Origin of the sequence: Bacillus sp. JS, from assembly GCF_000259365.1 — a bacterium.
Lineage (GTDB): Bacteria > Bacillota > Bacilli > Bacillales > Bacillaceae > Bacillus > Bacillus stercoris.
The window spans coordinates 3,907,574-3,965,244 of sequence record NC_017743.1; the positions used below are offsets into that span (position 1 = coordinate 3,907,574).

52 protein-coding genes and 4 pseudogenes (2 of these 56 running past the window's edge) are annotated in these 57,671 nt (G+C 44.5%); 10 read left to right on the forward strand and 46 right to left on the reverse strand.

Features of this window, described 5'->3' with window-relative positions; genetic code table 11:
• Nucleotides 1–839 carry the 3' portion of a NupC/NupG family nucleoside CNT transporter gene (locus tag MY9_RS19825; RefSeq protein WP_014665943.1) on the forward strand. Its footprint begins 355 nt before the window's first position, so only the last 839 of its 1,194 coding nucleotides appear in the window; its start codon lies beyond the left edge, outside the window; its stop codon occupies nucleotides 837–839.
• 41 nt (nucleotides 840–880) lie between these two features.
• On the opposite strand, the gene MY9_RS19830 is transcribed toward MY9_RS19825, so the two are convergent.
• The 3 genes from MY9_RS19830 to MY9_RS19840 all read right to left on the reverse strand — a co-directional run bounded on the left by MY9_RS19830 (nucleotide 881) and on the right by MY9_RS19840 (nucleotide 4,090).
• Nucleotides 881–1,552: a DUF3298 and DUF4163 domain-containing protein gene (locus MY9_RS19830; protein WP_040081349.1), complete on the reverse strand. Its 672-nt coding sequence runs from the start codon at nucleotides 1,550–1,552 to the stop codon at nucleotides 881–883.
• Between the two features lie 143 nt (nucleotides 1,553–1,695).
• A complete protein-coding gene (locus MY9_RS19835; RefSeq protein ID WP_014665945.1) occupies nucleotides 1,696–1,980 on the reverse strand; it encodes a hypothetical protein in 285 nt (94 codons plus the stop codon).
• A gap of 49 nt (nucleotides 1,981–2,029) precedes the next feature.
• Nucleotides 2,030–4,090 carry a catalase gene (locus MY9_RS19840; protein ID WP_014665946.1) on the reverse strand — a complete coding sequence of 687 codons (2,061 nt, stop codon included), beginning with the start codon at nucleotides 4,088–4,090 and terminating at the stop codon, nucleotides 2,030–2,032.
• Nucleotides 4,091–4,290: 200 nt separating this feature from the next.
• Here MY9_RS19840 and citH point away from each other — a divergent pair, with 200 nt between their 5' ends.
• Nucleotides 4,291–5,571: a citrate transporter CitH gene (citH, locus tag MY9_RS19845; protein WP_014665947.1), complete on the forward strand. Its 1,281-nt coding sequence runs from the start codon at nucleotides 4,291–4,293 to the stop codon at nucleotides 5,569–5,571.
• Nucleotides 5,572–5,612: 41 nt separating this feature from the next.
• Here the strand turns inward: citH and bglS are convergent, their stop codons facing one another.
• From bglS to MY9_RS19860, 3 genes are all read right to left on the reverse strand, one after another.
• The gene (gene bglS, locus MY9_RS19850) at nucleotides 5,613–6,341 is read right to left on the reverse strand and encodes a beta-glucanase (protein WP_014665948.1); all 729 of its coding nucleotides are present in this window, start codon (nucleotides 6,339–6,341) and stop codon (nucleotides 5,613–5,615) included.
• Between the two features lie 283 nt (nucleotides 6,342–6,624).
• Nucleotides 6,625–7,458, reverse strand: a complete 834-nt coding sequence (licT, locus tag MY9_RS19855; RefSeq protein ID WP_014665950.1) for a transcriptional antiterminator LicT — start codon at nucleotides 7,456–7,458, stop codon at nucleotides 6,625–6,627.
• Nucleotides 7,459–7,552: 94 nt separating this feature from the next.
• On the reverse strand, nucleotides 7,553–8,233 hold the full coding sequence (locus tag MY9_RS19860) for a hypothetical protein (protein ID WP_014665951.1): 681 nt from the start codon (nucleotides 8,231–8,233) through the stop codon (nucleotides 7,553–7,555).
• A gap of 205 nt (nucleotides 8,234–8,438) precedes the next feature.
• On the opposite strand from MY9_RS19860, the gene MY9_RS19865 reads away from it, so the two are divergent.
• Nucleotides 8,439–9,725 carry an MFS transporter gene (locus tag MY9_RS19865; protein WP_014665952.1) on the forward strand — a complete coding sequence of 429 codons (1,287 nt, stop codon included), beginning with the start codon at nucleotides 8,439–8,441 and terminating at the stop codon, nucleotides 9,723–9,725.
• A gap of 18 nt (nucleotides 9,726–9,743) precedes the next feature.
• Here MY9_RS19865 and dbpA read toward each other — a convergent pair whose 3' ends face one another.
• The 14 genes and pseudogenes from dbpA to MY9_RS19930 all read right to left on the reverse strand — a co-directional run bounded on the left by dbpA (nucleotide 9,744) and on the right by MY9_RS19930 (nucleotide 25,974).
• Entirely contained in the window at nucleotides 9,744–11,183 is a 1,440-nt protein-coding gene (gene dbpA, locus MY9_RS19870) for an ATP-dependent RNA helicase DbpA (RefSeq protein WP_014665953.1), read from the reverse strand.
• An 82-nt stretch (nucleotides 11,184–11,265) separates the two neighbouring features.
• Nucleotides 11,266–12,414: a rhamnogalacturonan acetylesterase gene (locus tag MY9_RS19875; protein ID WP_014665954.1), complete on the reverse strand. Its 1,149-nt coding sequence runs from the start codon at nucleotides 12,412–12,414 to the stop codon at nucleotides 11,266–11,268.
• Nucleotides 12,415–12,764: 350 nt separating this feature from the next.
• A pseudogene (locus MY9_RS21990) lies at nucleotides 12,765–12,893 on the reverse strand (hypothetical protein); the annotation flags it as partial.
• Between the two features lie 17 nt (nucleotides 12,894–12,910).
• Complete coding sequence (locus MY9_RS19885; RefSeq protein WP_041521457.1) at nucleotides 12,911–13,363, reverse strand: hypothetical protein; 453 nt, start codon at nucleotides 13,361–13,363, stop codon at nucleotides 12,911–12,913.
• 14 nt (nucleotides 13,364–13,377) lie between these two features.
• On the reverse strand, nucleotides 13,378–13,674 hold the full coding sequence (locus tag MY9_RS19890; RefSeq protein ID WP_014665957.1) for a YxiJ family protein: 297 nt from the start codon (nucleotides 13,672–13,674) through the stop codon (nucleotides 13,378–13,380).
• A 26-nt stretch (nucleotides 13,675–13,700) separates the two neighbouring features.
• Complete coding sequence (locus tag MY9_RS19895) at nucleotides 13,701–14,189, reverse strand: DUF2716 domain-containing protein (RefSeq protein ID WP_081483653.1); 489 nt, start codon at nucleotides 14,187–14,189, stop codon at nucleotides 13,701–13,703.
• A gap of 12 nt (nucleotides 14,190–14,201) precedes the next feature.
• Nucleotides 14,202–14,654 carry a hypothetical protein gene (locus tag MY9_RS21375; protein WP_081483693.1) on the reverse strand — a complete coding sequence of 151 codons (453 nt, stop codon included), beginning with the start codon at nucleotides 14,652–14,654 and terminating at the stop codon, nucleotides 14,202–14,204.
• Nucleotides 14,655–14,726: 72 nt separating this feature from the next.
• A pseudogene (locus MY9_RS21380) lies at nucleotides 14,727–15,053 on the reverse strand (DNA-binding protein); the annotation flags it as partial.
• A gap of 247 nt (nucleotides 15,054–15,300) precedes the next feature.
• Entirely contained in the window at nucleotides 15,301–15,747 is a 447-nt protein-coding gene (locus tag MY9_RS19905) for a hypothetical protein (RefSeq protein WP_014665961.1), read from the reverse strand.
• A 14-nt stretch (nucleotides 15,748–15,761) separates the two neighbouring features.
• A pseudogene (locus tag MY9_RS19910) lies at nucleotides 15,762–16,595 on the reverse strand (RHS repeat-associated core domain-containing protein); the annotation flags it as partial.
• A gap of 67 nt (nucleotides 16,596–16,662) precedes the next feature.
• Nucleotides 16,663–17,022, reverse strand: a complete 360-nt coding sequence (locus MY9_RS19915; protein ID WP_014481370.1) for an immunity protein WapI — start codon at nucleotides 17,020–17,022, stop codon at nucleotides 16,663–16,665.
• A gap of 36 nt (nucleotides 17,023–17,058) precedes the next feature.
• Nucleotides 17,059–24,063 (reverse strand): tRNA nuclease WapA, encoded by a 7,005-nt coding sequence (wapA, locus tag MY9_RS19920; protein WP_014665963.1) that lies wholly within the window; start codon nucleotides 24,061–24,063, stop codon nucleotides 17,059–17,061.
• A 164-nt stretch (nucleotides 24,064–24,227) separates the two neighbouring features.
• Nucleotides 24,228–25,163 (reverse strand): DMT family transporter, encoded by a 936-nt coding sequence (locus tag MY9_RS19925; RefSeq protein WP_014665964.1) that lies wholly within the window; start codon nucleotides 25,161–25,163, stop codon nucleotides 24,228–24,230.
• Between the two features lie 67 nt (nucleotides 25,164–25,230).
• Nucleotides 25,231–25,974 carry an SDR family NAD(P)-dependent oxidoreductase gene (locus tag MY9_RS19930; RefSeq protein WP_014665965.1) on the reverse strand — a complete coding sequence of 248 codons (744 nt, stop codon included), beginning with the start codon at nucleotides 25,972–25,974 and terminating at the stop codon, nucleotides 25,231–25,233.
• 166 nt (nucleotides 25,975–26,140) lie between these two features.
• Here MY9_RS19930 and MY9_RS19935 point away from each other — a divergent pair, with 166 nt between their 5' ends.
• Entirely contained in the window at nucleotides 26,141–26,872 is a 732-nt protein-coding gene (locus MY9_RS19935; RefSeq protein ID WP_014665966.1) for a 2OG-Fe dioxygenase family protein, read from the forward strand.
• Nucleotides 26,873–26,905: 33 nt separating this feature from the next.
• Here MY9_RS19935 and MY9_RS19940 read toward each other — a convergent pair whose 3' ends face one another.
• The 14 genes and pseudogenes from MY9_RS19940 to MY9_RS21710 form a co-directional block, all read right to left on the reverse strand.
• Nucleotides 26,906–27,352 carry a universal stress protein gene (locus tag MY9_RS19940; protein ID WP_014665967.1) on the reverse strand — a complete coding sequence of 149 codons (447 nt, stop codon included), beginning with the start codon at nucleotides 27,350–27,352 and terminating at the stop codon, nucleotides 26,906–26,908.
• Between the two features lie 102 nt (nucleotides 27,353–27,454).
• Complete coding sequence (bglH, locus tag MY9_RS21745) at nucleotides 27,455–28,864, reverse strand: aryl-phospho-beta-d-glucosidase (protein ID WP_014665968.1); 1,410 nt, start codon at nucleotides 28,862–28,864, stop codon at nucleotides 27,455–27,457.
• Nucleotides 28,865–28,885: 21 nt separating this feature from the next.
• Nucleotides 28,886–30,715 (reverse strand): PTS beta-glucoside transporter subunit IIABC, encoded by a 1,830-nt coding sequence (bglP, locus tag MY9_RS21750; RefSeq protein WP_014665969.1) that lies wholly within the window; start codon nucleotides 30,713–30,715, stop codon nucleotides 28,886–28,888.
• 296 nt (nucleotides 30,716–31,011) lie between these two features.
• The gene (locus tag MY9_RS21390) at nucleotides 31,012–31,527 is read right to left on the reverse strand and encodes a DUF2247 family protein (RefSeq protein WP_237711711.1); all 516 of its coding nucleotides are present in this window, start codon (nucleotides 31,525–31,527) and stop codon (nucleotides 31,012–31,014) included.
• A 555-nt stretch (nucleotides 31,528–32,082) separates the two neighbouring features.
• On the reverse strand, nucleotides 32,083–32,586 hold the full coding sequence (locus MY9_RS19965) for a hypothetical protein (protein WP_041521459.1): 504 nt from the start codon (nucleotides 32,584–32,586) through the stop codon (nucleotides 32,083–32,085).
• Between the two features lie 112 nt (nucleotides 32,587–32,698).
• Nucleotides 32,699–32,962 carry a hypothetical protein gene (locus MY9_RS19970; RefSeq protein ID WP_014665973.1) on the reverse strand — a complete coding sequence of 88 codons (264 nt, stop codon included), beginning with the start codon at nucleotides 32,960–32,962 and terminating at the stop codon, nucleotides 32,699–32,701.
• A gap of 155 nt (nucleotides 32,963–33,117) precedes the next feature.
• Complete coding sequence (locus MY9_RS19975) at nucleotides 33,118–33,504, reverse strand: hypothetical protein (RefSeq protein WP_014665974.1); 387 nt, start codon at nucleotides 33,502–33,504, stop codon at nucleotides 33,118–33,120.
• 83 nt (nucleotides 33,505–33,587) lie between these two features.
• Entirely contained in the window at nucleotides 33,588–33,839 is a 252-nt protein-coding gene (locus tag MY9_RS21395; protein ID WP_014665975.1) for a hypothetical protein, read from the reverse strand.
• Between the two features lie 19 nt (nucleotides 33,840–33,858).
• The gene (locus tag MY9_RS19985) at nucleotides 33,859–34,128 is read right to left on the reverse strand and encodes a hypothetical protein (protein ID WP_014665976.1); all 270 of its coding nucleotides are present in this window, start codon (nucleotides 34,126–34,128) and stop codon (nucleotides 33,859–33,861) included.
• A 13-nt stretch (nucleotides 34,129–34,141) separates the two neighbouring features.
• Complete coding sequence (locus tag MY9_RS19990; RefSeq protein ID WP_014665977.1) at nucleotides 34,142–35,839, reverse strand: ribonuclease YeeF family protein; 1,698 nt, start codon at nucleotides 35,837–35,839, stop codon at nucleotides 34,142–34,144.
• Nucleotides 35,840–35,858: 19 nt separating this feature from the next.
• Nucleotides 35,859–36,128, reverse strand: coding sequence for a YwqI/YxiC family protein (locus tag MY9_RS19995; RefSeq protein WP_014481382.1), 270 nt, complete (start codon nucleotides 36,126–36,128; stop codon nucleotides 35,859–35,861).
• Between the two features lie 11 nt (nucleotides 36,129–36,139).
• Nucleotides 36,140–36,505 (reverse strand): YwqH-like family protein, encoded by a 366-nt coding sequence (locus MY9_RS20000; protein WP_014665978.1) that lies wholly within the window; start codon nucleotides 36,503–36,505, stop codon nucleotides 36,140–36,142.
• A gap of 306 nt (nucleotides 36,506–36,811) precedes the next feature.
• Complete coding sequence (gene abnB, locus MY9_RS20005; RefSeq protein WP_014665979.1) at nucleotides 36,812–38,221, reverse strand: arabinan endo-1,5-alpha-L-arabinosidase AbnB; 1,410 nt, start codon at nucleotides 38,219–38,221, stop codon at nucleotides 36,812–36,814.
• A 161-nt stretch (nucleotides 38,222–38,382) separates the two neighbouring features.
• Nucleotides 38,383–38,509: pseudogene (locus MY9_RS21710) on the reverse strand (hypothetical protein); the annotation flags it as partial.
• Nucleotides 38,510–38,796: 287 nt separating this feature from the next.
• On the opposite strand from MY9_RS21710, the gene hutP reads away from it, so the two are divergent.
• The 6 genes from hutP (at nucleotide 38,797) to MY9_RS20040 (ending at nucleotide 46,270) form a co-directional block, all read left to right on the forward strand.
• A complete protein-coding gene (gene hutP / locus MY9_RS20015; RefSeq protein ID WP_003243875.1) occupies nucleotides 38,797–39,243 on the forward strand; it encodes a hut operon transcriptional regulator HutP in 447 nt (148 codons plus the stop codon).
• Nucleotides 39,244–39,355: 112 nt separating this feature from the next.
• On the forward strand, nucleotides 39,356–40,882 hold the full coding sequence (hutH, locus tag MY9_RS20020; protein ID WP_014665981.1) for a histidine ammonia-lyase: 1,527 nt from the start codon (nucleotides 39,356–39,358) through the stop codon (nucleotides 40,880–40,882).
• On the forward strand, nucleotides 40,879–42,537 hold the full coding sequence (hutU, locus tag MY9_RS20025) for a urocanate hydratase (protein ID WP_014665982.1): 1,659 nt from the start codon (nucleotides 40,879–40,881) through the stop codon (nucleotides 42,535–42,537). The genes hutH and hutU overlap by 4 nt, the downstream gene beginning before the upstream one ends.
• Before the next feature lie 12 nt (nucleotides 42,538–42,549).
• A complete protein-coding gene (gene hutI / locus MY9_RS20030; protein WP_014665983.1) occupies nucleotides 42,550–43,815 on the forward strand; it encodes an imidazolonepropionase in 1,266 nt (421 codons plus the stop codon).
• Nucleotides 43,808–44,767: a formimidoylglutamase gene (hutG, locus tag MY9_RS20035; RefSeq protein ID WP_014665984.1), complete on the forward strand. Its 960-nt coding sequence runs from the start codon at nucleotides 43,808–43,810 to the stop codon at nucleotides 44,765–44,767. Before hutI ends, hutG begins: the two co-directional genes overlap by 8 nt.
• Nucleotides 44,768–44,842: 75 nt before the next feature.
• Nucleotides 44,843–46,270: an amino acid permease gene (locus MY9_RS20040; protein WP_014665985.1), complete on the forward strand. Its 1,428-nt coding sequence runs from the start codon at nucleotides 44,843–44,845 to the stop codon at nucleotides 46,268–46,270.
• Nucleotides 46,271–46,314: 44 nt separating this feature from the next.
• Here the strand turns inward: MY9_RS20040 and MY9_RS20045 are convergent, their stop codons facing one another.
• The 12 genes from MY9_RS20045 to snaB all read right to left on the reverse strand — a co-directional run.
• Nucleotides 46,315–47,616, reverse strand: a complete 1,302-nt coding sequence (locus tag MY9_RS20045; RefSeq protein WP_014665986.1) for a pyrimidine-nucleoside phosphorylase — start codon at nucleotides 47,614–47,616, stop codon at nucleotides 46,315–46,317.
• 29 nt (nucleotides 47,617–47,645) lie between these two features.
• Nucleotides 47,646–48,827: a nucleoside permease NupC gene (nupC, locus tag MY9_RS20050; protein WP_003244143.1), complete on the reverse strand. Its 1,182-nt coding sequence runs from the start codon at nucleotides 48,825–48,827 to the stop codon at nucleotides 47,646–47,648.
• Nucleotides 48,828–48,908: 81 nt separating this feature from the next.
• A complete protein-coding gene (gene deoC / locus MY9_RS20055) occupies nucleotides 48,909–49,580 on the reverse strand; it encodes a deoxyribose-phosphate aldolase (protein ID WP_014665987.1) in 672 nt (223 codons plus the stop codon).
• Between the two features lie 105 nt (nucleotides 49,581–49,685).
• Nucleotides 49,686–50,627 carry a DNA-binding transcriptional repressor DeoR gene (gene deoR / locus MY9_RS20060; protein ID WP_014665988.1) on the reverse strand — a complete coding sequence of 314 codons (942 nt, stop codon included), beginning with the start codon at nucleotides 50,625–50,627 and terminating at the stop codon, nucleotides 49,686–49,688.
• A 134-nt stretch (nucleotides 50,628–50,761) separates the two neighbouring features.
• Nucleotides 50,762–51,589, reverse strand: coding sequence for a DUF1206 domain-containing protein (locus MY9_RS20065; protein WP_014665990.1), 828 nt, complete (start codon nucleotides 51,587–51,589; stop codon nucleotides 50,762–50,764).
• Nucleotides 51,590–51,661: 72 nt separating this feature from the next.
• On the reverse strand, nucleotides 51,662–52,774 hold the full coding sequence (gene eutH / locus MY9_RS20070; RefSeq protein WP_014665991.1) for an ethanolamine utilization protein EutH: 1,113 nt from the start codon (nucleotides 52,772–52,774) through the stop codon (nucleotides 51,662–51,664).
• A 70-nt stretch (nucleotides 52,775–52,844) separates the two neighbouring features.
• Entirely contained in the window at nucleotides 52,845–54,182 is a 1,338-nt protein-coding gene (locus MY9_RS20075; RefSeq protein WP_014665992.1) for an MmgE/PrpD family protein, read from the reverse strand.
• Nucleotides 54,179–55,321: an N-acetyl-sulfur-metabolite deacetylase SndB gene (sndB, locus tag MY9_RS20080; RefSeq protein ID WP_014665993.1), complete on the reverse strand. Its 1,143-nt coding sequence runs from the start codon at nucleotides 55,319–55,321 to the stop codon at nucleotides 54,179–54,181. The genes MY9_RS20075 and sndB overlap by 4 nt, the downstream gene beginning before the upstream one ends.
• 16 nt (nucleotides 55,322–55,337) lie before the next feature.
• Nucleotides 55,338–56,087, reverse strand: a complete 750-nt coding sequence (locus tag MY9_RS20085) for an amino acid ABC transporter ATP-binding protein (protein WP_014665994.1) — start codon at nucleotides 56,085–56,087, stop codon at nucleotides 55,338–55,340.
• Between the two features lie 12 nt (nucleotides 56,088–56,099).
• Complete coding sequence (locus MY9_RS20090; RefSeq protein WP_014665995.1) at nucleotides 56,100–56,774, reverse strand: amino acid ABC transporter permease; 675 nt, start codon at nucleotides 56,772–56,774, stop codon at nucleotides 56,100–56,102.
• A gap of 22 nt (nucleotides 56,775–56,796) precedes the next feature.
• A complete protein-coding gene (locus MY9_RS20095; RefSeq protein ID WP_014665996.1) occupies nucleotides 56,797–57,591 on the reverse strand; it encodes an amino acid ABC transporter substrate-binding protein in 795 nt (264 codons plus the stop codon).
• A gap of 24 nt (nucleotides 57,592–57,615) precedes the next feature.
• Nucleotides 57,616–57,671, reverse strand: partial view of a sulfur-containing aminoacid acetyltransferase SnaB gene (gene snaB, locus MY9_RS20100; protein WP_014665997.1) — the final stretch only. Its footprint extends 442 nt past the window's final position; 56 of the gene's 498 nt are visible here — the last part of the coding sequence; its start codon lies off the right edge, out of view; it ends in the stop codon at nucleotides 57,616–57,618.

Consider the following 57,671-nt stretch of genomic DNA (forward strand, 5'->3'; position numbering starts at 1 on the left):
AAATCGGATGGGTGATTTCAAAGGCTTCCCGCTTGCCGAAATTAGAAAGCTTTTTCTCTATTCAAATGATGTTCCTGGGAAATACCGAGGCACTTGCGGTCATCCGCCAGCAGCTTACGGTATTAAATAACAACCGCCTGCTTACATTCGGTTTAATGAGCATGAGCAGCATCAGCGGCTCTATTATCGGATCTTACCTGTCAATGGTGCCGGCAACATACGTGTTTACAGCGATTCCTTTAAACTGCTTAAATGCGCTGATTATCGCAAACCTGCTGAACCCTGTTCACGTGCCGGAGGATGAAGATATCATCTATACACCGCCTAAAGAAGAAAAGAAAGACTTTTTCTCTACGATTTCTAACAGTATGCTTGTCGGCATGAACATGGTTATCGTAATCCTGGCCATGGTGATCGGATATGTCGCACTAACGTCAGCAGTGAATGGCATTCTTGGCGTTTTCGTACACGGCCTGACCATCCAGACGATTTTTGCTTATCTGTTCAGTCCGTTCGCATTCCTGCTTGGATTGCCAGTGCATGATGCGATGTATGTTGCTCAGTTGATGGGCATGAAATTGGCAACGAACGAGTTTGTTGCGATGCTTGACTTGAAAAACAATCTCAAATCCCTTCCGCCTCACACCGTTGCGGTGGCGACGACATTCCTGACGTCCTTCGCAAACTTCAGTACGGTCGGCATGATTTACGGCACGTACAACTCGATCCTTGACGGAGAAAAGTCAACGGTCATCGGGAGAAACGTGTGGAAGCTCCTCGTCAGCGGAATTGCGGTATCTTTATTAAGTGCTGCTATTGTCGGCCTGTTTGTGTGGTAGAAACATTGAGCCATATCCCTTTTCGGATATGGCTCTTTTGATTATTGATAAATAGAGGCTGGAACCTGCACATCCCGAATTCCTGCTACATAAGGCCCCAAGTCATACTGGCCGAAGACGATGGCGATCCCGTTTGCCGTAAAGTAAAACATTGTGTTTTGGTTCAGGGTGATATCCTCTTTCTTTACATCAGGGAAAAACAGCTCATCGTGTTTTTTGATATAACTATACAGATAATCTCTCGTTTTGCTGACTTTTGTTTTGGTGTTCAGAATCTGATTCAGCGTCACGCGCTTTTGTGTGTTCAAGTCATAGTTGAAAGACTGAACAGACGTTAAACCATGGGCACCGCCTGAATAGATATAATTGAGCGTTTGAATGCTGAGCTTGCCCGCCGCATTGTACTTGACGCTGAAGGATGTTTGATATTCCGTTTTGAAGCCTTGTTGTTCACCTGCTTTTTTGTTTTTCAGATATTCCTGATACGATTGTTCAATGTAGGCTTTCAGCTCTTGATTGATTTTCTTTTCAAAAGCGGCATTCCCGATGTGATGCACTTGTGGATACTTTAATTCCTTGATTTTTTTGTACGTATGGGTGCTGACAGTCGGTTTTTTCGTTTGAACTGCGTTTAAAGATGGGGCCGCATATGCAAATACGGAAAAAAGCAAGACTGCAATCCCCGCAGCTTTCAGTATGTTTTTCCACTTCATTCGATCTCCTCCTTTGATGTCGCTGTTTATCATTCCCTTATTTAAGCAATTCACACTTTTATAGACTGATTAAGTCGAAAGAAGTTTCTAGGTCTAACAGCATGATTTTTCCCACTAAAAAAGAGACACAGAATGTCTCTTTTTTATCGCCCGGAAATCGCTTCATGAACGGCTTGTGCCAAATCTGTATTTCCGAACATCTCTAATACCGCAATGACAGTCTGGTTCGGAATGTGCTCTGCTTCGTGTTTTGGCACGACCAGATCGTCCATGGTTTTTTTCAAGCTTTCATTCAGCTTTTGCTGCGGATACGCTTTGGCGTACAGCTCCATCGGATCAAGGTCATGGTTCACGCACCATTGGGCAAACACCAAAATCATCATATTTTCGTCGCGTTCGTAAGCTTCAGCGAGCTGTTTTTCGTTCATTTGTCATGCTCCTTATGAAAAGTATCTTTCTTTAAGATACAGGAGCCGATCAAATTCGTCTATCCCAATGGCGATGAGCGGCAACCGCATCAATAAATGTCTTGCTGAATGCGGTGTAGTCAGATTCATCTTTAGCCGTCACGATGCCTGGTCCCTCTGTTGTTCCGACAGAGGATTGAAGAAGGTCAATTCCTTCATTTGCCGCACCGATCGCCTTGTAGTGATTGTAAGCTTCCCTGATAAATGCCATCGCTTGTTTGTTGTCTTTTAACTCCGGCCCTCCTGCGGCATAGACGGCATCATACAGAACAGAGTCAACAGTCAGAAACGTGCCGCCGGCCTCAAGCTGCTGGCCGCTGTCGCTTGTCATATACCCTAGATTTTGACTGATGATATCCACTATGACTCCTTCATTCTTTAAAGCATCCAGCACTGTTTGCAGCTCTTTTTCATGAAATCCGTTTCCAGCAAGTACAGCGACTTTTCTTGTTGACGCGGTTTTCACTGTACGGGCTTGGCTTAACGCAGGCGAAGTAAGAATTTCTTTAGATGCTTTACGCTTCGCGGGCGCCGCCACGCCTACTCCTTTGGCGATTTCTTGCGCCAAATCTTCATCGACATTGCTGAAGACATCAACGACTTGCCGCTGGACGTCCTTGCTTTTGACCTTCCCGACCTCGAAGCAGAAAGCAGAAATGATGTGTTGCTTCTCCACTGGAGACATGCTGTTCCAGAACAGCTTCGCCTGTGAGTAATAATCGTTGAAGCTGTCGCTTCGCTGGCGGATTTTTTTGCCCTCGACTTTTTCCTGATAGTGGACGTATCCGCCTTCTTCAGCTGTCGCAGGCGACGGATCATTGTTTTGCAGAGAGTTTTTATGATAAGCGACAGGTCCCTTATTGATCGTCATCCGGTGATAGCCGTCATACTGGTTGTTATGGAATGGACATACCGGCCGGTTAATCGGAAGCTCATGGAAGTTCGGGCCGCCAAGACGGATGAGCTGTGTATCTGTATAAGAGAAAAGCCGCCCCTGCAGAAGCGGGTCATTTGTAAAATCAATGCCCGGCACGACATTTCCAGGGTGGAATGCGACCTGTTCTGTTTCCGCAAACACATTATCCTGGTTGCGGTTCAGCGTCATTTTTCCAATGATTTTCACTGGCACGAGCTCTTCCGGCCACAGTTTGGTCGGGTCAAGAATATCAAAATCAAACTTGAATTCATCCTCTTCGTCAATCATCTGCACGCCAAGCTCGTATTCAACCGTGCCGCCGTTTTCAATCGTTTCCCACAGATCGCGGCGGTGGAAATCGGGATCTTTCCCGGCAATTTTTTGCGCTTCATCCCATACGAGAGAATGCACGCCGAGCACCGGCTTCCAATGGAATTTCACGAAACGCGCCTTTCCTTGCTCATTGACAAAACGGAACGTGTGAACGCCGAAGCCTTCCATCATTCTGTAGCTGCGCGGAATGCCTCTGTCTGACATCGTCCACATCACCATGTGAGCAGACTCAGGGTTATTGGCGACAAAATCCCAAAACGTATCGTGAGCAGTCGCAGCCTGAGGCATTTCATTGTGTGGCTCAGGCTTAAACGCGTGAACCAAATCCGGAAATTTGATCGCGTCCTGAATGAAAAACACCGGAATGTTATTACCCACAAGGTCATAATTTCCTTCTTCAGTATAAAACTTTGTCGCAAAGCCTCTGGCATCCCGCACCGTGTCTGCGGAGCCTTTAGAACCCGCAACCGTAGAGAAACGGACAAATACCGGTGTCTTCACTGAAGGGTCCTGAAGAAATTTGGCCCGTGTGTACTCGGTCATCGGCTCGTAAACCTGAAAAAAGCCATGCACGCCATACCCGCGCGCATGCACAACGCGCTCCGGAATCCTCTCATGGTCAAAGTGCGTCATTTTCTCCCGGAAGTGAAAATCCTCCATTAGGGTCGGGCCGCGAACCCCAGCCTTTAACGAATGCTCATCCTCCGACACCCGCAAGCCTTGGTTTGTCGTCATTTTCTTCCCGCTGTTATCGGCCCTGTACTGTTCAAGCTGCTCGTCCTTTGAGTGTTCATTTACACGTTTATTTTGATCATTACTCATGTCTATTCCCCCTTTTTAAAACGAAACATTCTACAGCACATTTACCCGTGGCGTTCTTCAGATAAACTGCCAATCCGCTCAATAGGATTTTAGGTCTACATATCAGGATGAGGTCATACACATTTGAAATAAGCCTTCTTTACAGAAAGAAATTATGGAAGCGCTTACGAAAAAAGCTGTTGAATAGGGGAGGTCATATCATGCTTGCCATACTCGGTTTTGTGATGATGATTGTTTTTATGTACTTTATTATGTCTAACCGGCTTTCCGCACTTATTGCTTTGATTGTCGTTCCTGTTGTGTTTGCCCTGATCAGCGGATTTGGCAAAGATCTTGGCGAGATGATGATTCAGGGTGTTACAGACCTCGCTCCTACCGGGATTATGCTGTTATTCGCCATCCTGTATTTCGGCATTATGATCGACTCAGGCCTGTTTGATCCTCTCATTGCCAAAATCTTATCGTTTGTCAAAGGAGACCCGTTAAAAATCGCCGTAGGCACAGCGGTTCTGACCATGACCATTTCGCTGGACGGAGATGGGACAACAACCTATATGATTACGATTGCGGCGATGCTGCCACTGTACAAACGGCTCGGCATGAATCGTTTGGTGTTAGCGGGAATAGCGATGCTCGGTTCGGGGGTTATGAATATTATCCCGTGGGGCGGGCCGACTGCGAGGGTTTTGGCTTCCTTAAAATTGGACACGTCAGAGGTCTTCACACCGCTGATTCCTGCCATGGTCGCCGGTATTCTCTGGGTGATCGCCGTTGCTTATATCCTCGGAAAGAAAGAGCGGAAGCGGCTCGGCGTCATTTCGATTGATCACGCACCGTCTACCGATCCAGAGGCTATGCCGCTGAAGCGTCCCGCTCTCCAATGGTTTAACCTGCTGCTGACTATCGCTCTGATGGCCGCTCTGATCACCAGCCTGCTGCCGCTCCCTGTTCTTTTTATGACCGCGTTCGCCATCGCCTTGATGATCAACTATCCAAATGTCAAAGAGCAGCAGAAACGAATCTCGGCGCATGCGGGTAACGCGTTAAACGTTGTCTCAATGGTGTTCGCGGCAGGGATATTTACAGGCATTCTCTCCGGCACAAAAATGGTGGATGCCATGGCGCATTCTCTCGTTTCACTCATCCCTGACGCCATGGGTCCGCATCTGCCGTTGATCACTGCGATCGTCAGCATGCCCTTCACCTTTTTCATGTCGAATGACGCCTTTTACTTCGGTGTCCTTCCCATCATCGCCGAAGCCGCTTCCGCTTACGGAATAGACGCCGCTGAAATCGGAAGGGCCTCCTTGCTGGGTCAGCCCGTGCATCTGCTCAGCCCGCTCGTGCCTTCCACCTATCTATTAGTCGGAATGGCAGGCGTCAGCTTTGGCGACCATCAAAAATTCACTATTAAATGGGCCGTGGGGACAACGATTGTGATGACGATTGCGGCGCTTTTGATCGGGATTATTTCGTTTTAATCAAAAAAGGATTTCCGCTGGCGGAAATCCTTTTCTGTACATTATTTTTTTGTATAGCGCACCCAGTCGTAATGAGCGTATAGCGGATTTACACCATTGTAGGAACCGAGCCATTCATCGACACCCGTGCCATTCCACAGGTTCATCATGATTTTTCCTGGTGTTGTCGGAATTTGGTTTGTTGCAGTATGTTTTAATTGCCCATCGACATACCATTTAATAGAGTTTGGCTGCCAATCGAACGCATACGTATGATAGGCATTGGCTGCATCAAACCCGAGATCCACAACCTTCTCATGGTTTCCTGCACCATTTGTATAATAGTTAAATTGAACCTTTGTTGTGTCTTTTCCTAAAAATTCGATATCAATCTCATCCCAAGGGGTTCCATCTGTCGGACCTGTGTAAGTGAAGAACGATGAAACGATCCCTGTGTTTTTAGCTGGTTTCATTCTGACTTCATATAGTCCATAGCCATATGTTTGGACAGAGCGGTTTTCCCCGCAATCAAACTTGTTATAAGATGGACTTGTTAGCGCCAAACGCATTTCACCCAATGACGTTATTGATACGTTGTTAGCACGCCAAGTGCAGTTGAACATATTTCCATTTGAATAACCATCTGCTTTTTGCCAAAAGCCAGAGTTATAGCCGTTAAAAGGGTCAAAAAACGATCCACCTGTTTGAGCCGAGGCAGTAGAAGTGACTGCAAACAAACTCATAAACAATCCAGTGACAAGAAGCAGCAACACTCGTTTCAGATAAGGCATATTGGCATTCCCCTTCCATTGAAAGCGTTTTCTATGTTGATCTTACATGATTCTTTTAAAAGGGAACATCGGTCAAAATAATGATAATAACGAATCTTACTGATTGCTATGATCACCCTCCCTCTAAAAAAATAAAAACCTAAATTACCATTAGCCCAGACATAAATGATCCGCACTCATTGTAATTTAGGTTTTGCCTGCTTTATCAGTAACAATCCTACCATCATCATATTGAAATGTAAGAAAAAACGAACACACGAAAATAAAAATGTCAGCGCTCTCATTATGCTTGTTTGACTATCCTCTCTATGTGAATCGTTAAATACAATAGCTCGTCACTGGTGAGCTTGTGCTCATACTCCCGCTCAATGTAGGTTTGGATTTTCTTCGTGCAGTCATACGCCCGATGATACTTTTCTCTCACTGTCTCCAGCAAAAAATCATCCTGGCTTTCCATATGTGTACCGTTAAAAAGACGCTGCGCGAAAAACTTTAAGTGGGTGACGAACCGATAATAGTGAAGCGATTCTTCATTGAATTCAATTTTAAAATGGTATTTTACAACACTCAAAATCTCTTGCATGACTTTTGTAATGTTGATGATATTGGGCATCTCTTCATTCAGCTCGGCATTGACAATATGCAGAGCAATAAAGCCTGCTTCATCCTCTGGCAGAGACACGCCAGTCTTGTTTTTTACCATGGCCAACGCTTCTTTGCCAATGGCAAATTCGTCTTTGTACAGCCGTTTTGTTTCCCACAGCAAGGCGTTTTTGATATCAAGCCCTTTCTGATTGCGCTGGATGGCAAAGTTAATATGATCGGTCAGCGACACATAGATGCTGTCGTTGAGCTTTTTGCCGAGCTGTAATTTTGCGTAGCTGATAATCTCTTCGGATACTTCCATGCACTCGATCGGTATATCATACAAAAGGGTTTTAAATTTTTCTGATACATCCTTGTTATCGAGCGTAAACACCTTCTCAATGCGGGCTTCATCGACATCATCGCCGGACTTTTTCTGGAACGCGAGCCCCCTGCCCATGACAACCAACTCTTTCCCCTGTTCATTGACCACGCTGATCACATTATTGTTGATCACCTTCGCAATTTTCATGACATGTCCCTCCAATCAACTAAGAACAGGCTATATCTTGATTGTACATCCTTTTTGCACTAGGTCAATATCATCAGGGAAAGACGGGAACCAGTTAGTACAATTCACTCAATACCGGCTGTCCGGGCTGTTTTTGAAGCAGCGCCTCCAGGTGGCGTTCAAATAATGCCTTATCCGCTTTCTGCTTTTTGACAATGCTATTTATGATTTTGACGCTTTCAGCGCTGTATTGTGTATATTGTTTTTTCAGCTGATCCAGCTGCTGTCTTGTCGTCTTCGCGTTTTTCGGTGTGACTTGACTGATGAGGTTGATCATACGGCCTGTGATCTCAAAAAAAGCGGCTCTATTTTCTGTCAGCTGCTGAATTTCGCTGCGGATCATGTCTTGATTTCGCGTTTTTTCAAGCAAGGCGATCGCCTCGCTGTTTTGTTTTTTGAGCGATTTGCTTTCAATTTTAATCGATTCAAGGTTCTCTTTCGCAATGTCTGCTTCTTCTTCAGTCATGCTGCTTCGCACGAAGTATTCTGGATTGCCGATCCCATAATCAAATGCTTCGCTCACTTTGATCATGGAACTGAACACAATGGCCAGCTGCCTTTCGCTTGCAAGGGCTTGGAAATCCTGCTTTTTCTTACTGCTCATCGGTTTGGCTGCGGTTTGTTTTACTGTCTTTTGATCACAGTCTGCGAACGTCTGAGCCTCACCTTCACTTTCGCATGCGCTCATCACAAGAACTGTGACCAGCAGGCTTATACACAAGCCTATTCGCCTCATGCTCTGTCTCCTCTCTGCTGAATCCTTCTGGAAAATACCATAAAATATAGTTAAATGGTACCAGATGCACCTAACCCCAGCAATAAATCAAAAGTATGATTTGAAGCGAAAAAACATAAATATTTTGTAAAAATTGACGTGCATTCCATTCTTTTCAGGCCCATTTCTCGTACAATAGAAGTATCGTTACCGGAGAGGGGCTCTGATGATGAAACGTTTTTCGAAACAAGAAAACAGCTGGGTGTTATATGACTGGGCAAATTCGGCTTACTCAATTGTCGTGACCACCGCGGTGTTTCCGTTATTTTATAAATCAGCGGCTGCGGAAAGCGGTGTCAGCGCCGCTCAATCGACTGCCTATCTGGGCTATACCATTGCGATTTCAACGTTTATTCTTGCGATGCTCGGCCCTATTTTAGGCACAATCGCCGACTATGAAGGGTGCAAGAAAAAGTTCTTCGGTTTCTTTGTGTCTGCCGGTGTCGCCAGCACCGCGATGCTCGCCTTTATCCCTAGTGAACATTGGCTGCTATTGTTGCTGTTTTATACAATATCGGCTATCGGTTTTTCCGGCGCCAATGTGTTTTATGATGCCTTTCTCGTTGACGTCACGCCTGAGAAACGGATGAATCTCGTCTCGGCACGGGGTTTTGGCTTAGGATACATTGGAAGCACAATTCCATTTATCATCAGCATTGCTGTCATCCTGCTCGCTCAAGCAGAAACAATTCCAATGTCTGTATCGGCTGCAAGCCAGCTGTCCTTTTTTATAACGGCTGCTTGGTGGGGGCTGTTCACCATCCCGATGATCAAGCATGTCCATCAGCGCTATTACATCAAAAGAGAACCTCATATCGTCATCAACAGCTTTAAGCGGCTCGGCCAAACGATGAAACGGATCAGGCAATACCGGGCACTGTTCCTCTTTTTGCTCGCTTATTTCTTTTATATCGACGGAGTCGGCACGATTATTACGATGTCGACATCCTATGGATCAGATTTAGGGATCGGTTCCTCAAGCCTCCTGATCATCCTATTTGTCACTCAGGTGGTCGCTGCGCCGTTTTCGATTATATACGGAAAACTGGCAGAACGCTTCACGGGGAAGACAATGCTGTACGTTGGGATCGTTATTTATATGATTGTCTGCGTGTACGCCTATTTTATGGAGACAACGATTGATTTCTGGATACTGGCCATGCTTGTCGCTACCTCGCAGGGCGGTATTCAAGCCCTCAGCCGTTCCTATTTCGCCAAGCTTGTGCCAAAGCGCCACGCCAATGAATTCTTCGGCTTCTACAACATTTTCGGGAAATTCGCCTCAATTATGGGACCACTGCTCATTGCCGTGACCGCCCAGCTGACCGGAAAATCCTCGACTGCGGTGTTCAGCCTGATCATTTTGTTTGTGATTGGCATTGGGATTCTTGCCTTTGTTCCGGAGGAGACCAGCGCCGATGTCAGCCAGCAGCAAAATGACCTGCCCCTTTAACTGGGAGCAGGTCATTCATCATTTATTCGCTTTATTCACCTTGAGCTTTTTCCCTTTGACGGTTGTGTTCTTCATCACTTGGAGAACATGAGGTCCTTTCCCATTTAAAATCTCAACGTATGAGGCGTTATCCATAATCGTGATGATGCCGATGTCATCAGCTGACACACCATCAATTTTGGCAATCGTTCCTACAAAATCAACGGCTCTTATTTTCTTTTTCTTTCCGCCGTTAAAATACAGCTTCATAATGTCTTTATTCAGCTCTTCGCTTTTGTCCTTTTTGCTTTCCGGCCGGTCATTCATTTTAGCTAGAAATTCAGGTTTCTTTCTAGCCACTTCCTCTTGAGAAGGGGCCTCCATTTTTTGAATCTCAAATCCGATATATTCTTCAATGTCGGCTAAAAACCGTTTTTCGAAGGCCGCGACAAACGAAATGGCCTTTCCTTTGTTCCCTGCGCGACCTGTCCGGCCTGTGCGGTGCACGTAGCTTTCCTTTTCAAGCGGCAGATCATAGTTGATGACAAGGGAGATATTTTCAATATCAATCCCGCGCGCGGCGACATCTGTCGCGACTAGGTAACGGTACTCGCCCCGTTTAAATTCATTCATGACGTCGAATCGGTCTTCCTGAATCATTCCGCCGTGAATTTTATCGCATGGATATCCTAAGTCATCCAATTCATCGGTCAGCTGATTGACATGCTCTTTCGTTCGGCAGAAAATGATGCAGCTATCGGGATTCTCCGTCATCAGCACATCTTTCAGCAATGAAAATTTATTCTCTTCTCTTACTTGAATCACCGCATGTTCAATATTTCTTGTGGTTAGGCCGGCCGCTTTGATTTCGATATGCTCCGGGTTTTGCATATATTGACGGCTCAGCTTCTCGATATCCTGCGGCAGCGTCGCTGAAAACAGCATCGTCGTGCGCTCAGTCGGCAGATGCTTGATAATCGCCTCCACCTGCTCGATGAAGCCCATATTCAGCATCTCATCCGCTTCATCAATGACCAAATAAGAGAGACGATCCAACGGCAGCGTGCCTTTTTCAATATGATCCAGAACACGTCCCGGCGTGCCAACAACAATGTGGCTTTTTTGCTTAAGCTCGGCTTTTTGTTTATCGAAGGAGGACTTTCCAAATACGGCTGTCGCTTTGATTCGTTTAAATCGTCCGATGTTCGTGATATCCTCTTTTACTTGCACCGCAAGCTCACGGGTCGGTGTTAAAATAAGCGCCTGCGGCTTGTTTTCATCCCAATCCGCCAGCTCACAGAGAGGAATCCCGAACGAAGCCGTTTTCCCGCTTCCCGTCTGAGATTTGACGACAAGATCCTTTCGTTCAAGGGCAGCGGGGATCACGCTCTGCTGCACCTTGGTCGGTTCTGTATATCCCAGTCCTTCCAGTGCTCGTAAAATGTCATGACTGATTTGATAGTTTTTAAAATGACTCATGTATAAACTCCTGTCTCTTGCAGATGTTCTCATTATACTCTAATTGACGAAGGCGTATGTGTTTTGTCGAAAAAATGACGTGTTAAAAGCCATCGATTCCCTGACGTTTTAGCTCCTGAACAGCCAATCGCGCCAGTGCGTCGGCCCCCGCGCGGTTCGGATGCAGCGTATCTCCGTCCATATAAAGCGCGAGTGTTTTTTCCGGACCGATCGATGTAAAGTATGCCGAGCTGAGGACATTTAAGTCAATGAGGTATGTTTTTTCCTCTTCGGCCAAAGCCAAAATAGAGGCCCTGTACCATCTGTTTACAGACGAATGGATGCCTTCAGAAGTAAAATCGGTCGCCCGGCCCTGAGGCGTTGATAGGATGACGTCCGCTCCTTTCGCTTTCACCTGGCGGATCATATCACGCATCATCTCTTTAAACTCCGCTTCAGATTCATTATGCTTCGGATTTGTGTCATTAATGCCAAGCTGCAAGATAAAATAATCCCCCGGCTTGATGTACTTCAAAATCGCCTCCAACTGCCCGTCATTTCTGAATCCTCTCGCGATCTGTCCGCCAGACGCCATGTTTCTCACTTGAAAGGTGTGTTTATCGATATAGTGAGGCAGCATCTGCCCCCAGCCCGCCTGCTTGCTGCTGTTGAGCGGATAATAATTGCACACCGTCGAGTCGCCGCCGACATAAATGGTTCGGTTCGTCACCGGCTGATCAGACAATTTCTTGATTTTCAGGGCACTGAGCGTAAAAGCGGTGCCTGCCTTTCCCTCTGTCACCAGCAGATTCAGCTGCCCGTCGGTGACAGGAATTTGGAACGTATCCTCCGCGCCGTCCCCCGTCATATTGATGACCTGAAACACGCCCTCCGCCGCCACACTGGCCCTTGCCGTATTGCCAAGCATCACCTTCACCTCGTAAAGGCCGTTCGGGAGATCCACTTGAAACGTGTTATTGCTTTTCGTCCCATACGCTAAAAATTGAACCGCATCACTCTTCACACCAGTCCCGGATGCCGCCACATCCTTCATATTCTCCGGTGTTTGAAAGCCGTAGCCCTTTGACCGGTCATACCGATCAGACGCCCTGACACCAATGTAACCAGGCTCCACCGAACCGCTCCCAAAATCAAACTGATACACCTTCGGCTCCGCCGCCTTCACACTCTCATTCCCGTCAAAACACAACATCAGCATCATCACAAAAACCGCTACAATCCATTTTTTCATCAAGATTCCCTCCTCTATGAAAACGCATACATTAATGCATACTCGGTGATTGTTTCTTTATGATGACTGAAGGGAGAAAAAAATGGCGTTGGAATAAAAATGAGGGGGGAGTCTCAAGAAGGGGAAAATCAGTGTGACTTCTTGTCACACTTGATCACATCCCAACCTCCGCAATAGAAGCTTATTTGGTCTTCTTCGTCATACACATAATAACGGAGTCTTTCCCATTGATCATCAGTCGGTTCAATCTCCAACTCAACCGCATCGATGGATTCAAGGTCATCCAGCCTCGATGCACTAATGTTTTCAAACCGCAATTGAATGTCACAGGTTTGAGCAGATAGTTTTAATTCAAACACAGGAATTTGAATATAACGATCATCTTCTTTCATATAGAAAGAAAACTCGTTTAATGTAAATGGACCTGTATCCTCATCAGAAAGATGCTTTTTCAATTTCTCGTATTGTGTGATAGTCAAATGAATTCCCCCTATTCTTAGTTACCGCCAACCATATAGATGTCTACAGCATCGTATTCAAACCACATGATCCGTTCGCCTGAGTCCGTTAGACACTGGAGCTTCCCTTCTGAAAAATAACTTTTATCCGGTTGAGGATCAGTGATCAGAAAAACATCGTCATTGATGGAAGCTAGCAGAAAGAGATAACCTGCAATGTCACGGTCTGCTTTCTGTATTACGGATTCGAAACGGAATTCCCTTTTGGCCAGCTTCGTCACCTTGTAAGCATAACCTTCAAAGTACTCGGACAGGCCTTCTATAAATGAACCAGTCGTTATTACCTGTATCATGATTCGATCGTAGGCAAGCCCTTCCCAAAAACGATAAAACGACTCTGCATCTTCAAGTTCACAAGACATAACAACTTGGTGAGGCTTAAGAACGATCATGTCCAAATTGCAGATACTGCTTATAGAGGTTATTTCCATAAAATCTCCCCTTATCAGTTGGATAGCGCAACGCAAATCTCTTGCCTGACTTGTTCATACAAGAGAATGTGATGATACAGACCCTTATCGTTTTTGATCATTTCCGGAAGTATATCAGGATACAGCTCAAAAAAGCTTTTCTCCAACGAACGCCGCTGATGCCGAGGCATCCTTTTATTCGACAGCACATAATCCAAACTGCCATCAACTAGCATAAAAAACTCATAGATGTCCGTTTCAAAGCCGTACAATTCATCAGGGTACGGCATTTCTTCAAGCTCTCGCTGTCTTTTTTTCAGTTTTTGAAGCACGTTGATCCTCTCCCTCCGCAACAAACTCATTTATCTTGAAACAGGATAGGCGGATCATGATCTATCGCCTCCAACAGCTCTTCACCAAACACAGTGATTGTCAATTTCCACGGGTCTCCCAAAAGTCCCCAAGAGAAGTCCTGATGAAAAAAGAAATAATAGTCTCCATTTGGAAATACGGGAACAGGCCATTCGCCAAATTCATCCTTAGGCATTGCCTGATGAGGACTAAAGGTATATCCGTCATGCTGCCAATCTAGTGCGTACATTACTTCGTTCTTTCCAGTACATAATTGAAATCCTTTTAAAATAGAAGTCTCTAAATCACTCAGCACTCCGCTCACATCATTATGACCAGCTTTACTGCTCATCTCGCTTGAGATATCAAACACTCGATATGGATCAGGCAGGATGATGTGATGACATCTGTTTCCGGGTTTCCATTTTATGAGCTTGTTCACTTCTGACCAGATGCGGTCTTGTTTTGTCTGACTTAAAGCGCGCCAATTCATCATTCATCCCTACGCCTATTGGATATCCTGTTTATAAACACCAGAAGAGGCCACTGCGTAAACAGCGTTACTTGTCAGTTTCAGCTGTTGAACGTCTAGGGCTTCACCGTTCGAGTCACAGCATGTTATCTCTTTCATCTCTTGACTCACATCGGCAGAAATTAAATAAAGAGACGACTCGAGCTCTTCACTGTAACAATTGAACGTCCCAACCAAAAAACCTTCTTCAGATATCGCAAGCTGATAAAATGCTTCTGAGTCCGGCTCTTTATCCGACAGAATCCACACTCGTCTCACGACCGTTTCATCAAATGCGGCAATGACTGCATCTCCGTAATACAGCATATAAATCAATCCGTTTACTTCTGTAAGCCCATAACAATCAACTACAGCCGGCGCATCCATTTCTTCGAGCTTTCTATCAATGTGTATTTCCTTCTGCTGACCATCTAACGTAAGACACCACACACTATGGCCGTTGGGATTCTCATCATGATAAATCCCTTCATCACATAAACCGACCCAAAGCTGTTGTTTCTCATCCAAAAGACAGCAGGAAACCCCTGAAGGCAAGTGAAAAGCACTTTCCATCCTTCCCTCTTCTGAAAAAACCTTTACCTTCGGCTCATACGATTCGTAATAAACGAAGACATAGCCATCTGCACATTGTTGAAAGAGCAGAATATCACTGTATGCAATCTGCTCTTTCACTTTAAAATCCCGAACATCACCGGAAGGATCATAGGTTGTAATGGTGATATCACCTTGCAACCCTTTTCCAATGTAGACACGCCCCTGTGCATCGGCATGGAAAAAACAATCTTGGTTGTCCGTGTTGATGATTTTATTCATTTTTATTTTTTTCATTGGTTATGCTCCTAAATCTTATATGCATAAAAATGTTTTGTGTCAAAAGAATCGACCTTTAAAACATTGCATCTCCGTCAATGTAATTAATCCACTGTTCTATTACTTATATCTCCTAACTAATTTCTATTCTATTTAGTAATGACCCGTATATAAAAGGCTTGTTGATAAATTATAGATTATCAACAAGCCTAAATATATTATTCAAAAAGGATTAACATAACCTAATCTATTATTTCAAACATTTTTAAATTATATTTAAAATATTCTCTCTATTTACCGAACCTATTTTGATAGTCTCTGAATCTATAATTTCTATATGATACAGGACAACGTTCAGTAAGTCTCTAACAATTGTTTTTTCTGTTAAATGAACTCTGCTCAATATATCTTTTAACTCAACATCTTTTTTCACCAATATGATATTCTCATGAGCAACAATTGTATTTTCGTATTCTTCTGCTGATGTTTTCATAAAAGAAATTTTTTTATGATTAAACAAAGTATTTGTTTTTAAATTCGCAGAATATATACAATCATTACTATCCTTATTAGAAACTGAGTAAGCATACATTGCATATTGGTTACCTTCTATATTTTTCAATATATCGAATATTATATGCTCTATTGTTTTATATTCTTTTTCAATTCTATCATAGTAATTAAGAGTTGATATTTCATAAAAATAGTACATTTACTTCTCCCTTTCTATCTTTTATAAACTGTTAACCGCCATTGTGCACTGCCTCTTTTCCATTTCCCTTTATATCTAGAAAACTTATTACTTTGTAAATGATAACCATGATTATTATGTGGTGTATGCCACTCTAAAGATCTATATATAGATCTCCCGGTCTTTTTCTTTTTCGAATAGATTACTCCCCAATAACCTCTGCCTTTCTCTTTATCCCCCTTAATACGGCCTACTTTATGAATTCTATAAGGGATTTTTTTCGCGATTCTTTTTGCACCTTTTTTAATAATTGATTTAGTCCATTTCTTCGATGCATTATATCCCTTACCAACATTCCTTTTAACCCACTTACCTGGAGCGCCATTCCATGATCTTTTTACTACTTCCCATAGATATCTAGCCCAATGCCCATCAGGGTCAACATTCATCACTGGGTTATTATTTCCATAAGCATACCCATTCTGATCCAATGAGTCGCCGTCGCTGCCCGGGTCTGGGTCGAGCGATAGGAACACGCCGTTTCTTGGCTCGTAGTAGCGGGCCATGAGATAGTACAGGCCGGTTTCTTCGTCGTATTGGTAGCCTGCGTAGCGGTAGCGGTTGTCTTTTACTTCATCGCTTGCTTCGGTTTTTGTTGGATTTCCCCATGTGTCGTACTGATATTTGGCAACGGTTTTTCCAGTGCTGTCTGAGATCGCGATGACGTCGCCGTGTGCGTTGTAGTGATAGAAATATTTCTTGCCATTTTGCGTGAATGCTAGCAGTTGTCCACTATCACCGTATGTGTATGCTTTTGTGAAAGTATACACATTCAGACTGTCGCTGTAAAAATAAATTGTGTCTTTCCCGAATTAATTAAAACAGCTGTCAAATATACTTGACAGCTGTTTTTGTTTATTATTTTAGTTTAAAGATTCATCCTCCTGTTATAAGCTTATTAATCAAAATCCTAATTTTTTCATGAAATTCTAAGCATTCACTTAATTCTTGATATTTTAAAATATCACTTTTATAATTCCTAAAATGAGGATAATGTTCATAGAACGTTTTTTTTAACATTTCTCTTTGATATCTAGGAATTTTTTTATCTTCAATTATATAATTTAAACTTCCAGTTATTAAGGCAAAAAATTCATAAAATTCATCTAAAGAAGTATTTGTTTCTTCTTCAAAATCATACATATCATTTGGAAACGGACCATGTAATAATACATAATATTTTTTGAACTCATCTAATGTTTTTTGATCAATATTATATCTTTTAAAAAATTTCATCCATATTCAGGCCCTTCTATATTGTAGAAATTAAAATTAACGCTTTTTCTTTTTCTTCCATTTATTATTCACAAATGTAACTACCTTTCCACTTCTTGTGTAATAACCAGTTCTTTTTCCATTCTTAATCCTGTAACCTTTTTTTCCAGTAGCTAGTATTACTTTTTCGCGTAAATGCTTATTAGATCTATAAAATGCTCTAGCAACTTTTGTATATCTCTTTTTACTGTAAGATTTACCATTTCTCACAATATGTTTATTATGATGATAGTCCAATGACTTTCTTTTAGTTTTAAATGTTCCTTTATACCAATGTCTTGAGGTGGCCCATTTTCCGATTTTTTTTGTTAATTTTAACTTTCCACCACCTACAAATCCTGATGCGGCTGCAATTGCTACGCCTTTCCAACCCTTGCCTGATTTATAAGCTTTGTATCCATCATATACCGCAAATCCTGCATTGACAACAAACCATACCCAATGGCCGTCTGGATCGACATTCATGACCGGGTTGTTGTTTCCATAGGTATATCCGTTTTGATCTAGTGAATCTCCGTCACTGCCCGGGTCTGGGTCGAGCGATAGGAACACGCCGTTTCTTGGCTCGTAGTAGCGGGCCATGAGATAGTACAGGCCGGTTTCTTCGTCGTATTGGTAGCCTGCGTACCGGTAGCGGTTGTCTTTCACTTCGTCGCTTGCTTCGGTTTTTGTTGGATTTCCCCATGCGTCGTACTGATATTTGGCAACCGTTCTTCCGGTGCTGTCTGAGATCGCGATGACGTCGCCGTGTGCGTTGTAGTGATAGAAATATTTCTTGCCATTTTCTGTGTAGGATAACAGCTGGCCGCTGTCCCCGTACGTGTACGATTTTGTGACTTTGTTGTCCGCGTCTGTTTCATACAAGACGTTCAAGCTGTCTCCGTCGTAGAAGTAGTTCGTGACGTTTCCGTTGACGGTTTTTTGGATTCTGTTTCCTTTCTCGTCATACTTATATGTTGCGAATGGCTTGTCTTCGCCTTTTTTTGTAACGGCTGTCAGGTTATCTTCCGCATCCCACGTATATGTGAATTTGCCGTCGGATGTGCGGTTGCCGTTTTTATCGTAAGAGATGCTTTCATCATTGACTTTTGTAAGCTGGTTCATGATGTTGAAGGAAGCGTTCACCGTTTTGCTTGAGCCGTCTTTTACAGTTGTAACGGTTTTCCGGTTCCCGAATCCATCATATGTGTATTCAATGACAGTACCGTCTTCATGGGTTTCTTTGACAAGCTGATTCAGCTTCCCATACTCATATTGCACCTTGCCGCTTGCTGAGCTGTTTATCGTTGTACGATTGCCGTTGGCATCATATTCATAGCTTTCCGTCAGAATGCTTCCGCCGTTTTTGTCACCGATATGCAGCGAGCTTACAAGGTTTCTTTCGTCATATGAAAAACTTGTTCCACCGCCGTTGCCCGTAATAAAGGTTTGGACGTTGCCATTTTCATCATAATCAAATGAATAGGAAGATGTACTGTCTTTCATCTCAATCATTTGATCCAGCTTGTTATACGTAAATTGATTCGTTCCTTTTTGGTCCCCATGAGTCCACGAGAAGGTTTTCAGCTTATCGGAGTCACTAGGGTATGTCCAAGTTTGACTGCCGCCGCGGTCAGTCAATTCGGTTAAACGGTTTTTATTGTCAAATGTCCGTTTCTTTGTGGTGTTCTGCTCTTTATTAACGACCGACGTTTCATTTCCATTTTTGTCATACGTGAAATTGTACTTTTCTGTACCGTTATACGACTTTGATTTCACCCGGTCTGTTCCATCATAAGAAAGAGATACTTCGTTGCCATTCGGTGAAATGGTTTTGGTCAGATTGCTGTTGGCATCATATTCGCTTGCTAGCACATTGCCCAGAGGGTCAGTTGTTTTGACAAGCTTGCCCATCACATCATATTCGTATTGATAGGTTTGATCTGCTCCCGCCCGGATGGTTTTGCTTACCTCATTGCCTTCCTTATCATAGCTGTGAAGGATAGAAGTGCCGTTGGAGAGCGTCATGTTTGTCAGTTGGTCTGCCTGATCATACGTATAGGATGTTTTTTCACCTTTTGCATCCGTTTCAGACGTTTTCTTACCAGTTTCATCGTAATCAGTTGAAGTAGAGTATCCTAGTTCGTCCTCTTCCTTGGTCGCATAGTTACCATTACTGTCATACGTGCTTTTTGTCAGAAGGCTTCCTTCAATCAAACGGATATCATCAAACCACGCGGTTCCTGTTGCGCTCTTTTGGAACAGTATGCTGATATCGACTTTATTGATCGGCTTTGTTTTTGGTATAACAACAGCTGCGCGGTTCCATTCCTGTGTTCCAGAAGGGAATTTCGCATTGTATACGCCTGTGCTGCCGTCCGCGTAAGTGACATTAGCCTGCAGAGAATAGTCTTTTTCATCTGTGAACTTGACACTGCTTGCTTTCGACATGCCTGTCAGTGTGAGATAAACCGGTTTGTCATTTGCGCTTTGCCCTAAGACAACGGTTTGTTTTGTTACTGATCCGGCTTGGGACGCACTGGTCCGGGCAGCTTTTAATGATACTTCATCATTAAAGCCTTCTTCAGAATCAACGGATGCTCCGCTTACATTCCAGCTTTCCATTGCTGCTGTGAAACTGCTGTTTTGAACTGGGTTATAGCTTGACGATACTTCGCCTTTTTCCAGCTGGACTTCATCAAACCATGCTTTTCCTTTGCCATCTTTATCTTTATGATCGACTTCCATATACACAACGGCTTTTCCTGCATTCGCTGGAGTCGTAAAAGTGATTTGCCGTTTTGTCCAGTCATTTTTTCCGGCTAATGCACTGTATTCATTGTGAATCCATTGAATTCGTTTTTGATCTTTGTCTCGCAAATCAATGTTAAAGTAGGCTCTTGATTTCGCTAGATCCGTTTTGATTTTCCCGCTTAATGTATAGGTTGTATTCGGCTCCAGTTCAACTGTTTGAGTCGCTGAGGAATACCCGTGATCGGTTCCTGCAGACGTTGATTGGCTCAAGACTTCCAATGCCTTTGATCCGGAAAGAACTCCGCTTTTATCGGCGATGACTGAAATTTTGCCGCTGTCTTTAGAGGCAGTCAGATTCCAGCCGGATTTTTGTGCTTCAAAGCTTCCATCTTTCAAAATATTAGTTGAAGCTGATAAATCTTTGCTGGATTGAATCTGATTTCCGTATTTATCATAAACGGCTGCTGACGATGATTTTCCGCTCTGATCGGTTTCGGATACAGCATCCAGTCCGTCATAAGCAATATCCGTGACATTGCCCTCGGTATCCTTCATTTTTGTGACATCGTTGTTTTTGTTGTATTCGTATGTCTCAGTTCCATATGCGTCTTTAACCGACGTAACGTTGCCATCTTTGTCATATTGATAGCTTTCCGTTGCTTTTCCGGTGCCCACGTCGTTTGGATCGACATCTTCTACGACATTGTTGCCTTCATATTTTGTATTCGTTGTAATTTTTAGCCCTTCAGCATCATCAATGACCTGAATCGGATTTCCCGCTTCATTATAGCCATACTGTACCTTCCGGCCATTTGGCTGCGTCATGAGAAGTGTCTTTTTATCAGCATCATAGCTGTAGACATATGTTTCTTTTTTAGCGTTGATTGCTTTTTCGAGACGGTGTCCGCTATACTGATATTCGGTAAAGACAGGCTTTGCTTCGGTACTGTTGGCTGAATACTGTTTGACAAGGCGCCCTTCGCTATCGTAGTCATAGCTTGTAACAGTCCCGTCTGTATCTGTAACCTTCTTCAGCAAATCATTCTCATATGAGTAGGTGACTTTCTTGTTTTTAGGTCCGGTGATGGACGTCACATGGCCATTTTCATCATAGGTAAATGTAAGCTTGCGGCCTGATGCATCTGTAATGGCGGTCAGTTGATTTTTGTCATTGTAAGTATAGACAGTTGCATTGTTGTGGCCATCCACTACCTTTTGAAGCTTACCGCCTTTTTTATTGAAATAAGCATTGGTTTGATCCTTTGTTTTTAATATGAACTGATCAGCTGTTTCTGTTAATTCAAGATATACACCGGTCGGCGGCTGATAGGTGCCATCGGCTTTTTTCGTGAATCGATGTGTCGTAGCGTCTTCATCGATATACATTGCCCCGCCATCCGTTGAGATGACAGATGTTTCTGCATCAGCATACCAGCCTTGCCCAAATAAATGATCAGAGCTGTCAAGACTGTTGTAGGTTCTCGATAAGCCAAGTCCCGGACCGCGTCCGTCAATTGACAAATCTTCTTCATTCACAATGACATTGCCTGTCGCACCATTTAACTGGCCGCTTGGGATATCAATGATAGACCAGTATTCTTCTGTCCCAAGGAATTCTGCTCCTTCATGGAACGTTGGGTTAAAGGGCGCCGTTGGAATTGTTTCACCATTCGCATCATAGGCGACAAGCGTGAAAGAATAATTCTTCTTCCCTTTGTAATTCCCATTTGCATTGTTATAAACAGGTGATGGATCGAGGGCTAATTCCCCGCCTTTTCCATCGGTATGAAGCTTATAGCTTCCAGCTTTGATTTCCTCAGAAGTCGGCCAGATGTTTTTATTTTGGGTTGTCCAATGATCCGCGTCACCCACATCAAAGGATTGATATTCCTTACCGTTATAAATGTTAACTTTATAGCCTTTCGCATTTTGAACCTTTTCCCATATCAAATTTACATAGCCCGTTTGACTCGATTTTGTATTTGTATACAAATAGCCAGTTAAATTCTTTGGCTTAGCGATATCAGGAAGTGCCGGGTTAGCAGCCGGTGATGCAATCGCTTCGCCGTCTTTGTTGTATGCGATAATTTTAAACGAGTAATTTCTTTTGGCTCCATCTCCCCCGGCGTTTTTATAAGTTGGGCCGGGATTGATCGGCAGCTCTGCACAATTGCCGTCTTTCAGATGTAGAGCATATTTCCCAGCCTTAATTTCAGCACTTGTCGGCCAAATCTTTTTCCCTTTGGTGGTCCAAGACGTCTGATTTCCCAGATCAAGTGTCTCAAAGCCTTTCCCATTGAACACCTGAACCTTATAGCCGGTTGCACCAGATACAGCTTTCCATGAAAGATCGAAATAACCTGTGGCATTCCCATTATTGTAGCCCTTTGCTGATGGTGCTTGTGCTTTTCCTACATTAGGGATAACGGGCTTTGCCGGTGCGGACATCGCTCCTTCACCTTGGTCAAATACTGCACTGACGCCAATCCAGTAGTTTTTGCTTGTAGCATAGCTTCCGCCGGAATTCTTATAGACCGGGGATGGATCTAATGCCAATTCAGCTCCACCCTTGCCGTCCAGATGCAGTTTATATCTCTTGGAGGCAATTTCTGCGCTCGTAGGCCAGATTTTTTTCCCTTTTGTGCTCCACGACGTGACGTTGCCTGCAGAAATCGCTTGATATTCCTTACCATTGTAGATCCATACCTTATATCCTTTTGCGCCTTCAACCTTTTTCCAACTGATATCGAAATAACCTGTGGAATCGCCGTTGTGATAAGCTTTAATTGTAGGGGTGTTTCCCTTTGGTATGGTATACGTCACTTCAATATACGGTTTATTGGCGGAGTTCGCTGAAGAAATTAGTTTTTTCCAATATTCCTTGCCGTTTCCGTTTGTATGAAGCTTAAATCCATAGTTGGCCCCGCCGGAGTTCCATGACTTTACAGCAGCAGTCACGTCATAACTCGCCCACTGTCCTTTATGGACGTCGGCTTTTCCGATATTTTTAGATGCCGGTTTTGTATTCCATGTCACTTTTCCATTATCATAATTGCTGTTTACCGTATCCAGCCAAAGACCGGTTGCCTTTGTTCCATAATAGGAATGGGCTACGTATGTTTTTAATGTAGCTTTAGTGACAGTCATATTTTGAATTGGTTTTAGGTTGTTAAATTTCATGAACGCATAGTTTGTGCCTGTTGTTTTGTCATAATAGCCCGTTTTCAGTACATAGGCCTTTAAATTAGCATCCCATTTTTGTGAGGAGGCCGAATAGTTCGTCGTCGGGTAGGCACTCATGACAAACGTGTCCGATGAAACAGATAAAGAAGTTGACGGGTCGATAGATACTGGATATACGCGTTCTGGGTCTTTCAGCCAGTTCTCGTCTGCCGTAAGATGAAGCAAATACCCTTCTTCATTCTTTTCCAGCTTATAGCTGACTTTGTCTGACCGTTCAACCTCGCCGGAAAGCTCATCTAGTTTTGAATCCGTCATAAAAGGCTTAGGCACAGAAAAAACAACTTTGCCTTTTTCATCAGAAAAATCAATGGATCCATCCTCTTGCTCTTTAGCCTGCAAATCGGTTTTTAATTGAAATGTAAATGTGTTGTATCCATCATACTGATGAAGGACTAAATCTTCTTTTATGTTTTCATTGAATGTGAAAGTCTGAAGATCAATATTCGGAAAAACATCCGGATATACAATCTCATTACTGTCAGTCTTATAATCTGCTGAGGTATCTTTCGGAGTAAGTGAAGTTTTATTCTGGCCTTTCGCTTCTACAAGTGAATATGTAACCTTATGGTCATTATGCTCAAAAGTCGCATAAAGCCCGTTCTTCATTTGCTTTTGAAAATCTGAATTCAAAATAGCGTTCTCTGTCTCGACTTGTTTGCTTGTCGACTCTTTTAACTCAGGAGAAATGTCTTCCCAGTCAGCATCCGGTGTTTCCTTTGTATGAATAGGATCAAGGTATACTTCCTGTTTATAGACACCGTCACCTTCATAATAGAGCTTTGTATTTTCTGTTCTTTCTGAGGTGATCTCTCCCTCTTTGTTTATATCTTTTGGATCAAAAGGTATGGCTTCCTCAGTCTGTTCTTTCCGAGAAGTTTCTTCTGGATTATCGGCAACAATACGATTTCCATTCTCTTCTTCTGTGGTTTTTGCCAGTACATCTGCTGGCAGTAATGAAATCATTAAAGCCAACACTAAAAATGCTGCTATGAACCTTTTACAGTTTCGCCTCTTTCTTTTTTTCATTTTCTCTCTCCTTCTGTAATAAAAGTAATATTTACTCAATAATCTTAACTAGACTGAAATATTATTACAATATTTTTCTAGAAAATTTATCTTATTTTAAGGATTAACGAGAGTCTATTGACCTAAAATAAAAAAGGCCGCATAGGCCTTTTTACATTTTTTCATTATTGGATTTGTTCAATATCCGTACCTTCAGCTGCCACATTCTCCTTCCCCCGCCTCCTGACAAGCGTCAAGGCCATGCCTGCAAAGATCAGCACGATGCCGAGCGTTTGATAGAGGTCAGGGCGGAAACCTGTGAAGACGGTATCGAGCACGATCGCGACAGCGGGGTCGAGAAATACAATGATTGAAATAAATTTCGTTGATAAAAATCGCAAACTGTCAAAAAACAACAAATATACAATACCCGTATGAATAATACCGGTAGATACCACCATAATCCAGTTTCCCTGAGACAGGTCAGCAAAAGCGCCGAAATGAATAAACGGAATTAGGATGATAACCCCTAAACCCGTTTGCAGGAAGGTGGTCGTGTAAGGGCTGAGGTTTTGAATGCCTTTTCCCAATAAAGTAGTGAACGCATAAAACAGTGCGGCGAGAACGGCCCAAATGATCCCTGATCCCATCAGCTGTGTCAATGAAGTGCTGCCGTTAATCCCGGAAATCAGCGCAGTTCCCAGAAAACAGATGATAATGGAGCTGACGGAGATGACATGTAGTCTCTCTCTGTAGATGATGCTTCCCAGGAGAAGAACAAGCACCGGTGCTAGGTGATAAACGGAGATAGCAATTGTAACGGACGTTTCTTCAAAAGACTTAAATAAGAACACCCAGTTGAATACAAGAAAGAAACCGCACGCCAATGTTTGCAGCACGTCTCTCTTTCTCCATTTTTCAGTTTTATATTGGCCGGACGCCAGCCAGCAAAAGCTTAAAAATAGCGTCGCGCAAAGGCAGCGGACAAAGACCAATTCAAATGACGGCAGATTGGTATGCTCTGAGAAAAAGCCAATGGAGCCGAAAATCACCATAGAGATGACCATTTTGATTACGGCTGTTGATTTTTGTTTTGGTGTGATTGAGAGATCTTGCTGCATCAAGCGTATTCTACCTCCAGTTATGTATAGGGAAAAGCACCCCAACTGCAAGGTGCTTTTCCCTTTTTTATAGTTTCTTGCCGGCCGTCCAGCCGCCGTCTATGACAAAGTTTGAACCTGTAATAAAGTGCGCCTCATCAGAAGCCAAATACTTCATACAGGAAACAATATCACTCGGCTGCCCCCACGTATGAAGGGCATGGTTATCCTTGATCAGCTGAACCATTTCATCGTCTTGAAAATACTCTTCCGTTAATTCTGTTTGGATCACGCCCGGTGAAATGCTATTCACCCTGATCCCCTTTGATCCAAATTCCATAGCGAGCTGCTTCGTCAGTCCGATGACCGCGTGCTTGGAAGACACATAGGCAGCCCGCGCAGGCTCTGCCATCAGACCGGACACAGAGGCGATGTTGATTATACAGCCTCGTTTTCCCAGCTTTGACCACAGCCTTGCCGCATCTCGGGAAAGAATAAAGGCTGCCGTGAGATTAATGTCTATGACCTTTTTGAATGATTCTGCCGATAATTCAAGAACAGGGGTGATTTCTCTTATCCCTGCTGCATTGATCAAAATATCCGGGATCAATCGGCTTTGTTCAAGTTTTGGCATCAAAGATTCCGCCTGCTGGACATCAGACAAGTCTGCTTTTTCCATGTGAAACTCACTGTTTACTATAAATTCTGACATTTTATTCGTTTGAATATCCACTCCAACGACTCGAAAGCCTTCTGTTAGAAATTGCTTTACTGCCGAAAAGCCGATTCCGCTATTTGCCCCAGTGATCATTATATTCTTTTTCTTCATCATTTTACATTCTGCCTTTTTTCATTTTGGTAATTTGTAATAATCTGAATATTATTATTTGACAATATATTACAAATAATTTAGCATTGCACTACATCCTCTATTTTCCACATTTTCTATCATACAGGAAATTACTAAAAAAATCATCACTTTTTAAGGAGAGATTCATATGGTTCAAGTTTCAAACGTACAAAAAGAGTTGACATCCGATATTTCTAAATATGCTTCTTTTTTAAAGGAAAACGGTTATTCGTATATTCCAGCAGATTTCTACCGGCAAAAAACTACAGACGCCGCAGTCCGCAAATTACAGCTTACATATGATGCTTTGAAAGCTGACCCTAAAGGAGGCGGCCGTTACAGAGCGCATTCCCGCTACATTTTGGCTCCTCACTCCGACACTCTTGAATTAGATCCGGATAATGGATATTTCCAATCAAAAGAATATAATTATGATGATGGCGGTATCGTCAGACAATTTGAAAAAATATCAGATGAGTTTCTACAGCATCCTATTACGCAGCAAATGATACATTCAAATGTAGAAATGGCCCGCCAAACCGATTTTGTAGATTGGGAGAAAGAAGTGATCGTCGGGCTTCACCAAGTCAGATATCAAGTGACACCTGACGCGCCTTCATACAGCTCACCCATTTGGCTGCATCGTGACGATGAACCGCTTGTTTTCGTCCATCTATTTCAGCTGAGCGAGGATGCTATCGGAGGAGATAACTTAATTGCTCCATCTGTTAAGCAAATTGATAAAGTGCTGCGGCTGACAGACCCGCTTGAAACACTTGCTCTCGGGCAAAAGGTCTTTCATGCGGTTACACCGGTCGGCACTGCCAATAGAGATGGTGCGCATCGAGATATATTATTAGTTACATTTTCTAATAGATAAAAAAAGCGCCCAAGGGGCGCTTTTTCAATAAATCTATCGAACAATCAAAACCGGGCAGGTTGATAATTGAGACACTTTATGGCTGACGCTTCCAAGCATCATTTCTTTCAGGCCGCTGATCCCCCGGCTGCCAACGATGATCAGGCTGACGCCTTTCTCTTTTGCATGACTTAGTATTTCATGTGCCGGCTCGCCATTCGCATAAATGATTTCAGCTTGAACACCGTTTCCGGCTGCTTTTTCTTTTGCGTTCTCTAGGATTTTCAGGCCTTCTTTTTTAACTTCGTTCCTGATTTCATCAATAAAATGTTCAGGCACATAGACAATTCCCGTCAGAGAAGAAGTCGTGACGACGGCTTCTCTCCCCACATGAAGAATGCTTAATTCCGCTTGCTGCTCTTTGGCCAAATGCACTGCGGCATCAAGCGCTTTTTCACTCATACCTGATCCGTCAATCGCAACTAACATTTTGTTAAACATGCTCTTCCCGCCTTTCGGACTGTGGGTGGTTCATCTTTCTCTTTTATTGTCCGCCTGCTTTTCGTTATTGTCAATTGAAGCGCATGAGTTTTCAAAAAGTTGTCAGAGACTCTCTCCGTTTGTAGCGATGACCTGCTGATACCAGTTGAAGCTTTTTTTCTTGATGCGGTTTAATGTTCCGTTTCCTTCATTGTCCCGGTCCACATAAATGAAGCCGTAGCGTTTTTTCATTTCCGCAGTTGATGCGCTGACAAGGTCAATTGGCCCCCATGATGTGTATCCGATTAATTCAACGCCGTCCGCAATGGCTTCGCGCACTTCAATTAAATGATCACGCAGATAGTTGATTCTGTAATCGTCCTGAATTGTGCCGTCCTCCTCAACTTTGTCTACAGCGCCAAGGCCGTTTTCAACAATGAACAGTGGCTTCTGATAGCGGTCGTATAATGTGTTGAGCGTAATGCGCAAGCCTTTTGGGTCAATTTGCCAGCCCCATTCTGATGATTTCAGGTAAGGGTTTTTGACTCCGCCCAGCAGGTTGCCGCCTGATTTTGCAAGCTCTTCCGGATCAGTGCTCGCCGCCATCGACATGTAGTAGCTGAATCCAATGTAATCTACCGTATGTTCTTTCAAGAGCTCTTCATCGCCTTCAGCCATTTCAATTTCGATATTGTTTTCTGCCAGATAGCGTTTCATATATCCCGGGTACGCGCCTCTTGCCTGAACATCTGAGAAGAATAGTGTTTTGCGCTCATTCTCCATTGCCGCGAAGACATCCTCCGGCTTAGAGGTCATCGGATAGGTTGTCGTTGCCGCTATCATACAGCCGATTTTCGAATCAGGGATGATCTCGTGACCCGCTTTGACAGCGAGAGCACTGGCGACAAATTGGTGGTGTGCCGCCTGGTACATCGCGTTTCGTTTGTTTTCTCCTTCTTCAAAGACAAGGCCGCCTCCGGTAAACGGGGCATGGAGCACCACGTTAATTTCATTGAACGTCATCCAATACTTCACTTTGTGTTGATAGCGTTTGAAAACCGTTTTTGCATAGCGTTCATAAAACTCTATGACTTTGCGATTCTTCCAGCCGCCATACTTCTTCACTAAACCGAGCGGCATTTCATAATGAGAGATGGTTACGACAGGCTCAATATGATGCTTTAACAGCTCATCAAACAGATCATCATAGAATCTAAGACCTTCTTCATTTGGCTCCTCTTCATCGCCATTCGGAAAAATTCTCGTCCATGCTATTGATGTACGGAACGCTTTAAAACCCATTTCCGCAAACAAAGCGATATCCTCTTTATAACGATGATAAAAGTCAATCCCGGCGTGATACAGATTCAAGGAAGTCATTGATTCATCAAATGGAGACATGATCCCGTTCGGCGATACGTCAGCTGTCGAAAGCCCCTTACCGCCCTCGTTATAAGCACCCTCCACTTGGTTGGCAGCAACCGCGCCGCCCCATAAAAATCCTTCTGGAAATCGTTTTGCATTTGAACTCATATTGATCACCCCATCAGTTTTTTAAGATAAAGCAAGCAGCGCTTCTTTTGTCTGCACTTTACCGATCTCTTTCACCGGCGAAAACGAATATTGGTCTGTATTGGTCACGATCACCGGGGTAATGACGTCATATCCCGCGGCTTTGATTTGCTCCAAGTCAAAGGACACAAGCGGATCTCCCGGTGCGACCTTGTCGCCTTCTTTGACATGAGCCGTGAACCATTGTCCCTCCAGCTTAACCGTGTCCAATCCAATGTGTATGAGAATTTCAGCTCCCTGATCACTCGTAATGCCAATTGCGTGTTTTGTTTTAAAAATGGTGGTAACGCTTCCATGAACAGGCGAAACCACTTCTCCTTCTTCAGGCTCAATGGCAAATCCTTTTCCCATGATCCCAGCAGAAAACACCCCATCTTTGACTTCGCTTAAGGCTTTCACTTCTCCCTTAATCGGGCTGTGAATGATTTCTCCGCTGCCTTCATGCACTGCCGGCTGCTGGCTGCCGTCAGAAGACACATCCTCGAATCCAAGCAAATACGCAGCTGCTGTTCCCGCCACAAATGCAATCACGAGACCGAGCATCGCGTAAATAAACGTTGGCCCGATAAAGACAGGGATGCTCGGCAGTCCTGCATTCCCACCGACGATATAGGAAGCAACACCCGTCATGCCGTAAAACGCGCCACCGGCTGCACCGCCAATCAAAGCGGCCGCAAACGGTTTCTTCAAACGCATATTCACGCCGTACATCGCAGGTTCTGTGATCCCCATCAGCGCTGTGATGCTCGTGGTAAGCGCGAGTGATTTGAATTTTTTGTTTCTGGAGCGAAGGAAGACGGCAAATGATGCCCCGGCCTGCCCCATATTCGCCAAAAACATAGCCGGCAGTAAATAATCGTGTCCGTTTTGAGCGATGTTGTTGATCATAATTGGCACAAAGGCATAATGCATGCCCGTCATAATGATTAAAGAGAACGTTCCCGCCAGCAAAATCATCGCCACAAGCCCTGCATGATCAAACAAATAATTGACCCCAGAAGACAAGTATTCTCCTAAAATAGCGCCAAGCGGACCGACTGTAATCAATGTCAGCGGCACGACAATCAATAATGTCAACGTCGGAACCACAATCAATTTGAGAGACGAGTGTGTAAAACGGTCAATCCATTTTTCCACGTAGGAAGCAATCCAAATCGCCAGCAAAATCGGAATGACTGTTGACGAATAAGTGGCAGCGGTTACAGGAAGACCGATAAAGGAAATCGGTTTCCCCGCACCGAGCAGAGCTGTTAAATCCGGATGCAGAATCGCCGCCGCAATGGCAGCCGCTACGTACGGATTGCTCCCGAACTTTCTCGCCGCACTCATCGCAAGCAGGAGCGGCAGGAAGTAGAACGCGCCATCACCGACAGCCGTCAAAATGACATGAACCTGGCTCTTCTCCGCCATCCAGCCAAACGTAACTGCCAGCGCAACAAGCCCTTTGATCATCCCCGCTCCCGCAATCGCAGGCAGAATCGGAGTAAACACACCAGAAATCACATCAAAGACCGCACTCAGCACATTCTTTTTCTGAGAGGATGAACCAGCGCTCTTTTCATCACTGAGATTGCTGTGCCGCACAATCGCCTGATACACCTTCGGCACATCGTTTCCGATAATGATTTGAAACTGCTCGCCACTGATATTGGTGCCCATCACCCCCGACAGCTGCTCCAGCTGACTGCGATCTGCCTTCGCGTTGTCATGAAGATTAAAACGCAGTCTCGTCATGCAGTGAATCACGCGCTGAACATTTTCTTCCCCGCCTACGAGTTGTAATATGTCTTTCGATAATTTATCATAATCCATGTGTATACCTCCTTTTTATGGGGGGACTGCTGGATGAAAGGTGGCCGCCTTTCACCAGCTTTTTTTGTATCAACTGCCGCATCACCTCCTAAAAGAGAATAAAAAAAACCTAAACGACACAGATTGCGAGAGTCTCCTCCTGCACCTGCACCATTTAGGTTTTGCCTGCTTTCGCAGTAACAATCCTGACGGGTCGTTTTATTTGTTTGTAGGTATACTTTAGCACTAGATTTGCGAGATGTCAACGCTTTCATTTTTGGTATTGGCTAAGGCTATTACTCAATAAGGACTATTTTTTATAACGGTAAGCCATTTTGTATATTTTGTTTCTCCTTTACTAAAAAATCTTGAAACAAATTGCATAATCTATTTATATTTTTTTCATAGGAATGTAAATGCGGGTTGCATCCGTTATTAGAAGGATGATAATGAATAAAACCCTCCATATCTTCAGGGTAATTCATATCTGCATAAACTTCTGCAAGCTTGCTCAAAAGTTCAATTGCATGATCACTATACTTTGATTTTACTTCAAGAAGAATAACATATCTCCATTTTCTTTTTTCAATAGCATAGAAACTATTTTCTTCAACTCGTAATATATTCAAAATGGCTTCTTCAATATCATCCTTGTCTCCCCAAGCCAGTTTTAGAATTTCTTCTTGTTGTACACCGGGATGGTTCATCAAATATTCAACAGCATAATTCATTACTTCAATTTTGTTTATCCACCCTTGCTTCAACCCAACGTAAAGAGTTTTCCAATCGTAATTTACATGATGTACTTTGAAAGTATTTAAGGCGATTTTCAATTTTCAATTTCTAACATCCTTGCTTTCATATATGTCATTAAACAAAAATAATTCCAAGTTGCTTTTTAAATATAACCTTTACCTTTGGTTCGTTAAGGCAATTTTCATTTTCTAACGTCCTTGCTTTCATATATGTCGTTAAACAAAAGTAATTCCAAGTTGCTTTTTAAATATAACCTTTACCTTTGGTTCGTTATGAATATATATAAATAGATCAGAATTACATCTCTTTAATTGAGTAACATTTATAAACTTAGATTCAAAAACAAGCAACTCATTGAAGGTGAGACTTAGATTGCACTCCAAAGCGTATACATCCATTGTCAGAATCAGTTTAAAGCCTTTCATATCTTGGATAGAGTACATAAATATTTCTGCAAGGGGGTCACTCACCACGATTATTGGCTCGCTATCAAACAGTTCTAATAAATCATATTCATTGTAAGTAGTGAACATTTTTAAACTGCCCCTTAACTTTTTATTTGTTGTTGCTAGAAAAAGATGATAATTGTCAAAAACCTTGAAAGGTTTACTCTTCAAGGTTTTTCTTTATTATTATTTTAATGCCTGTTCTAATATGTTGATTTCATTATCTCCTACATCGTTTATAATGACACCACAAATATTGTCATCACAATCCAAACAAAATAATACGTGATTATTTTCTATAAGAGCTTCTATCTCATGAGCTGAAAATTGAATATAAACTGTCTTATCTGTTATATATACGTTTAATATTCCTTTTTCATCGATATACGTTTCATTCCGTTGTCGGTCTACGCTAAGAACAGGAACCCCTTTTATTGGTTCAATGTTTTCAATATTCCATTCTTTAGATTTATAAACACTTTCACACAGAGTTAATGTAATAGAACGAATTTCTCCTGTTTTTTGTGCAAATCCTATTTCAATTAATGATTTTTTAAAATCTCCGGTTCTCCAGTATACCGTTTTATCTTCTGATATATCCCAATTTCCAAATTCTATATTAATTGGTGTATAGACATCAAATTCTACTTTCATAGGCTTTTTATCTCTACATTCTAATGTTTTTAACATAATTTCAAATGACCTTCTAATAATAGTTTCAAATCCTATTCCCGGATGACTTTCTTGAATGGATTTTTTTCAACCCAATGGCTCTTAGACTGTACGTTCACGTATTAGAAACTTATTGATATCCGTCTAAATCATTTAATTTTTTTATAAGTATTCTTTTCCTAAATATATAAATACCTAAAGGGAACAAAAAGAAAAATACACCATATGAAAAACCAGCAATTACATATAACTCTATATCGTTAACTTGATTGGTATTTGCTAACCAGATTGTCGTGATAGTTAGAACTATTCCTGCTAGGGGCAAAACAATCTGAATGATTAATAATGATTCATTTATTTTTCTCAATAAAAATTTCTCATCTATCTTCTTCACTCTCTACAATCACCTTATGTATTTCTTCAGCTATTATTTATGGGAGTGTCAATCAAGGTTTCCTTCATTTGTTTTTCCTAATTATGTTCAAAAACAAAACCTTTTCATAAAAGAATTTAAATTTCCAATGTTTATAAACCTTTTATTTTTTATATTTAAACAGCCTCCCTTAAAAATTCTATACTTATCCTGTCAACCTTCATCTCAACATTTTTCCCAATTAAATGAGGATATTCAGAAGAATACTGATCTTCATCAGTAAGAACGATTCCTGCATAAATTGAATCTTCTTGCAAAATTCCCCTAATATAATATTGATATCCTAATCCAATCCGTTCTAATTCTTTTGTTTTTTCTTTATTTTCACGAATAACTAACTCATCCAAAATTGTAAAACCAACTAACACAGGATATTTTTTCCCTACTTCAATTTCATAAGGATAGACAGAAGAAAAACCTGTAAATTCAACCCCTTCTATTTCGAGGATCACTTCCTCTTCGATATGTGGATTAATTCCTTTAACAAGCGCTTTATATATCATAGGAGAACCTCTTTGGTTTTTATTATATTGAATGCAGATTAAAACCTTGAAAGACGTTTTGTCAATCAAGGTTTTATTATATGCTAAGACTCAAAAGCTGTTTTTTCTGGAAATACACCTCCTTCTCTTACTAAACAAACAGCTAATCTTTGCGCAGCTCGATCAAAATAAAATGTTGACGGGAGATCTTTATCAGGAATTTCTTCTAACTTTGAAAACTTCCTAGTTATTTTATTTAATTTCATTTTGCCCATAGTATTTTCGTTAGGCCCGAATTTGTATACTACTGTTTCATCATCTTCATATTCTTTTAGTAATAAAATGTATGTAGCCATTGTTTTTCTTAATTAAATTTCACAATAACTCTTTTAATATTTTTTCCGCTTTATACAATTCCTCAAGTAATGGATTTTCATAGTCATTAAAACTATCCATATAACCCCTAACCCCACCAATAATGTTAATTTCCCTAATATCTTTATTTTTCTCCAATATATCTAATGCATTTTGATATCTTTTATATAACAGTTGATATATACCATTATTTATTTCACTATTATAATCACTTTCCAGTTTACTTATTACTTTTTCTACTTGTATAGTTAATTTTTCTTTGCTATTCAACTTTTTATCCTCCTTATCGACTTGGAACTTTTCTTATCTCCTTTATCCATTCTGATGGCCAATCTTTTGGCAGGAGTATTTGATCCCCTTCACCTTTTAGTAATGTTCCTGTTTTCGTGTATTGCTTTTCAACTCTACCGATATTTAGTATTTGCCCTTTAGGAACTTCTATTACTGCTTCATACTCTCTTGAATTTTTCCAATCCGGAACTAAAGCTGTATTTATTTTTGCATTGATTCTATTTCCAGCAGGACTAGTAGTAACAAATGAACCATTAATTCTTGCACTTCCACCAAAGGTTCTATAAAAATTTATATTCTCTTCTGTAATTACAGTTCTATAATGACCATCAGTAAACGAATCCCTGATCCAATCTTGTAAGTTTTGTTTTTTAATTACCTTAACTTTATGATCGATACTTGTGGAATACTTTCCAGTATACTTTGAAACTGCCTTTCCAACATCCTTCTTAACTTCCTTCTTCACTACATGTTTAGCCACATCTGTGACAACACGCTTCCCGCCTCGGACCGCCAATTTTTTAACAGCACCCTGAGGGCTTACCCACTCAATAAATTCATATTGAGTTCCGGCAAGAAACGAATCAATTGGCTTAGCTCCGCCTACTTTATCCTCTGGAATGTAAGACACTTCTTCTAGCCGCTTTTTCCCTCCAGCGTAGAGTTCTCTCACAATTTGGCCGTTTTCATATACATAATATTTGCCGCCGACGTAGTCGATGCTTGCAGTATCACGAGTTAGTTCGTCAATCACTTCTATCGTATCTATCTTTTTTAATCCTTTATGATTATATATTTTATCATTTATCACCCGTATGTCTCCATAGACTTTCGGGTGGGCTGCTGCTTCTTTCTGTAATACCGTTAAGTTACTATCATCAGCATGAATCTCACGCTCGATCTTCTGTTGTTTGTCATCCATCATCACAGAACCAACGTTTGATTGCTTATGTTTCTCCAGTTTCTTCAGCATCATCTCCATCGGTGAATCATCCGACTGCTTCATTTGCGGGTTAATCGCGACGAAGGTTTGGTTGATGTTTTCTTCTTCCTGTGATTTCAGGATAGAGCCGCTTTTGTAGCCTGTGATTTCAATTTTCGGACCGGTATACATGGTTTCGAGCTGGTCTATATATTTTTTCATCGTTTGAAAATCTGATTTTGCGGCTTCTAGTGCTTGGGTTTGCTGGCCGTCAAATTGAAAGAGCTTATGCAGGGTGTCTGAAATCAGCCGCTCAGCCTGTTCTGTTTCCATACGGAAAAAGGTATCATTGACTGTCGGCAAGCTGACGATGTGGCCGATGGCTGATGTCTGGCGATTGACTGCGTCAGTGAGCTGCTCTGTCACTTCTCGTGCATGCTTGACCCCATGTCTCGCATCGTGTGAGAGAAAAGCCTCTGCGATCATGCCGTGGGAGTCAGATTCTACAGAGGAAATCGCATGCTGTGTTTGTTTCAGCACTTTTTTGTATTCGTCGATAAACATGCCAAAGAAAAGGAGAAAAGGCTTGTGACACTCCTCGTAAAAAGTCCGGATGGCGTCTCCGCCTTTTCCTTTCAGCGCATCCTTCATGCCTGCCAGATGCTCAACGCTTTTTTCCAGCTTCTCCAGCTGTTGTTTTTGCTTGTCCAGTTTCTCAATCGTATGCTGAATGCCCTCGTGAAGAGCGTGGACATCTAATGTTTTCAATCCCTTGTCCTCCCGCGCTTTATTTCATGGAAGATGATATGTTTTCATCCGTTTCCTTCATGGCGTTTACCGCGCTTTCCGTTTGTGCGATATGCTTAGCCAGAACAGACGCATATGCTTCAGTGAGCTCTTTGATGTCCTCATTTAATTGCTCGATGGACTTCACAACATTCAAATGGTTTCTGCCTGAGAGATGGCCGGGCAAGGAGGATTTGAGTTCAGCTGAATTCTTAAGCTGAGAAAGCCCTTGCTTCACTGTGCCATACACCATTTTAATTTCCTGTGCCATTTGTGCTCACCTCACTTTTTATGTTTTTCCTTCTCTATTTCATGCTCTATCCTTGTGATTTGGTGTCTGATGGAATACACATCGCTCTCTAATGAGTGGATTTTTCCTTCTATGCTTTCGATGATTCCGCTGACTTGATCGCTTTTGATTTGCTGATATGCTTTGTTCATTCCTTCACGAATATCTTCAAACCGCTGAGCATGTGTTCCTCTCCATGCCTCCCGGTTAAGATGAGGCCGGTGAATGAGATGCTGGGCCTCGGAGAATTCGTGTTTGATTTGCCTGATTTCGTGCAGCACTCGTTTTAATTGATGGATCTGTTCCTGCTTTTCATGTAAGTCGGCTTTTACCGAATGTAACAACATTTCACTATGCATGCCGCAACACCTCGTGTTTCTATCAAACTGTGTCAATTCTTTACAATACAGACTATTTTCATATTACATGATGGGTCATATTGGATAAATAGGTAAAAAGATTTGTCTTAAGGGGAGTTATAGCGGTTCTAATTTGCTAAAAATACAGTTTTTACGATTTCACAAGAGGGCGAATAATCACAATAGGGACTTTTCATTCAGGTCTTTCATCTCACTATCATTTACATTTTCCCCTCGTGCTTAACTGTTACTTTTAGTCAATAATAATCATAAAAAAACGCCTTCCCTCGAAGGCGCTTTTTCATCTTATTTAGTTCCCCAAACAGCCTCACCGCTGCCATTCAACACACTAAACGTCATCACGTTCTTCTCTCTTACCGAATCCCACTGGCGTAAAAATACCCCGTTATACTTCTTGCCCGCTAATGTGATCTCAGCTGTGTTTTTTCCGGTTTTCTTCCATGTTCCGGTCACTTCCCCGGAAATGGTGTGGTTTTTGTTGAGCTGGATGTTGATGGTTTTTTTGATGTCGGCTGAGATGTCTTTTCCGTGCTGGATGAGTTTGTACGTTCCTGTGATGTCTTTTTGTTTTACTTCTTTCAATGTTTCGCCTGCGTAACGATATGGCGCTGCTACCGGCCAGCCGTCTTTGTTCATGAACAATTGGTGGACTCTGACTTCGTGTTCTTCACCTCTGCCCGGGAAGCGGGTGTGGAAGATTAAATAGGAACGCCCGGTTTTCTCGTCATAGTATGCGGAGTTGTGGCCTGGTGAAACGTACCCGGTGCCTTTTTCATTTTCTGTTTCAAAAGTGTAGCTGCCCATGAGTTTGACGCCATATGGTTCGATGGAGCGGTCGTCGAAGAATGTGCCTTCTTTGCCGCGGACGTCGAGCATTGGATTGCCTTCTGCATCATAGTAAGGACCGTCCGGTTTCTTGGAGCGGGCCACACGGATGTTATAGCCGCCTGTTGCATCGAGACCGCCGAATGACAGGTATAAGTAGTAGTATTGGGTGTCTGGATTGTAGAGAACATACGGGCCTTCGATTCTGCTGTGATTGCCGCCGAGCAGTTTTTTCCCGTATCCCTGTCCAGGAAGCGGGAAGCCTGTTTTCGGGTTCATTTCAAGTATGAAAATGCCGCCTGAGTATGATCCGTACACCATCCACAGCTTGCCGTCTTTATCAAAGAAGGTATGCGGGTCGACAACATTCGGGTGTTTAGTTGCGTCATACGGTGTTCCATCGCTGCTTGTGCCTTCCATTCCTGACTTCAAAAAGATGCCTTTGTTTTTGTATGGCCCTTCGATGTTGTCAGCGACGGCAACACCCATGGCGGACCTAGGCGAGTCGCCGCGGCAGGCGTTGTAGTACATGTAGTATTTGCCGTCCGCCAGCTGCGTGACGTCAGCCGCCCAAAGAGTGTCGGATTGGGCCCATTCGAAGGTTTCTTTTAATTCTTCATAGACATTCGGAATCAGTGGGTTGTCATTGCTTACGCTGGTGGTCAGCTGCTGCCATTGCATGAGGTCATTCGTTTTTGCTGAAGCGAGATGAGATCCAAAAACATAAAAGGTGCCGTTCGTTTCAATGATGGAAGGGTCATGGACGCTAACTTCTTTAAATACTGGTTTTTGTGCATAAACGGAGTTTGGGAGGGTGAAGGCCATGATAAGAGCCGCAAGAAAACATACACGGAACAATCGGTTGAACATCTAAACAATTCGCCTCTCTTTTTTATTAAATTTTAAACGCTTACATTTCACTATGAAAATACCCCGCCTATTAAAAACAGCCGAATGTTTTCATATTCAAACAAATAGGTGATTTCTCTTACATAGTCAGACTGATGTCTGTCAGTCTTGCGCAGAACTGCTGCTTGCATATCCTCTCCTTCATAGTTCAACTCTTTTGCTGTTTCTCCTTCTTTCATCACTCTGTTTTCATTCGCATACATGTAATAACTGCTTTGTCAGGTTTTGCATCGACTGTGATACAGCCATTTCGTTGTCGGCGTTTTTTAAGATGATGGCTGATTGCCCGTCAACACCTGAGGCAGTTGGCTGGCTCTTTAGAAAATGCCTTGCAAAAAATACGACGTAGTAAATGCATATTGAGAGTAAGACAGCGGCGCTTGCCTCCTGTCTGGATATCTTGTCTGCGTCTCGCTATCACAATAGCAATCTAACTTGTTAAAGACTGTAAAAAATCTTTTGACTTCTGCTGCTGAACCAATTAATATAATACTCAGTTAATAGTTATCAGAATTTTTAGGAATTGAGTGATTCATATGACACTGCACAAAGAGCGTCGGATCGGACGGCTGTCTGTTCTTCTGTTGCTGAATGAGGCGGAAGAGAGTACACAGGTCGAGGAGCTGGAGCGAGATGGATGGAAGGTCTGTCTCGGCAAGGTAGGATCAATGGACGCGCATAAAGTAGTAGCTGCAATTGAAACCGCTTCCAAAAAGAGCGGTGTCATTCAATCTGAGGGTTATCGGGAGTCACACGCGCTTTATCATGCGACGATGGAGGCTTTGCATGGCGTGACCAGAGGTGAAATGCTGCTTGGATCACTGCTTCGGACGGTGGGCTTGAGGTTTGCTGTTTTGAGGGGAAATCCTTATGAAAGTGAAGCGGAAGGCGATTGGATTGCTGTCTCGCTTTACGGAACAATCGGGGCGCCGATTAAAGGTCTTGAGCACGAGACATTCGGTGTTGGAATTAATCACATATGAAACAGCCCATAGATCATAGACGATAGGGGGCTATGCGTGAAAACAGATGTTCACAGCATAGCTCCTTTTTGTATGGGCGCTTTACCAAAGTAAAGAAAAAGGAGTTGGGCTTATGGTGACTTTAGACGGTTCTTCATTGACAACAGCCGACGTCGCTCGTGTGCTGTTTGATTTTGAGAAGGCAGCGGCTTCCGAAGAAAGTATGGAGCGCGTGAAAAAAAGCAGAGCGGCGGTGGAACGGATTGTACGTGACGAAAAGACAATCTACGGCATCAACACTGGATTTGGCAAATTCAGCGATGTCCTGATTCAGAAAGAAGACTCGGCGGCGCTGCAGCTGAATTTAATCCTCTCTCATGCCTGCGGTGTCGGCGACCCTTTTCCTGAGTGTGTGTCCAGGGCAATGTTGCTTTTGCGCGCCAATGCGCTGTTAAAAGGCTTTTCCGGTGTACGCGCTGAGCTGATCGAACAGTTGCTTGCTTTTTTAAATAAACGCGTCCATCCTGTCATTCCCCAGCAAGGATCACTTGGCGCAAGCGGAGATTTGGCGCCGCTTTCCCACCTGGCGCTTGCGCTGATCGGGCAAGGAGAAGTCTTTTTTGAGGGGGAAAGAATGCCGGCAATGACAGGCTTGAAAAAAGCCGGTATTCAGCCGGTAACGCTGACATCCAAGGAAGGACTTGCCTTGATTAACGGGACTCAGGCCATGACTGCAATGGGAGTGGTCGCCTACATTGAAGCTGAGAAACTAGCCTATCAAACAGAGCGAATTGCCAGCTTAACGATTGAAGGCTTGCGGGGAATTATCGATGCATTTGACGAGGATATTCACTTAGCCCGCGGCTATCAGGAGCAGATTGATGTCGCAGAACGAATTCGCTTTTATCTATCTGACAGCGGCCTCATAACCTCCCAGGGAGAACTGCGGGTGCAGGATGCCTATTCATTGCGCTGTATTCCGCAGGTACACGGTGCGACTTGGCAGACGCTAGGCTATGTTAAAGAAAAATTAGAGATTGAAATGAACGCCGCTACAGACAATCCGCTTATTTTCAATGATGGTGACAAAGTGATTTCCGGCGGAAACTTTCACGGACAGCCGATCGCCTTTGCCATGGATTTTCTGAAAATCGCAATTTCAGAGCTTGCGAATATCGCAGAGCGCAGGATCGAACGACTTGTGAATCCGCAGCTGAATGACCTGCCGCCGTTCCTAAGCCCTCATCCCGGTCTGCAATCCGGTGCAATGATCATGCAGTATGCCGCGGCCTCACTCGTTTCTGAAAATAAAACACTGGCCCATCCTGCAAGTGTGGATTCTATTCCGTCATCCGCAAACCAAGAAGACCATGTCAGCATGGGAACCATCGCCGCTCGGCATGCTTATCAGGTGATCGCAAATACAAGGAGAGTCATTGCGATTGAAGCGATTTGCGCATTGCAGGCGGTTGAATACAGAGGCATAGAACATGCAGCGTCCTATACGAAACAGCTTTTTCAGGAAATGAGAAAAGTCGTGCCGTCCATTCAGCAGGACCGTGTTTTTTCCTATGACATTGAACGCTTGACTGACTGGCTGAAGAAAGAATCTTTATTACCTGATCATCAGAATGAAGAACTAAGGGGGATGAACATATGACTGATGTAAAAAAATCAATCCGTGCCAACAGAGGAACAGAGCTTGAATGCTTAGGGTGGGAGCAAGAGGCGGTGCTTCGGATGCTTCGGAACAACCTTGATCCGGAAGTCGCCGAGAAGCCGGAGGATCTCATCGTATATGGCGGCATTGGCAAAGCCGCACGGGATTGGGACGCTTTTCACGCCATTGAGCATTCCTTAAAAACACTAAAAAATGATGAAACCTTGCTCGTGCAGTCCGGAAAGCCTGTTGGCATGTTCCGTACACACCCGCAGGCCCCGCGTGTGCTCTTAGCAAATTCCGTTCTTGTTCCGAAGTGGGCAGACTGGGAGCATTTCCACGAGCTTGAGAAAAAAGGGTTAATGATGTACGGACAGATGACGGCAGGAAGCTGGATTTACATTGGTTCACAAGGCATATTGCAAGGAACCTATGAAACCTTTGCTGAGCTCGCGCGACAGCACTTCGGAGGCAGCTTAAAAGGAACATTGACGCTGACAGCGGGTCTCGGCGGAATGGGAGGCGCCCAGCCGCTGTCTGTCACGATGAATGAAGGCGTCGTCATTGCCGTCGAGGTTGATGAGAAACGCATCGACAAGCGGATCGAAACAAAATACTGCGATCGAAAAACAGCATCGATTGAGGAAGCCTTAGCGTGGGCTGAAGAGGCAAAATTGGCAGGAAAACCTTTGTCCATTGCGCTTCTCGGAAATGCAGCTGAGGTGCATCACACACTTTTGAACCGCGGTGTCAAAATTGATATTGTGACCGATCAGACATCTGCCCATGACCCTTTAATCGGTTATGTTCCCGAGGGCTATTCACTTGATGAAGCTGACCGTTTGCGTCAAGACAATCCAGATCTTTACGTGCGCCTTGCGAAGCAAAGCATGAAAAAACATGTCGAAGCCATGCTGGCCTTTCAACAAAAGGGCTCTATTGTATTTGACTACGGCAACAATATCCGGCAAGTCGCAAAGGATGAAGGGCTGGAGAATGCCTTCGATTTTCCGGGGTTTGTCCCTGCCTACATCCGCCCCCTATTCTGTGAAGGGAAAGGACCGTTCCGCTGGGCGGCGCTTTCCGGTGATCCGGCAGATATTTACCGTACGGATGCGTTATTAAAAGAACTGTTCCCGACAAATAAAGCCCTTCACCGCTGGATTGATATGGCACAGGAAAAAGTCACCTTCCAAGGCTTGCCGTCCCGTATTTGCTGGCTTGGATATGGAGAACGAAAAAAGATGGGCCTCGCCATTAACGAGCTGGTTAGAACCGGGGAGCTAAAAGCGCCTGTCGTAATTGGGAGAGATCATTTGGACTGCGGGTCTGTCGCCTCTCCAAACCGGGAGACAGAAGCGATGAAGGACGGAAGTGACGCTGTCGGCGATTGGGCTGTGCTGAATGCGCTTGTCAACACGGCGGCGGGTGCAAGCTGGGTTTCCTTCCACCATGGCGGCGGCGTCGGAATGGGCTATTCCCTGCATGCCGGTATGGTTGCCGTTGCCGATGGAAGTGAGCTGGCTGACGAGCGGCTCGCCCGTGTCTTAACGAGCGACCCGGGAATGGGCATTATCCGCCACGCTGATGCCGGTTATGAACGTGCCGTTGAAGTAGCGAAGGAACAGGACATTATCGTGCCGATGCAAAAATAAAGGAGTGATGATATGCCAAAGCAAATTGATACGATTCTCACCAACATCGGTCAGCTTTTGACGATGGAAAGCAGCGGCCCGCGTGCAGGCAAAAGCATGCAGGATCTTCATGTGATCGAAGACGCTGTTGTCGGCATCCATGAACAGAAAATTGTGTTCGCCGGACAAAAAGGGGCTGAAGCCGGTTACGACGCAGACGAAATCATTGATTGTTCGGGACGCCTTGTAACGCCGGGACTCGTCGATCCGCACACCCATCTTGTATTTGGCGGATCTCGCGAAAAGGAGATGAACCTTAAGCTTCAGGGCATTTCATATTTGGATATTCTGGCGCAGGGCGGCGGGATTCTGTCTACAGTCAAGGACACCAGGGCGGCTTCAGAAGAAGAGCTGCTGCAAAAAGCCCATTTTCATTTACAAAGAATGCTGTCCTACGGCACGACCACGGCAGAAGTGAAAAGCGGCTACGGCTTGGAAAAAGATACAGAGCTGAAACAATTGCGTGTCGCAAAAAAACTGCATGAAAGCCAGCCTGTTGATCTTGTTTCCACATTTATGGGAGCCCATGCGATTCCTCCCGAATATCAAAACGATCCAGATCAATTTCTTGATCAAATGCTTTCCCTTTTGCCAGAAATCAAAGAACAAGAGCTCGCCAGCTTTGCTGATATTTTTACAGAAACAGGCGTTTTTACAGTCAGCCAATCCCGCCGTTATTTACAACAAGCAGCTGAGGCGGGCTTCGGATTAAAAATACACGCAGATGAAATCGATCCGCTTGGAGGAGCCGAATTAGCAGGTGAGTTAAAGGCTATATCAGCCGACCATTTGGTAGGTGCATCGGACGAAGGCATATCGAAAATGGCCGAGGCAGGAACGATTGCCGTCCTCTTGCCGGGAACAACATTTTATCTTGGCAAAAGCACATACGCCAGGGCAAGAGCTATGATCGATGAAGGGGTATGTATCAGCTTGGCAACGGATTTTAACCCTGGCAGCTCGCCGACTGAAAATATCCAGCTGATCATGTCGATTGCCGCGCTTCATTTGAAGATGACAGCAGAAGAAATATGGCACGCGGTCACTGTCAATGCCGCATATGCCATAGGAAAAGGAGAAGAAGCCGGTCAGCTCAAAGCTGGCCGCTCAGCTGATCTTGTCATTTGGCAAGCCTCGAACTATATGTATATTCCGTATCACTACGGAGTCAACCATGTACATCAAGTCATGAAAAACGGAACAATTGTTGTCAACAGGGAGGGAGCTATTCTTGGATAAGTACCCTTTTCTTAGAGAAGCCGGTTATTCGTTTAAGGACCGGGATGTCACAAAAATAAGCGACCTCATCGCAGGATGGGACGGCCAAGACATTAAGGGACCGGCGTTGATAGGTGTCCCCCTATCAAAATCATCCATCAGTCATTCCGGCGCTTCCTTTGCACCCGGAACAATACGTCAGGCTCTGAAACATTCATCAGCCTATTCTGCTGAGCTTGGAGAGCACGTCGTATCAGAGCTTCTATATGATCTGGGGGATATCGATATTCATGTCACTGATATCGTAAAGTCGCATCATCACATTTTCCAAACCATGCATGCTCTGCTTTCGGACCATCCGGATTGGGTGCCGCTCGTACTCGGGGGAGATAACTCGATCAGCTACTCCACCATAAAAGCGATAGCACAAACAAAAGGAACGACAGCAGTGATTCAATTTGATGCCCATCATGATGTCCGCAATACGGAGGACGGGGGGCCGACAAACGGCACTCCCTTCCGCCGCCTTTTGGATGAAGAGATTATTGAAGGCCAACATTTGATCCAGCTGGGTATCAGAGAATTCAGCAACAGTCAGGCATATGAAGCTTATGCCAAAAAACATAACGTGAACATTCACACGATGGGCATGATCCGGAAAAAAGGACTACTCCCAACAATAAAAGAGATTTTGCCTGCTGTTCAAAAAAGAACAGATTTCATTTTTATATCTGTTGACATGGATGTCTTAGACCAGTCCCATGCACCCGGCTGTCCAGCGATTGGGCCGGGCGGTCTCTATACAGATGAATTGCTTGAAGCCGTCAAGTTCATCGCACAACAGCCCAATGTCGCCGGGATTGAAATCGTTGAAGTTGATCCTACCCTTGATTTTCGAGATATGACAAGCAGAGCTGCAGCCCATGTTCTGTTACATGCATTAAAAGGAATGAAACTCTCCCCATTCAAGTGATCTTCTGGCAGGTTGTATTTTGGGTATAAGAAACTCATCTGCCTAATGAATGGCAGCTAAAAGGAGGGCGAGACAGTGAATCTTCAGGAGAACAGCGGCCAACAGCTAAAACGCACAATGAAAAGCAGGCACTTATTTATGATTTCATTGGGAGGCGTCATAGGTACAGGACTTTTTCTCAGTACAGGCTATACGCTGCATCAAGCCGGACCCGGCGGTACGATACTCGCTTATGTAATCGGCGGGTTGATGATGTACCTCGTCATGCAATGTCTCGGCGAATTGTCGGTTGCCATGCCGGTAACCGGCTCTTTTCAAAAATATGCGACAACATTCATCGGCCCATCAACCGGTTTTATGGTCGGCATCATGTATTGGATCAATTGGGTGGTGACGGTAGGTTCTGAGTTTACCGCATCCGGTATTCTCATGCAGCGCTGGTTCCCGGACAGCAGTGTGTGGATGTGGAGTGCGATTTTTGCGGCTCTTCTTTTCGTATGCAACGCATTTTCAGTTAAGTTATTTGCGGAAACTGAATTTTGGTTTTCCAGCGTAAAGATTGTCACCATTATTTTATTTATCATTTTAGGGGGAGCCGCCATGTTTGGCCTGATCTCTTTAAACGGGATGGCGGATGCTCCTATGCTGTCGAATTTCACAGACCATGGCGGGCTGTTTCCGAATGGCTTTCTCGCCGTTTTTATCGCGATGATATCTGTGAGCTTCGCCTTTTCCGGCACAGAGTTAATCGGCGTTACAGCAGGAGAATCAGCAAATCCTCAAAAGGATATTCCGCGATCCATCCGTAATGTCGCATGGAGAACAGTGATTTTTTTCATTGGCGCTGTCTTCGTCTTATCCGGGTTGATTTCGTGGAAGGACGCAGGCGTGATTGAAAGCCCGTTTGTCGCCGTATTTGCGGAGATCGGAATCCCTTACGCCGCGGACATTATGAATTTCGTGATATTAACAGCCTTGCTGTCTGTCGCCAACTCAGGCTTATATGCTTCGACCCGTATGATGTGGTCGTTAGCAAATGAAAACATGATCAGCTCCCGTTTTAAGAAAGTCACATCGAAAGGGATTCCTTTAAATGCCTTAATGATCAGTATGGCTGTATCTTGTTTATCTCTCGTTTCCAGTATCGTGGCCCCTGGAACTGTCTATGTGGTGATGGTTGCAATTGCTGGATTTGCAGGAGTCGTGGTCTGGATGAGCATTGCCTTGTCCCAGCTCTTGTTTCGAAAGAGGTTTCTGAAAAAAGGGGGAAATGTAAAAGACCTGACATTTCGCACGCCGCTTTATCCTCTTATGCCTATAGCCGCTCTCTTATTATGTTCAGCTTCTTGTATCGGTCTTGCTTTTGATCCCAATCAAAGAATCGCACTTTTCTGCGGAATTCCTTGTATCATCCTTTGTTATCTCATCTACCATTTCAAAAGAAATGTTTCAAAAACGACAAAAATCAGCCAAGAGGAATATCCGGCTGATCACATCCTATAATCAAAAAAGCACACCCCCGCTCAGCATGGGATGTGCTTTATTTTTTATTCTGTAATCAACGTATGAATCAGCTTCGGCGCCTTCGCTTCCGCGGCGAGGCGGATGTTGTCATAGACTTTTGCTATGACTTCATCGACGTTTTCGCGGTTGGCGTAAAGCGTCACGAGCGGTTCGCCTTTTTCTACTTTGTCGCCGACCTTTTTGCGGAGCATGATGCCGACGGCTAAATCAATTTCGTCTTCTTTTGTGGCGCGTCCGGCACCCAGCAGCATTGCTGCGACGCCGATTTCGTCCGCAACGATTTCGGAGACGACACCCGCTTCTTTCGCAGGCACATCAATTTGATATGCCGCTTGCGGAAGCTTAGACGGATCGTCAACTATCGAGCTGTCGCCGCCTTGGTTTTTCAGGAAATCCTTGAACTTCTCAAGCGCTTTGCCGTTTTTCATGACTTCTTCCAGCTTCGCTCTCGCTTCGTCCAATGTGTCGGCTTTTTTCGCAAGCACAACCATCTGGCTGCCGAGCGTTAAGACAAGCTCATGAAGATCCTCAGGCCCCTCGCCTTTGAGCGTGTCGATCGCTTCTTTGACTTCAAGCGCGTTTCCGATCGCAAAGCCAAGCGGCTGGGACATGTCTGAAATAACAGCCATTGTTTGGCGGCCGACGTTATTTCCGATGCGTACCATGGCTTTGGCAAGTTCAGCTGCGTCTTCTTCTGTTTTCATGAAGGCGCCCGCTCCCGTTTTTACGTCAAGCACGATGGCGTCCGCCCCGGCAGCGATTTTTTTACTCATAATCGAACTTGCAATGAGCGGAATGGAATTGACCGTTCCCGTTACGTCACGAAGCGCGTACAGTTTTTTATCAGCCGGCGTTAAATTGCCGCTTTGGCCGATGACCGCAACCTTGTCGCGGTTCACAAGCTTAATAAATTCATCCTTCGTCAGTTCCACGTGGAAGCCGGCGATTGCCTCTAATTTATCAATCGTCCCGCCCGTATGGCCGAGACCGCGGCCAGACATCTTGGCAACCGGCACATCAAGAGCCGCAACTAGCGGGGCGAGAACGAGCGTTGTCGTGTCGCCGACGCCGCCGGTGGAGTGTTTATCCACTTTAATTCCTTCAATGGCAGAAAGATCAATCGTTTCACCGGAGTTCACCATAGCCATCGTCAAGTCCGCGCGTTCACGGTCACTCATATCCTGGAAGAAAATCGCCATAGCAAGCGCGCTTGCCTGATAATCAGGAATGCTTCCGTCCGTATAGCCGTTCACGAAAAATTGAATTTCTTCAGTGGTGAGTTCTTTTCCGTTTTGTTTTTTGATGATGATATCTACCATTCTCATGTTTGGTCACCGATCCTTTTCGATTAAGTTCAGTAAATCAAGCCCACAATTGCTGCTGATAAAAAGCTGACAAGCGTAGCACCGTATAATAATTTTAAGCCGAAACGAGCGACGACATTTCCTTGCTTTTCATTCAGTCCTTTTACGGCACCGGCAATGATTCCGATTGAGGAGAAGTTCGCAAATGACACAAGGAATACCGATACGATCGCTGTTGTACGGCCGCTGAAATGGAAACCATTTTGCGTAAGCGACGTCATGGCGACAAATTCATTCGACACCATTTTTGTTGCCATAATGCTTCCCGCATTAACAGCTTCATTCCATGGGATACCCACAAGAAAAGCGAATGGAGCAAACACATATCCAAGAATGCCTTGGAACGAAATACCGAATACTGCATTAAAAATGCCATTGATCAAGGCGATAATCGCGACAAATCCAATCAGCATCGCAGCGACGACAACCGCTACTTTGAAACCGTCAAGGATGTATTCTCCAAGCACTTCGAAGAAGGATTGTTTTTCTTCTTCCTCAACACGAAGCATATCCTCTTCTTTTGCAACCTCGTACGGATTGATAATAGAAGCGATAATGAAACCGCCGAATAAGTTCAAAACAAGCGCTGTTACAACATATTCCGGTTTCAGCATTGTCATATACGCGCCGACAATCGACATAGATACAGTGGACATCGCAGATGCGCAAAGCGTGTACAAGCGCTGCTGATTTAAAAGACCGAGTTCTTTCTTCAAGGAGATAAATACTTCCGACTGACCTAAAATCGCAGAAGCCACTGCGTTATACGATTCCAATCTTCCCATACCGTTTACCTTGCTGAGGGCAAGGCCGATATATCTAATAATAAACGGAAGGACTTTCCACTTTTGCAGAATCCCGATCAGAGCGGAAATAAACACGATCGGCAAGAGAACATTCATAAAGAATGTCGTTTGGTCCGCATTCACCAAGCCGCCAAACACAAAGTTAATTCCCTCTGCCGCGTATTCAAGCAGGTAACCGAATCCTTTTGCAAATCCTCCTACGAGGAAATTCCCTATCCCGGTATTGAGGAGAATGTAGCCAAGGATAAATTGCAAGATGAGCATAACAACAATTGGGCGGATCTTAATTCTTTTTTTGCCGCTGCTCGCGATCCACGCGAGGCCTAAAAACACGATTAAACCGATAATCCCAATCAAATACTTCATATGTGTTTCTCCTTTATTTGTATTCGCTTACAATCACTGTTTCCTCAGAAAACGGAAAGCAGTCTGCCTTCCGTCAGCTTTTTAATAGTTGTCCCCGCTTGATGCATTTTCTCCTTTTACGATGGAAACGCCTGCGCTGGCGCCGATTCGGCTTGCTCCAGCCTCAACCATTGTGTCTACATCTTCTTTCGTTCTGATTCCGCCAGATGCTTTCACGCCGATATCAGGACCTACTGTTTTGCGCATTAAGGCGATATCTTCCTTCGTTGCGCCGCCTGTAGAGAAGCCTGTTGATGTTTTCACGAAGTCCGCTCCCGCAGACACCGCTAAACGGCACGCACGTTCTTTTTCTTCATCGGTCAGAAGGCAAGTTTCGATAATGACTTTGACAAGCGCTTTTCCGGCTGCAGCTTCCACTACACCGCGGATATCCGCTTCCACCACATCGTCTTCCTTGTCTTTTAAAGCGGCAATATTAATGACCATGTCCACTTCAGTGGCGCCTTTTGAAATCGCGTCTTTTGTTTCGAACGCTTTTGTTTCAGTTGTATTGGCACCGAGCGGGAAGCCGATGACCGTACAAACGTCGACTTCAGTTCCCTTAAGCTCTTTCGCAGCAAGCGCCACCCATGTCGGATTGACACATACTGAAGCAAACTTATATGTTTTCGCTTCTTCAATAAGTTTGAGAATTTCCGCTTTTTGTGTATGCGGTTTCAAAGCTGTATGATCAATTATGTTAGCTAATGACATCCTTCGCACACTTCCTTTTTTGTTAAGATATTTTTTAGCATAACCGACTTTTGAACATATGTAAATTGGTAATTGAAATTTTGTTCAGCGAACGGTTTGAACGTGTCACAAATCATTAACAAGCACCCTTGCAGTATGCTGGTCAATGATTAAAACATTGGCATATTTTCCGTTTAATGCTCCGTGAATGGAAGATACTTTTCTGCTTCCGCCGGCCACTAAAATCGAGCGTTCCTTCAGCCTGAGGTCTTCAAGCTCAACACCGATGGTCCGGTCATTGATGGCACTGCTGCAAATATTCCCTTTCGCATCAAAAAAGCGTGAACAAATATCCCCAACGGCCTGTTTTTTCAGCAGGGCTTTCTCTTCTTCGTTAAAATATCCGAGCCGAAACAACAGCGCTTCATCACGGACAGTCCCGACTGTGAAGAGAGCGATATTCGCCTGCTTGCCCATTTCAATGATCCGCTCAATATGACGGTCTTTCTCTACCATTCGCTTCACATCCGCATTATCAAACACGACGGGAAGCGGAAGATAGCGCGGCATCGTTTGAAAAGCCTCCGCAAACAGCTGAATCGTTTCAGCGGAATACGTGTTCACCCGCGAGTGGCTGATACCGCCTTTCAGCTGGACGACCTCGACGCCTTTTATCTGCTTCGGCTGCATGTTTTGCGCGATTTGATACATGGTGGTTCCCCAGCTGACGCCGACAATGTCGCCATCTTTTACCGTTTCATGCATATATTCTGCACCATAGCGGCTTAGGTCATGTGTAATTCCTGCATAATCGGGTGTCGGGGAAAACACAACATGCGCCTCGAGGAGACCATATTTCTCTTCAAGCATGGAACCGAGCGCATCCAAATCTTCAAAAGGGTCCATGACGCGAATCTGGACATACCCTTTTTCCTTTGCATATTGCAGCAGCCGGGAAACGGTTGGCCTTGAAATGTTGAGCTGCTCAGCAATTTGCTGCTGACTGTAGTCAGACTGATAGTAAAGCCTTGCCGCTTCTATGCTTAATTGTTGTTTTTCCCGATCCATTCCGCACCTCCTTGTGGATCAGTCCTGATGAAAACTGCTTTTGATTTGCTTTTATTATACAGGCTGGCGCCAGCTTTCATCCACCTGATTTCTGAGAAACTGAAAAACGCTCTTGGCGCGGACCTGCCCAGAGCTCACCTCTCCCATGACATATGCTGATAAATGCCTTTCATAATGGCATACATTCCATATAAGATCAGGCCTAACGCTAATATAGATAGAATCAATTTGCCATGCGGCTGCTGCGCGAGTTCGGCGAGCGCGCCGTCAAAGCCTCTTGTGTCGTCGGGATCAGCGGTCATGGCTGTTTTGATGAGAAAATAGCCGATAGCCGAGAAAATAATGGCCCGGGCGATATTGCCTGCGCGTCCGGTGTTTTTCGTAATGCATATCATCTGTTTGTTCATTTTTGACGTATCGAATTCTTTCATAAAAGCAGCCCGAACGCCTTTCATAAATTGAACAATCGCAAATACGATAAAACCCGCACCCGTAAGCCCTGTAAGCCATTGGCCGAACGGCTGCGCCAATATGTAAGCTGACCACGTCTGTTCTGAAGTGCCGCCTTTCCCTTGGCCAAACACAAATCGCAAGGCATTCCAAGCGATGGATGCGTAAACGGCGGCACTGAAAAAGTTTCCTATTCTCCGTGACAGGCCGCGCCTGCTGTTCCCGTGGCCCTCCGTGTCCTTGATCGCGCTTAACACCATCCAGATCACATAGCCGATAAGGCCGACACCTATTAAAAAAAGCAATAACGATCCATACGGCATGTGTGATAGCGTTTGGAGCGCTCCGCTCGAGTCTTTCGCGCGGCCTGCCCCGGCAGCCGTCATAAATGCCAAAATCCCAAGCAGAATAAAAACGCCGCCGAATGCAAAATAACCAAGCCTCCCGAATCGTTTGATCCAAGGCTTGGTTTCCTGTTTTATTTTTGACACGTACTGGTCTTTCCCCGCCATGTGTCCAACCCTCTTTCACAGAAATCTTTACTGTAACATTCCCGATTGGACAAAGTTGAAACAGCTTCTGCCTCAGCTGTGGCCGGCTGAGATACGTTTTTGCTGATCAGCTGACTGTGCAGGCATCATCCAAGCAGCCGCCGCGGCAGCTGTGACTCCGCCAGCTACTTTTCCAATGATCATGGCCGCCGCCATTTCTTTTTTCATTCCGGCTACAAAACCGAGATGGCTGCCGAGTACAAAGGCGCCGCTGACCGCAAACGCAACATTGATGACCTTTCCTCTCGGCGTCATATCCTTTAATGAAGCCAGCATCGGGATATGATGCGCCAAAGAGGTCACCAAGCCTGCTGTTGCTGTCTCATCTAAATGAAGGCATTTCCCAAGAGCCTGAAGCGGTTTTTTAAAGGTTTTTGTAATAAAAGCCGTCATCGGAAACGCCCCTGCCAGAGCAATGGCGATGGTCCCTGTCGTTTGTATCCCAGTCTCGACATTCTCCATTCCTGGAATCAGCACAATGCCTGTCAGCGTTTCAACGGAGACAGCCGCAAGCCCGATAATCGCAACCACACTGACCGCTTTCCCGAAGAGATGAAACAACCGAATCATACTGTCGGTATACCGCCATAACCCAAAAGCGATCACAGCAGATAACAGACTTGGGATCAGAAGGTTTTTACCTATCATGCCGATGTCAAAGCCCGCGCATAATCCGCCGGTGAAACAACCGATCGGCACTGTGCACAGCCCGATTAATATGCCTTTCGCAAAATACGGATGGTCCTCTTTTTCGATGATGCCAAGAGCGACGGGAATCGTGAAGACGATTGCCGGTCCCATCATTGTTCCTAAAAACACCCATGAAAACAGCCCGGCCTGCGGATCTTTCGCCATTTCTCCGGCCAGCGCATATCCTCCCATATCAATCGCCAAAATGGTGTTCGCAAAGGAAGAAGGGTCCGCGCCAATCGCTGTGTAAACCGGAGAAACAATGGGAATCAGGATTGCCGCCAGCACGGGCGCCAGTGACACAATACCGATCATGGACAGCGCCAGCGGCCCCATAGCCTTGAAGCCGTCCGCAAACCGCTCGCCAAGCCCCCATTTGTTTCCCAAACAATAATCCGCCGCTCCCCATAGTAAAAAGGCAGCCAAAATGAATACAACCGCGTCATTCACCGTCATGGTTTTCTCCTTTTTCAAACGTATGATTGGTTTTATCATATCATCTGAAATCATCGAATAGAGCTGAATCTTATTCTATATGAGCTAAAAATTCTTTGATATCGGCTTTTTCAACAGCTGTTATAATGCGTCGCGCTTTTTCCTGCGGAACCGTTACTCTCAATTTTTCTTTTATGTCTTCTTCCGACAGCTCATTTCCTGAAGCCCCTTTTGGACAGTCCACACGCGCTTCGCAAATCCGGCCGTCTGATAAATAGGCCCGGACAATCGTGAAACGGCCTTTCGGAACGGCATGTGGAGCCGGCTGAATAGCATTGTCATATACTCGCTGAATTCGCCCCATTGTTGTTTGAATGTTGCTAGGGATCGGCTGGCTGTTGAAATGTTCAACGGTCAGCTCGTGTCCATGCAAAGCAAGAGCAATCACATATTCAACGCTGAAACGGCCTTCCTCTCCAGTTTTCGGAGACCGTTCCGTCAATGCAGCATCTCCGCCTGGCGGAAAAACCACTTCAATCCGCTCGGTATTGGCAGCAGAAATGGCTTCTTCAGAGATAAGCTTTCGTACCGCGTCTGCAGCATGGTGTGCCGCGGAACAAAATGGATAAATTTTAAACCATAGGCCCGGCTTTACGATTCTCCACGGTCCGCCCCAATCGTATAGCAAAGTGTGTTGTGCTTTTTCCAAATCACCGTACAGATTGAAAAAACCAGTTTCTCCATCAAGTGCCGTACGGGACCCGCCAAATTCTGATTGGGCCAGCTTAACGGCCATCAAGCCAGCCTGAGCCGCCAGACCTGCGTGCAGCGGTTTCATTTCTGTTCCAAATTGTACCCTCATCCCAGCAGATTGCGTAGCCGCAAAACCAATCGCTTTTTCCAACTCTTTCTGAGGCAGTCCCTCAGCATAACCTACGGCGCAGGCGGCAGCAATCGCACCAAGCGTTCCCGTATTATGCCAGCCCTTTTCATAGTGGCGGCTGCCAATTGATTCTCCCAGCCGTGCCATCACTTCAACACCAACAACATAAGCGCCAAGAAGCCGCTCGTCATGTCCGCGAGCGGCAGAAGCAATAAGGGCCGGTACGATGACTGCACTGGGGTGTCCTCTTACATCGGAGTGGACATCATCAAAATCCAATGCATGAGCGATAAATCCATTGAGCATCGCGGATTGTAATGGCGCGGCCTTTTTGCCCTGTCCGATAATAGGAACAAGAGGCAGGCCTCCTTCATCCTCTATCAGCCGGAGCAGCTTTTGAATTCCTTTATCTTCTCTTCCTGCGAATGAAGCGGCAGTAAAATCAAGTAATCCCTTTTTTGCTTCGTGAATCGCGTCAACTGAATGCTCAGGTTGTGACGTTCTCACAGCCGCTGCAAGACCTGCTGTCAGCCCTTGTTTGCTCATTTGATGGTCTCCAATACAATAACCGCCAGCTCCGCAAAGTACTGAGAGGCAACCGTAAGGGCTTCTTCATCCAGTGTAAAGGCCGGATGATGCCACTCCTCCGTTCCGTTCGTTCCCATCCAGACAAAAAATCCCGGGATCTTCTCTTGATACAGAGCGAAGTCTTCTCCGCCCGGAGACTGCTCAGCGTGAACGGTTTGGCAGCCAAGCCGTGCCGCAGCTTCGGATGCCGTATTCAAAAAGGTGCCGTCATTCTGAACGGAAGGCAAATAAGGAAACCACTTGAATTCGGCTTGTGCCCCATAGCCCGCTGCAATTCCTTCAGCCACCCGTTTCATATGCTCCGGAACGGCCTGCCTCGCTTCTTTTTGAAAGGTTCGAACCGTTCCCTCCATTTCAGCTTGATCTGGAATCACGTTCCACGACGTGCCCGCCTGTACTCTTGTGATACTGATGACTGCGTTTTGCAGTGAGCTGATGTTGCGGCTGACCACAGATTGCAGGCCGCTGATGATTTGTCCTGCGGCAGCAATTGGATCAATACTGTTATTCGGGATACCGGCGTGACCGCCTTTTCCTTTGATGACGATCTCAAACCGGTCAACACTTGCCATTAACGGACCTTCCTTTACACCAATGGTCCCAACAGGCAGATCCGGCTTATTGTGCATGCCGAAAATGGCAGAAACACCATCAAGCACGCCAGCTTCTATGACCTTTCTTGCTCCCGCGGCAATTTCTTCGGCCGGCTGAAAGATAAAGCGGACGGTACCTTTCAGCTCATCCCGTCTTTGGTTCAGCAAAATGGCTGTGCCAATAATTGAAGCGGTATGAAAATCGTGCCCGCACGCATGCATCGTACCGTCAACCTTAGAAGCAAACGGCAGGTTCGTCTGTTCATGGATCGGGAGCGCGTCAATGTCCGCCCGTATCGCTATCACGGGGCCGTCTTCCCGTCCTTTGATTTCCGCAATCACACCAGTCTCCAATTGAGGAACGTCCAGTATTTCGATCTGCTCCTCCTCAAGCCAGCGGCGGATTTTTTTCGTCGTTTCAATCTCTTGAAATGACAGTTCAGGATGTTCATGAAGATCACGCCGCATATTGATTAAACGGGTATGAAACGTTTTGTCGGCCATTGTTCTTCTCCCCTTCTTATATAATCTCTGCAGGCTCTCCCACCTGCTTGATAAACCGTTTTGTCCGTTCGTTTTGTGGATGGTCAAACAGTTCTTCTGGCGTTCCCTGTTCGATAATATGGCCGTCTGCCATAAAAATCACTTGATCAGCGACCTCTTTTGCAAACGCCATTTCGTGTGTCACGATGATCATCGTTGTTTGTTTTTCCGCAATGGATTTGATGACCTGAAGCACTCCTGCGACGAGCTCAGGGTCAAGCGCTGACGTTGGTTCATCCAGCAAGATCGCATGCGGATTGACCGCAAGCGCCCGAGCGATGCCAATTCGCTGCTGCTGGCCGCCTGACATTGTGATCGGATAGCTGTCAGCCTTATGCTCTAGACCGACTTGTTTCAGAATCTCCATTCCAATGCGTTTTGCTTCGTCGCGTGATTTGTGTTGAGCCACAATTAAAGCTTCTGTAATGTTTTGCAAAGCCGTTTTATTTTTAAACAGATTGTAGTTTTGAAAAACCATGGCCGTTTGCTGGCGAAGCCGGTGTGCTTCTTTGCGTGTAAATTTTTCCGCGTTCAGTTTGGCTTCTCCGATTTCAATGAGGCCTTGATCCGGACGTTCTAATAGATTCAAGCACCGGAGAAGCGTTGATTTTCCGGAACCGGACGGACCGATGATCGCCACCACTTCTCCGCGCTTCACTTCTAGATCGATTCCATCTAGCACGACGAGATCTTTAAACGCTTTGCGAATATTTTTTACTGTTATCAACTGATTTCACCTCTAAGTCCGGTATGGCTTGCTCATGGCGCGTTCAAACAAGTCCTGCAACAAGCTGTAGATAATGGTAAGAACCCAATAGACGATCGCAACCGCCAAGTACGTCTCAAAATATTTGAGGTTTCCTGAAGCGTACATCTTCCCTTGGGCGAACATCTCCATGACCCCTAATGTAAAGGCCAGTGACGTTTCTTTCAGGAGTCCGATAAATGTATTACCCGTTGCCGGAATCGCATTTCGGATCGCTTGCGGCAAAATAATCCGTCTGTATGCCTGAAGTTTTGTCATGCCGACAGACAGACACGCCTCCAGCTGCCCGTCATCAACAGAATTGAGGGCCGCCCGGAATATTTCTGCCAAATAAGCTGCGTTTTTTAAGCTTAACCCGATGATGGCGGCAGTGAGAGCTGTCATTTTGCTCATCTCTGGAAACAGCTGCGGCAGCCCGTAATAGATTAAGAACAGCTGCACCAGTGTCGGCACGCCTCGGAAAAAGGATATATACAGCTTTGACAGCTGATGAAGCACTGGAATTTTGTTCTTTGTAATGAGTGCGAGAATAAGTCCTCCGATAATGGCAAACATCATAGCCGCTATGGCCATCAACAAGGTGATTGGAAGGGCCTGAATTAAAGTCGGGAACGCTGATATCATGAATTCCCAATCAATCGTGTTCATTCTGGTGATTCACCGCCGTTTCTTAATGCTTCTGTTCTACTGTGATATCTTCATTAAAGTATTTTTCAGAGAGTTTTTTCAGTGTTCCGTCTTTACGTAATTCATCAAGCGCCTTATTGACTTTTTTGCGGAGCTTGTCGTGCGCATCGTCTTTGGCAAATGGGAATGCAACCTGTTCGTAAACAATCGGATCTCCGGCAAGCTTTAACGGTAAACCGGTCTTCTTGATTTGCGCGATCAATACAGTTCGGCTGTTAACATAAGCGTCAACACGGCCGTACGCAACATCCTTCAGCGTGCCCTCTTGTGTTTCGTACGTTTTGATATTGATTTTTTTATCAGGATCTTTGCTTTCAAGGTTTTTCGCGTGGTTTGAACCGAGAACGGCCGCGACTGTCTTCCCTTTTAAATCGTCTGCTGATTTGATATCTGTATTGTCTTTTTTGACGACAATCTGTGTTCCCGCATAAGCGTATGGTTTCGTAAAGTTATACGTTTCCTTGCGTTCGTCTGTCACAGCTACCTGGTTCGAAATGGTGTCAAGCTTGCCTGTTTGAAGCTCTCCCATCAGCCCGCTGAATTCAAGAAGCTTCCAGTCCAGTTTCATGTCAATTTTCTTAGCGACCGCTTCCATCACTTCAACGTCAAAACCTGTCAGCTTTCCGTTTTCTTTATAAGCAAATGGGTAACTTTGTCCTGTCGCACCGACATGAAGCACATTGTCATCCTCTTTACTGCTGCTGTTTCCATTGCCGCAAGCGGAGAGCACCGCTAATAATGCAGCAACGACCAGCACAGTCCATTTTTTCATTTTCATTTGATTTTCCCGCCTTTTCTTTTTTTATAGATCATGTCGCAATTGTTTTTTCATATAAACTGTGATATGCCCTTTGCCAA

Excerpts from the sequence above, each read along its gene's own strand:
- MY9_RS19830 (WP_040081349.1), bottom strand. The coding sequence starts at position 1,552 with ATGAAGTGGAAAAACATACTGAAAGCTGCGGGGATTGCAGTCTTGCTT.
- MY9_RS19835 (WP_014665945.1), bottom strand. The coding sequence starts at position 1,980 with ATGAACGAAAAACAGCTCGCTGAAGCTTACGAACGCGACGAAAATATG.
- MY9_RS19840 (WP_014665946.1), bottom strand. The coding sequence starts at position 4,090 with ATGAGTAATGATCAAAATAAACGTGTAAATGAACACTCAAAGGACGAG.
- citH (WP_014665947.1), top strand. The coding sequence starts at position 4,291 with ATGCTTGCCATACTCGGTTTTGTGATGATGATTGTTTTTATGTACTTT.
- bglS (WP_014665948.1), bottom strand. The coding sequence starts at position 6,341 with ATGCCTTATCTGAAACGAGTGTTGCTGCTTCTTGTCACTGGATTGTTT.
- licT (WP_014665950.1), bottom strand. The coding sequence starts at position 7,458 with ATGAAAATTGCGAAGGTGATCAACAATAATGTGATCAGCGTGGTCAAT.
- MY9_RS19860 (WP_014665951.1), bottom strand. The coding sequence starts at position 8,233 with ATGAGGCGAATAGGCTTGTGTATAAGCCTGCTGGTCACAGTTCTTGTG.
- MY9_RS19865 (WP_014665952.1), top strand. The coding sequence starts at position 8,439 with ATGATGAAACGTTTTTCGAAACAAGAAAACAGCTGGGTGTTATATGAC.
- dbpA (WP_014665953.1), bottom strand. The coding sequence starts at position 11,183 with ATGAGTCATTTTAAAAACTATCAAATCAGTCATGACATTTTACGAGCA.
- MY9_RS19875 (WP_014665954.1), bottom strand. The coding sequence starts at position 12,414 with ATGAAAAAATGGATTGTAGCGGTTTTTGTGATGATGCTGATGTTGTGT.
- MY9_RS19885 (WP_041521457.1), bottom strand. The coding sequence starts at position 13,363 with ATGGAAATAACCTCTATAAGCAGTATCTGCAATTTGGACATGATCGTT.
- MY9_RS19895 (WP_081483653.1), bottom strand. The coding sequence starts at position 14,189 with ATGATGAATTGGCGCGCTTTAAGTCAGACAAAACAAGACCGCATCTGG.
- MY9_RS19905 (WP_014665961.1), bottom strand. The coding sequence starts at position 15,747 with ATGTACTATTTTTATGAAATATCAACTCTTAATTACTATGATAGAATT.
- MY9_RS19915 (WP_014481370.1), bottom strand. The coding sequence starts at position 17,022 with ATGAAATTTTTTAAAAGATATAATATTGATCAAAAAACATTAGATGAG.
- wapA (WP_014665963.1), bottom strand. The coding sequence starts at position 24,063 with ATGAAAAAAAGAAAGAGGCGAAACTGTAAAAGGTTCATAGCAGCATTT.
- MY9_RS19925 (WP_014665964.1), bottom strand. The coding sequence starts at position 25,163 with ATGCAGCAAGATCTCTCAATCACACCAAAACAAAAATCAACAGCCGTA.
- MY9_RS19930 (WP_014665965.1), bottom strand. The coding sequence starts at position 25,974 with ATGATGAAGAAAAAGAATATAATGATCACTGGGGCAAATAGCGGAATC.
- MY9_RS19935 (WP_014665966.1), top strand. The coding sequence starts at position 26,141 with ATGGTTCAAGTTTCAAACGTACAAAAAGAGTTGACATCCGATATTTCT.
- MY9_RS19940 (WP_014665967.1), bottom strand. The coding sequence starts at position 27,352 with ATGTTTAACAAAATGTTAGTTGCGATTGACGGATCAGGTATGAGTGAA.
- bglH (WP_014665968.1), bottom strand. The coding sequence starts at position 28,864 with ATGAGTTCAAATGCAAAACGATTTCCAGAAGGATTTTTATGGGGCGGC.
- bglP (WP_014665969.1), bottom strand. The coding sequence starts at position 30,715 with ATGGATTATGATAAATTATCGAAAGACATATTACAACTCGTAGGCGGG.
- MY9_RS19965 (WP_041521459.1), bottom strand. The coding sequence starts at position 32,586 with ATGTTAAAAACATTAGAATGTAGAGATAAAAAGCCTATGAAAGTAGAA.
- MY9_RS19975 (WP_014665974.1), bottom strand. The coding sequence starts at position 33,504 with ATGATATATAAAGCGCTTGTTAAAGGAATTAATCCACATATCGAAGAG.
- MY9_RS21395 (WP_014665975.1), bottom strand. The coding sequence starts at position 33,839 with ATGGCTACATACATTTTATTACTAAAAGAATATGAAGATGATGAAACA.
- MY9_RS19995 (WP_014481382.1), bottom strand. The coding sequence starts at position 36,128 with ATGGCACAGGAAATTAAAATGGTGTATGGCACAGTGAAGCAAGGGCTT.
- MY9_RS20000 (WP_014665978.1), bottom strand. The coding sequence starts at position 36,505 with ATGCATAGTGAAATGTTGTTACATTCGGTAAAAGCCGACTTACATGAA.
- abnB (WP_014665979.1), bottom strand. The coding sequence starts at position 38,221 with ATGTTCAACCGATTGTTCCGTGTATGTTTTCTTGCGGCTCTTATCATG.
- hutP (WP_003243875.1), top strand. The coding sequence starts at position 38,797 with ATGACACTGCACAAAGAGCGTCGGATCGGACGGCTGTCTGTTCTTCTG.
- hutH (WP_014665981.1), top strand. The coding sequence starts at position 39,356 with ATGGTGACTTTAGACGGTTCTTCATTGACAACAGCCGACGTCGCTCGT.
- hutU (WP_014665982.1), top strand. The coding sequence starts at position 40,879 with ATGACTGATGTAAAAAAATCAATCCGTGCCAACAGAGGAACAGAGCTT.
- hutI (WP_014665983.1), top strand. The coding sequence starts at position 42,550 with ATGCCAAAGCAAATTGATACGATTCTCACCAACATCGGTCAGCTTTTG.
- MY9_RS20045 (WP_014665986.1), bottom strand. The coding sequence starts at position 47,616 with ATGAGAATGGTAGATATCATCATCAAAAAACAAAACGGAAAAGAACTC.
- nupC (WP_003244143.1), bottom strand. The coding sequence starts at position 48,827 with ATGAAGTATTTGATTGGGATTATCGGTTTAATCGTGTTTTTAGGCCTC.
- deoC (WP_014665987.1), bottom strand. The coding sequence starts at position 49,580 with ATGTCATTAGCTAACATAATTGATCATACAGCTTTGAAACCGCATACA.
- deoR (WP_014665988.1), bottom strand. The coding sequence starts at position 50,627 with ATGGATCGGGAAAAACAACAATTAAGCATAGAAGCGGCAAGGCTTTAC.
- MY9_RS20065 (WP_014665990.1), bottom strand. The coding sequence starts at position 51,589 with ATGGCGGGGAAAGACCAGTACGTGTCAAAAATAAAACAGGAAACCAAG.
- eutH (WP_014665991.1), bottom strand. The coding sequence starts at position 52,774 with ATGACGGTGAATGACGCGGTTGTATTCATTTTGGCTGCCTTTTTACTA.
- MY9_RS20075 (WP_014665992.1), bottom strand. The coding sequence starts at position 54,182 with ATGAGCAAACAAGGGCTGACAGCAGGTCTTGCAGCGGCTGTGAGAACG.
- sndB (WP_014665993.1), bottom strand. The coding sequence starts at position 55,321 with ATGGCCGACAAAACGTTTCATACCCGTTTAATCAATATGCGGCGTGAT.
- MY9_RS20090 (WP_014665995.1), bottom strand. The coding sequence starts at position 56,774 with ATGAACACGATTGATTGGGAATTCATGATATCAGCGTTCCCGACTTTA.
- MY9_RS20095 (WP_014665996.1), bottom strand. The coding sequence starts at position 57,591 with ATGAAAATGAAAAAATGGACTGTGCTGGTCGTTGCTGCATTATTAGCG.